Annotated in this window: 45 protein-coding genes (2 of these 45 cut by a window edge); 22 read left to right on the top strand and 23 right to left on the bottom strand. The window is 44.3% G+C overall.

Features of this window, described 5'->3' with window-relative positions:
- From C6Y39_RS02535 to C6Y39_RS02520, 4 genes are all read right to left on the bottom strand, one after another.
- On the bottom strand, positions 1-506 hold the 5' portion of the coding sequence (locus C6Y39_RS02535) for a response regulator (protein WP_105929762.1). 1,621 nt of this gene lie to the left of the window's left edge; the window shows 506 of its 2,127 coding nt (coding positions 1-506); the start codon lies at positions 504-506; the stop codon falls past the left edge of the window.
- A 71-nt stretch (positions 507-577) separates the two neighbouring features.
- On the bottom strand, positions 578-1,786 hold the full coding sequence (locus C6Y39_RS02530) for a pectinesterase family protein (RefSeq protein ID WP_105929761.1): 1,209 nt from the start codon (positions 1,784-1,786) through the stop codon (positions 578-580).
- A gap of 9 nt (positions 1,787-1,795) precedes the next feature.
- A complete protein-coding gene (locus C6Y39_RS02525) occupies positions 1,796-3,262 on the bottom strand; it encodes a glycoside hydrolase family 28 protein (RefSeq protein ID WP_105929760.1) in 1,467 nt (488 codons plus the stop codon).
- Positions 3,263-3,294: 32 nt separating this feature from the next.
- The gene (locus C6Y39_RS02520) at positions 3,295-4,500 is read right to left on the bottom strand and encodes a glycoside hydrolase family 88/105 protein (protein WP_105929759.1); all 1,206 of its coding nucleotides are present in this window, start codon (positions 4,498-4,500) and stop codon (positions 3,295-3,297) included.
- Positions 4,501-5,178: 678 nt separating this feature from the next.
- Here C6Y39_RS02520 and C6Y39_RS02515 point away from each other — a divergent pair.
- The gene (locus C6Y39_RS02515) at positions 5,179-7,878 is read left to right on the top strand and encodes a TonB-dependent receptor (protein ID WP_105929758.1); all 2,700 of its coding nucleotides are present in this window, start codon (positions 5,179-5,181) and stop codon (positions 7,876-7,878) included.
- Between the two features lie 203 nt (positions 7,879-8,081).
- Positions 8,082-9,017, top strand: a complete 936-nt coding sequence (locus tag C6Y39_RS02510; protein WP_105929757.1) for a rhamnogalacturonan acetylesterase — start codon at positions 8,082-8,084, stop codon at positions 9,015-9,017.
- A 172-nt stretch (positions 9,018-9,189) separates the two neighbouring features.
- On the opposite strand, the gene C6Y39_RS02505 is transcribed toward C6Y39_RS02510, so the two are convergent.
- The 11 genes from C6Y39_RS02505 to C6Y39_RS02455 all read right to left on the bottom strand — a co-directional run bounded on the left by C6Y39_RS02505 (position 9,190) and on the right by C6Y39_RS02455 (position 21,174).
- The gene (locus C6Y39_RS02505; protein ID WP_105929756.1) at positions 9,190-10,161 is read right to left on the bottom strand and encodes a sugar kinase; all 972 of its coding nucleotides are present in this window, start codon (positions 10,159-10,161) and stop codon (positions 9,190-9,192) included.
- The gene (eda, locus tag C6Y39_RS02500; RefSeq protein WP_105929755.1) at positions 10,158-10,796 is read right to left on the bottom strand and encodes a bifunctional 4-hydroxy-2-oxoglutarate aldolase/2-dehydro-3-deoxy-phosphogluconate aldolase; all 639 of its coding nucleotides are present in this window, start codon (positions 10,794-10,796) and stop codon (positions 10,158-10,160) included. Before eda ends, C6Y39_RS02505 begins: the two co-directional genes overlap by 4 nt.
- Positions 10,796-12,337, bottom strand: coding sequence for a mannitol dehydrogenase family protein (locus tag C6Y39_RS02495; protein WP_105929754.1), 1,542 nt, complete (start codon positions 12,335-12,337; stop codon positions 10,796-10,798). Before C6Y39_RS02495 ends, eda begins: the two co-directional genes overlap by 1 nt.
- Before the next feature lie 2 nt (positions 12,338-12,339).
- On the bottom strand, positions 12,340-13,755 hold the full coding sequence (gene uxaC, locus C6Y39_RS02490) for a glucuronate isomerase (protein WP_105929753.1): 1,416 nt from the start codon (positions 13,753-13,755) through the stop codon (positions 12,340-12,342).
- 11 nt (positions 13,756-13,766) lie between these two features.
- A complete protein-coding gene (locus C6Y39_RS02485; protein ID WP_105929752.1) occupies positions 13,767-15,257 on the bottom strand; it encodes a UxaA family hydrolase in 1,491 nt (496 codons plus the stop codon).
- Between the two features lie 204 nt (positions 15,258-15,461).
- The gene (locus C6Y39_RS02480) at positions 15,462-16,478 is read right to left on the bottom strand and encodes a LacI family DNA-binding transcriptional regulator (RefSeq protein ID WP_105929751.1); all 1,017 of its coding nucleotides are present in this window, start codon (positions 16,476-16,478) and stop codon (positions 15,462-15,464) included.
- Between the two features lie 147 nt (positions 16,479-16,625).
- On the bottom strand, positions 16,626-17,921 hold the full coding sequence (locus C6Y39_RS02475) for a TRAP transporter large permease (protein ID WP_105929750.1): 1,296 nt from the start codon (positions 17,919-17,921) through the stop codon (positions 16,626-16,628).
- Positions 17,921-18,406 carry a TRAP transporter small permease gene (locus C6Y39_RS02470; protein ID WP_105929749.1) on the bottom strand — a complete coding sequence of 162 codons (486 nt, stop codon included), beginning with the start codon at positions 18,404-18,406 and terminating at the stop codon, positions 17,921-17,923. Before C6Y39_RS02470 ends, C6Y39_RS02475 begins: the two co-directional genes overlap by 1 nt.
- Positions 18,407-18,408: 2 nt before the next feature.
- Positions 18,409-19,392 carry a TRAP transporter substrate-binding protein gene (locus C6Y39_RS02465; protein WP_105929748.1) on the bottom strand — a complete coding sequence of 328 codons (984 nt, stop codon included), beginning with the start codon at positions 19,390-19,392 and terminating at the stop codon, positions 18,409-18,411.
- Between the two features lie 30 nt (positions 19,393-19,422).
- Positions 19,423-20,268 (bottom strand): 5-dehydro-4-deoxy-D-glucuronate isomerase, encoded by an 846-nt coding sequence (gene kduI, locus C6Y39_RS02460; protein WP_105929791.1) that lies wholly within the window; start codon positions 20,266-20,268, stop codon positions 19,423-19,425.
- 147 nt (positions 20,269-20,415) lie between these two features.
- Complete coding sequence (locus C6Y39_RS02455; RefSeq protein WP_105929790.1) at positions 20,416-21,174, bottom strand: glucose 1-dehydrogenase; 759 nt, start codon at positions 21,172-21,174, stop codon at positions 20,416-20,418.
- A gap of 174 nt (positions 21,175-21,348) precedes the next feature.
- Between C6Y39_RS02455 and C6Y39_RS02450 the strand changes: the two genes are divergently transcribed.
- Positions 21,349-22,605: a DUF4861 family protein gene (locus tag C6Y39_RS02450; protein WP_240618789.1), complete on the top strand. Its 1,257-nt coding sequence runs from the start codon at positions 21,349-21,351 to the stop codon at positions 22,603-22,605.
- A 312-nt stretch (positions 22,606-22,917) separates the two neighbouring features.
- Here the strand turns inward: C6Y39_RS02450 and C6Y39_RS02445 are convergent, their stop codons facing one another.
- The gene (locus C6Y39_RS02445; protein WP_105929747.1) at positions 22,918-23,898 is read right to left on the bottom strand and encodes a glycosyltransferase family 2 protein; all 981 of its coding nucleotides are present in this window, start codon (positions 23,896-23,898) and stop codon (positions 22,918-22,920) included.
- 601 nt (positions 23,899-24,499) lie between these two features.
- Between C6Y39_RS02445 and C6Y39_RS02440 the strand changes: the two genes are divergently transcribed.
- Complete coding sequence (locus C6Y39_RS02440; RefSeq protein WP_105929746.1) at positions 24,500-25,048, top strand: hypothetical protein; 549 nt, start codon at positions 24,500-24,502, stop codon at positions 25,046-25,048.
- 28 nt (positions 25,049-25,076) lie between these two features.
- On the opposite strand, the gene C6Y39_RS02435 is transcribed toward C6Y39_RS02440, so the two are convergent.
- Positions 25,077-26,054: an endonuclease/exonuclease/phosphatase family protein gene (locus C6Y39_RS02435; protein ID WP_105929745.1), complete on the bottom strand. Its 978-nt coding sequence runs from the start codon at positions 26,052-26,054 to the stop codon at positions 25,077-25,079.
- 359 nt (positions 26,055-26,413) lie between these two features.
- On the opposite strand from C6Y39_RS02435, the gene C6Y39_RS02430 reads away from it, so the two are divergent.
- On the top strand, positions 26,414-27,013 hold the full coding sequence (locus tag C6Y39_RS02430) for a BON domain-containing protein (protein ID WP_105929744.1): 600 nt from the start codon (positions 26,414-26,416) through the stop codon (positions 27,011-27,013).
- 703 nt (positions 27,014-27,716) lie between these two features.
- Positions 27,717-28,094, top strand: coding sequence for a hypothetical protein (locus C6Y39_RS02425; protein WP_105929743.1), 378 nt, complete (start codon positions 27,717-27,719; stop codon positions 28,092-28,094).
- A 71-nt stretch (positions 28,095-28,165) separates the two neighbouring features.
- Here C6Y39_RS02425 and C6Y39_RS02420 read toward each other — a convergent pair whose 3' ends face one another.
- The 3 genes from C6Y39_RS02420 to C6Y39_RS02410 form a co-directional block, all read right to left on the bottom strand.
- Entirely contained in the window at positions 28,166-29,074 is a 909-nt protein-coding gene (locus C6Y39_RS02420) for a 5'-methylthioadenosine/S-adenosylhomocysteine nucleosidase (protein ID WP_105929742.1), read from the bottom strand.
- A 191-nt stretch (positions 29,075-29,265) separates the two neighbouring features.
- Entirely contained in the window at positions 29,266-30,702 is a 1,437-nt protein-coding gene (gene pyk / locus C6Y39_RS02415; protein WP_105929741.1) for a pyruvate kinase, read from the bottom strand.
- A 235-nt stretch (positions 30,703-30,937) separates the two neighbouring features.
- Positions 30,938-31,789: a MurR/RpiR family transcriptional regulator gene (locus tag C6Y39_RS02410; RefSeq protein ID WP_105929740.1), complete on the bottom strand. Its 852-nt coding sequence runs from the start codon at positions 31,787-31,789 to the stop codon at positions 30,938-30,940.
- A gap of 284 nt (positions 31,790-32,073) precedes the next feature.
- Here C6Y39_RS02410 and zwf point away from each other — a divergent pair, with 284 nt between their 5' ends.
- From zwf to C6Y39_RS02385, 5 genes are read left to right on the top strand one after another with little or no spacing between them, the layout of a single operon-like run.
- On the top strand, positions 32,074-33,567 hold the full coding sequence (gene zwf / locus C6Y39_RS02405) for a glucose-6-phosphate dehydrogenase (protein WP_105929739.1): 1,494 nt from the start codon (positions 32,074-32,076) through the stop codon (positions 33,565-33,567).
- 1 nt (position 33,568) lies between these two features.
- A complete protein-coding gene (pgl, locus tag C6Y39_RS02400) occupies positions 33,569-34,261 on the top strand; it encodes a 6-phosphogluconolactonase (RefSeq protein ID WP_105929738.1) in 693 nt (230 codons plus the stop codon).
- A 9-nt stretch (positions 34,262-34,270) separates the two neighbouring features.
- On the top strand, positions 34,271-36,097 hold the full coding sequence (gene edd / locus C6Y39_RS02395) for a phosphogluconate dehydratase (protein WP_105929737.1): 1,827 nt from the start codon (positions 34,271-34,273) through the stop codon (positions 36,095-36,097).
- Positions 36,097-37,050: a glucokinase gene (locus C6Y39_RS02390; protein ID WP_105929736.1), complete on the top strand. Its 954-nt coding sequence runs from the start codon at positions 36,097-36,099 to the stop codon at positions 37,048-37,050. The genes edd and C6Y39_RS02390 overlap by 1 nt, the downstream gene beginning before the upstream one ends.
- 3 nt (positions 37,051-37,053) lie before the next feature.
- Positions 37,054-37,698, top strand: coding sequence for a bifunctional 4-hydroxy-2-oxoglutarate aldolase/2-dehydro-3-deoxy-phosphogluconate aldolase (locus C6Y39_RS02385; RefSeq protein WP_105929735.1), 645 nt, complete (start codon positions 37,054-37,056; stop codon positions 37,696-37,698).
- A 107-nt stretch (positions 37,699-37,805) separates the two neighbouring features.
- Here the strand turns inward: C6Y39_RS02385 and C6Y39_RS02380 are convergent, their stop codons facing one another.
- A complete protein-coding gene (locus C6Y39_RS02380) occupies positions 37,806-38,657 on the bottom strand; it encodes a D-hexose-6-phosphate mutarotase (protein WP_105929734.1) in 852 nt (283 codons plus the stop codon).
- Positions 38,658-38,843: 186 nt separating this feature from the next.
- A complete protein-coding gene (gene gap / locus C6Y39_RS02375; RefSeq protein WP_105929733.1) occupies positions 38,844-39,839 on the bottom strand; it encodes a type I glyceraldehyde-3-phosphate dehydrogenase in 996 nt (331 codons plus the stop codon).
- A 235-nt stretch (positions 39,840-40,074) separates the two neighbouring features.
- On the opposite strand from gap, the gene malQ reads away from it, so the two are divergent.
- The 5 genes from malQ (at position 40,075) to msrB (ending at position 49,127) form a co-directional block, all read left to right on the top strand.
- Positions 40,075-42,273 (top strand): 4-alpha-glucanotransferase, encoded by a 2,199-nt coding sequence (malQ, locus tag C6Y39_RS02370; RefSeq protein ID WP_105929732.1) that lies wholly within the window; start codon positions 40,075-40,077, stop codon positions 42,271-42,273.
- Positions 42,274-42,449: 176 nt separating this feature from the next.
- Positions 42,450-44,633, top strand: coding sequence for a 1,4-alpha-glucan branching protein GlgB (glgB, locus tag C6Y39_RS02365; protein ID WP_105929731.1), 2,184 nt, complete (start codon positions 42,450-42,452; stop codon positions 44,631-44,633).
- A gap of 31 nt (positions 44,634-44,664) precedes the next feature.
- Positions 44,665-46,752, top strand: coding sequence for a glycogen debranching protein GlgX (gene glgX / locus C6Y39_RS02360; protein WP_105929730.1), 2,088 nt, complete (start codon positions 44,665-44,667; stop codon positions 46,750-46,752).
- Positions 46,753-47,031: 279 nt separating this feature from the next.
- Positions 47,032-48,585, top strand: a complete 1,554-nt coding sequence (gene gndA / locus C6Y39_RS02355) for an NADP-dependent phosphogluconate dehydrogenase (protein ID WP_105929729.1) — start codon at positions 47,032-47,034, stop codon at positions 48,583-48,585.
- A 113-nt stretch (positions 48,586-48,698) separates the two neighbouring features.
- Positions 48,699-49,127, top strand: a complete 429-nt coding sequence (msrB, locus tag C6Y39_RS02350) for a peptide-methionine (R)-S-oxide reductase MsrB (protein ID WP_105929728.1) — start codon at positions 48,699-48,701, stop codon at positions 49,125-49,127.
- 160 nt (positions 49,128-49,287) lie between these two features.
- Here the strand turns inward: msrB and C6Y39_RS02345 are convergent, their stop codons facing one another.
- Positions 49,288-50,172 (bottom strand): DUF2989 domain-containing protein, encoded by an 885-nt coding sequence (locus C6Y39_RS02345; RefSeq protein ID WP_105929727.1) that lies wholly within the window; start codon positions 50,170-50,172, stop codon positions 49,288-49,290.
- Positions 50,173-50,364: 192 nt separating this feature from the next.
- Here C6Y39_RS02345 and C6Y39_RS02340 point away from each other — a divergent pair, with 192 nt between their 5' ends.
- The 6 genes from C6Y39_RS02340 to C6Y39_RS02315 all read left to right on the top strand — a co-directional run.
- Entirely contained in the window at positions 50,365-51,810 is a 1,446-nt protein-coding gene (locus C6Y39_RS02340; protein WP_105929726.1) for a glyceraldehyde-3-phosphate dehydrogenase, read from the top strand.
- Between the two features lie 176 nt (positions 51,811-51,986).
- A complete protein-coding gene (locus C6Y39_RS02335; protein ID WP_105929725.1) occupies positions 51,987-53,126 on the top strand; it encodes a M14 family metallopeptidase in 1,140 nt (379 codons plus the stop codon).
- A 108-nt stretch (positions 53,127-53,234) separates the two neighbouring features.
- The gene (locus tag C6Y39_RS02330; RefSeq protein ID WP_105929724.1) at positions 53,235-54,893 is read left to right on the top strand and encodes an alanine/glycine:cation symporter family protein; all 1,659 of its coding nucleotides are present in this window, start codon (positions 53,235-53,237) and stop codon (positions 54,891-54,893) included.
- Between the two features lie 247 nt (positions 54,894-55,140).
- Positions 55,141-55,467 (top strand): zinc ribbon domain-containing protein, encoded by a 327-nt coding sequence (locus tag C6Y39_RS02325; RefSeq protein WP_014949837.1) that lies wholly within the window; start codon positions 55,141-55,143, stop codon positions 55,465-55,467.
- A complete protein-coding gene (locus C6Y39_RS02320; protein ID WP_105929723.1) occupies positions 55,468-55,761 on the top strand; it encodes a YeaC family protein in 294 nt (97 codons plus the stop codon).
- A 46-nt stretch (positions 55,762-55,807) separates the two neighbouring features.
- A protein-coding gene (locus C6Y39_RS02315) for a DUF349 domain-containing protein (RefSeq protein WP_240618787.1) crosses the window boundary here: on the top strand, positions 55,808-57,671 show its 5' portion. 1,016 nt of this gene lie beyond the right edge of the window; 1,864 of the gene's 2,880 nt are visible here — the first part of the coding sequence; it begins with the start codon at positions 55,808-55,810; the stop codon falls past the right edge of the window.

Here is a 57,671-nt window from a genome sequence, read left to right as displayed (position 1 = left end):
CACAGGTACATCTCTATTGATAACACCGTTTCTACACGACTGGTTGCATCATACTCGAACTGGTTTACCACGTTATCCAGCTGCTCAAGAAGTGCGGTAAGTTGGTTAATGTCTAATAATTGGGTTGGTTTACATTCGCCGTTTTCTAAAACTTTTTCTGCCTTCGCAACATAGTCATTGACCATCCTATCGAGCTGGCCACTTTTAAAATAAGTATTGAAGGTGACAATGGGAAGCTGCTCTAACGAAACTAGATACTGGTGATTTTGCTTAAAATGCGTTAATGACTTATTGAGGTAGCGGCGCTCGTCACTGTCACCACATATGTTTGCGGTGCCGACTAGCAGCGCAATGCGTTGTGAAAGCATACGCTGCTGCCCCGCAATATTTATAATTTCTGCATCTTTTTGTTGATGTTTAATAAGATCAGACAACACCAAAAAAGAAAGAGTGATAAGAGACGCCGTCAGTGCAAGAGCAATGATGTATCGAAATCGTATAGACATAGGAGCATGCGAAGCACAGTGATATTTAAAAGATAATAGATACCAAGTGGTTACGCAATGTATCTAACTATTTACTTCATCTCCTCTATGTGAGACATCTCGCTGGGTTGCCAGCCACGTAATACTGATTCTTTTGTGTAGAAGGTAGCAAGCACGTCACTCAGTATATGCGAAAGTACATCGGTTGAATTGGCTATGTTTTTACCGCCTTTTCCATAGGACTTGTACTCAGAAAATCGTGCTTCTGTGTGGGGACTGAATGGTCTCTTATCGCCTTTTGGTGTAGTCCCTCCCATAGTAGTCCATCGAGTTGGAATAATATGAGTGTCCATATAGGTATTAATAAAGGTCGCTTTGCCTACAGCGAAAGGGTTTGCATATCGGCCATCTGAAAAGGTGGTAGTAGGATGCCAAGGCCTTCCCAGTGCCACGCTTTCATCTGGAACGCCGTTTTCTCTTTCAAGCCTACAGTTATTGAAAGTAAGCCCATATGGGCGCTGTAAATGGGTACTTGGGGCGGTTATGTAGCCTGTTAGTCCTTCGCTGTCACCACCTGAATAACGTTTACGAGAGACAATAGAAACGCTTTCAAAAAACGCTGTGCCCTCACCAAAAATGAAGTCAATATGTCCTGCTATTGTTCCGCCTTCAATCAGAGCGCGGTCACCTTTTAAATAGAGGGTATCCTGGTAACCCCAGAGTGCGACATTTTTAAGATAAGTGCGATCTGAGTTCACACCGGTTTTAAGCGCTACTGCTTGCGTGCCTGATAATCGAGTAGGGTCATCTTTTGCTTTGACCTCGTTACCGGGATAATCAAAATCATTGATGATAGTGATATTTTCGAGAGTGATGTTATCACCTAAGATCTCCACAGTGGCAGTGCGACGGGTTCCCCATTTTTCTGAAGAGTTCTCTGCGACTTTTTGACCTGCATATCGATCGAAAACGATAGTCGTTGTTTCTTGCGACTGGCCTACCAAGTGGACATTATCAGTATTAATGACGACACGCTCACGGTAAATGCCTTCGTTAACAAAGACTGTCCATACTTTGTCTTTTTGTGACTCGTGAGACTCGATATAAGCAACAGCTTGGGAAACGGAGTGAAAACGAGGCAAAGAGGTATTAACCGATGCATTAGCTGAATCACTTGCCCTCGATTTGGTTACCACAACATCAGTCGTTGCTGGCATTGCCGCACAGAGCCCGTTTAAGAGCATGCTCGCTAAAATGGCAAAAGCGATGTTAACTGAATAACGTGTTTTCGTAATTTCCATCGTGTGTATCTAAAGCTCATTTTTATTTAACGGTTGGCTATTAATAAACACATTGTTTAATTTAAGATGCGCCACATTTTCGATAACGGCATCTTTTAGCGCACGTTTTATCGTTATGTTATTTAACGTCAAGCCGGAAATGGGCGTATGGTCATACCCGCGAAGTACAAAGGCTCGGTTAGCAGAAGCAACGTTCAAGTTCTCTATGGTGATATCTTCTAATAGAGGAGGGAAGTTGCCTGCATCACCTTCTTCGTAAAAGAAATTCACGACAACGGCGTTTTTCACCGTTCCAATATCGATGTTGCGATAGTTGAGGTTTTTTAGGTGACCACCCCGAATACTGTTGGTTTTAATTCTAATGCCGCGGTCTAAATCTGGGCTGCTCATGGTGCAATACTGAGCATAGAGATTCTCTACACCGCCGGATATCTCACTGCCTATTACAACACCGCCATGCCCCGCCTTCATCTCGCAATGTTCTATGACAATATTACTGCAGGGAACTTTGACCCTTCTGCCGTCTGCATTACGTCCAGATTTAATGGCAATACAATCGTCTCCTGTATCAAACGTGCAGTTAGAGATAAGTACGTTCGTGCAGCTTTCAGGGTCGCACCCGTCCGAATTGGGGCCGAAACTTTTACAGTACACATCGTTTACGGTGACGTTTTTGCAAAGCACAGGGTTAACCAGCCAAAATGGAGAGCGCAGAATGGTAACACCCTCAATAAGTACATTTTCACAGCGGTAAGGTTGTATAAACGGAGGGCGCAGGTAGTTATTTTCAAAAACGCGATCACTAACGGGTGCCCCATTTTCTACCATTTGTTGCAGCGTATCTCTGGTGTATTTCTGGTTCTCAACCGGATCGTCACCCCATGTTGAAGCCTTCCACTTACCTTTCCACGGCCACCAGTTGTCTTTTGCTGCACTACCGTCAAGCGTACCTTTGCCGGTAATTGCGATATTGCTTTGCTCAAACGCATAAATAAGAGGGGAGTAACCCATCAACTCCATACCTTCCCAGCGAGTAAAAACGTAAGGTTTGTAGTCATCAGGATTGGTAGAAAATCGAATTGTTGCGCCTGACTCAATATGCAAGTTTATATTCGACTGTAGGTGAATAGGGCCTTTGCATAGCCAGTCGCCTTTTGGCACAACCACTTTGCCACCACCTTGGCGTGCGACTTGGTCGATAGCTGCGTGTAACGCTTGCTTGAAGTCACTGTTATAATCTTTTAGAAAATCAGCAACGTTAGCTTTGCGCTTTGCAAAGGTGGGGCGCTTTATCATCTCTTTTATAAGGTTTGCTTCGGCGTCCCACTGGCGTTGCGTCCTTCCTGTTTCGGTCACACTTGCACATCCAGATAGGAATGTAGGGACACTTAAAGCCATCCCAGAAGCTGCTAAAGTAGAGGCGAGACCAGACTTTAGAAAATGTCGCCTAGTGCTAGTTGAGTTGGGTTGGGCCATCATAGACTCCTTGCATTACGATTTAGTGCTTTCTACTTGTTTAGGTAGTGTGCAGCCAGAATAAATGGGCCTACACCTTTCGCGTCGTTTGCTCTGATTGGTTCGCTCATGTAGTAGTCGAATGAACCATCTCTATATGGATTTCCACCAAGGCCAGCAACAGCGCAAACCTGTTCAAGGCTGATTACGTTAGTTTCTGGATTAACCGAAATCATTTGATCAAGAAGTCCAGCAAAACCTTTTTCTGCGTGAGCTTTGTATTCCTCAGGAAGAAATTTAAGGCTTGCACCTTTAGCCAGAGCATAAGTCAACATTGCTGTGCCGGACGCTTCAAGGTAGTTTCCTTCACGGCTTCCCAAGTCGGTAACCTGATACCAGGTGCCTGAGTTATGTTGATAGGTAAGCGTGGCATCAATAAACGCTTTAAAGCGCGCCTGTAGCCACGGTGTTTTTGGGTGCTCTGCAGGAACAACTTCTAGCACATCCACCATGGCCATCGCATACCAACCTAGCGAACGTGACCAGTGATGTTGAGAAAGACCTGTTTCTTTGTCAGCCCACTTCTGCTTTTTAGATGCGTCCCAGCCATGCAAGGGAAGGCCGGTAGTTTCATCGTAAAGGTGCTCTTCAATGAGTTCGAATTGCAAAAATACATCGTCTAGCTCTTTCATATCACCGTATTTAACAATGTACTCGGCATAAAAAGGTGCACCCATGTATAGGCCGTCAAGCCACATTTGGTCAGGATAGCGTTTCTTATGCCAAAAACCGCCTTGCTCTGTACGCGGGTGGTCAGTGAGTTGAGTTCTTAAAAGATCGGCTGCCTTTTTGTATTTAGGGTTGCCTGTTTCTTCATAAAGAAAAAACAACACCTTACCCGGGTTAATCATATCAATATTGAACTTGTTGATATCGTATGTCTTAATACTTCCTTCATCTTGAACCAGCATATCGTAGTAGCCTTTTACATAAGACAGAAGGCGAGGATCTTTAGTATCTTGATACACTTCTGTTATCGCAAGAAGGTTGAGTCCATGAACGTAGTCCCATTGTGGTGTCTCGTCCCAATCGATTTGCCAAGCTTCAGGAAAGCGCACCATTTCAGACTCTATCATTCTCATAGACCACGATTGCGTGTTATCAAGAGGCATTTTCACCCGATCATTTGCATCAGCAGCCGAAGAAACAAACGCCGTGCAAGCTATAACGGAAGCGGCGCGTAGAATACCTTTTAGCATAACAAACCCTTATTTTTATAACATTCTAAATACACTCTGTGCTACCGGTAGCATAATGATTTTTATTTGCTTGCATGTCAACGAAATTATTTATATTTTTTAACTTTTATTTCACGTCAAACGAAAGCTGTAAGTTTTAACTAAGTGTATGTATCTAATAAATTAAATCTGTTTTTTTCTCTTCATTTGGCTGAAGTCTAGATCGCCTTTTACGATCAATATTATCTTCTGAACTAATACATATAACAAATTTTTTCAATAAAATAGTTGCCACCGGTAGCATAACTAATTAGGATGTAAATCAAATGTAAAGCTTGAGTGTTTTTTTCGGGGTTTACATTATTGCCGAAGGGAAGTTTTGCGTTGATAAAAAATAGAGCTGTACCCTGCAATGCTTCTTATTCATGGTTTCGGTGGTTACAAAACCACTGTAGAGAATTAAATAGAATTGGCGCGTCTTCACTTTCTTAACAGCCAAAGCGTGCCATTGGTTAATATAGATTATTGGCGGCAATGACGTCCAAAATGTTATCCGGTGGCATAAAGGGAAGTGAAATGGTTAAATACGGTAAATGTTGAATTTGTGTTAATTTGAAATGTTCACACACGTTTCAGAAGCATCTTCACTTTTTCTCAGTATGTGCGTCGCTTATAAATATAAAAACCGGAGAAACAACAATGTTACCAAAGAAAAAGCAACTCGCTGTTCTTGTCACGTTAGCGTTGTCAGGCGCACATATTCATGCGCAAGAAGCCACAGACGAACAAACTAGTGAAACCGAAGCGCAAAATATGGAGGTCATAGAGGTATCTGGCTTTCGTGGGTCGCTCAATAAGTCATTGATGGAAAAGCGAACGTCAGTTAACAGCAAAGAATCTATCGTTGCGCAAGACATTGGTAAATTCCCGGACTTAAATATTGCAGAGTCTATTCAGCGTGTTCCAGGCGTAGCGATTTCTCGTGAGGGTGGAGAAGGCCGTCAAATTACCTTGCGCGGTTTAAGCCCTTCATTTACCCGCACAACACTTAATGGCATGGAAGTGCCAGCGAGTACAGATGGTACAGACTCAGGTGGCGGTGTTAACGGCGGACGTGGCTTTGACTTTAACATTTTTGCTTCTGAGCTGTTTAACCGTGTAGATATTCAGAAGTCGCCTACAGCTTCAATGGAAGAAGGCGGTATTGCTGGTACTGTTGATTTGTACTCGGCAAAACCGTTCGATTATGACGGCTTTAAATTCGTATCGTCCCTTCAGGGTGGCTATAACAGCATTACTGAAGAGACCGATCCTCGCGCAGCTTTCATGATCAGTAACCGTTTCGCTGACGACAAGGTGGGCGTGCTTTTCTCGGCCGCTTTCTCAGAGCGCACAGTAAGGCAAGAAGGCTTCGGTACCGTTCGTTGGACAACACCGGTTCGCGATGGCGGCGGTATTTTTTCAGATACGTCTGATACTGTGGTGAACGGCACGCCAGACGTGGGCAATTGCGAGTTTCAAGGCGAATCTGTTGATCCCATCAACTGCTTGTGGACGCCACGCCTTCCACGACCTGATTACTTCGGTAATGACCAAGAGCGTACCGGTTTTACGGGGTCTATTCAGTGGGCTGCGACAGACAATTTCACTTTAACCTTAGACGGTTTAGTGTCTAAGCTAGATAACACCCGTACTATGTACAATTTCTTCCATATGTTTAGAAGTACGTTTTCAGAGATTACACCCACTTCTATTACAGTACATCCTAACGGCAAACAGGTTCTAGCCGGAAGTTACGACGGTATCAAGTCACGTATAGAGAGTCGTTTGCAGGAATCAACCACTGACTTTAGTCAATTTGTGATTTCTGGCGAGTGGTTTATTGGTGAAAATATTAAATTAGATATGATGGCTGGCACTGCTGAATCTAATGCTCGTTCAGAGCAGTATCGTTATAACATGACGCTGTTAGAAGAAACCAGCTACGGTTTTGATTTTAGTAATAACATTAACGCTCCGCAACTCACTTACGGTTATGACGTCAACGACGCAAGTAACTATAATCTTTCAGATGGTCGTTTACGCGCTACTGATGTATTGCGCGAAAACGATACGGTTAAGTTTGATGCCACTTACCTTGGCGACGAAGTAACTATCAAGGCGGGCTTCGCCTACAACGACCGTGTAGTAACCTACAGTGAAGAGCAAATTAACGGCTTCCCAGATCAAGATTCGGCGGTCGGCTTTGCTGAAATGATGCCGGTAGACGATTTCGGTAGTGGCTTTGATGGTCCTTTAGACCCATTTCTTGTGGCTGATTTTGACGCAATAAATAGTCAGCTTCTAGACGTAGTTTGGACACCGCGCTCTGCACAAAGCTGGCAAGTAGGCGAAGAAACTTCTGCTGCTTATATTGAGATGGACACAAGCTATGAGATTGGCGATATGCTACTTCGCGCTAACTACGGTGTACGCTATGTGAAAACAACCACCACCTCTGAAGGCTTTATTCAAGGGGAAACGGTACAAATTGAAAATGACTACAATAACTTTTTACCGGCGGTTAACTTAGCACTTGAGGCCACTGATGACGTTGTTGTACGCCTTGGTCTAACCCAATCAATGACGCGCCCAAGCCTGAACTCATTAAACCCTGGTAACCCTAGCTTTGATTATATTAACGGCTCGGTAAGCGTGGGTAACCCGTTCCTTGACCCGTTCACTTCAGACAACGTGGATTTTGGTGTTGAATGGTACTTCGACGACGAAGCGCTACTGGCAGCAACCGTGTTCTACAAAGACATTGATAACTGGATTGTTCGCGCATCTGAAGAGCGTCTAGTTGATAGTGCTTACTACGACTTTATCGATAACGATGCACAGTTTGACCCTGTAATTGCGCTAGACCCTCGCACTATTCCATACGAGCATAGCAGCCCAATTAACGCTGAGGACAGAAGTGTAAGCGGTTATGAGCTAATTTATCAGCAGCCATTAAGTTTCTTACCAGGCCTGTTCGAAAACATGGGTATTGTGTCGAACTACACTCACGTTAACGCAGACGACATCGAAGGTATGAGTGAAACATCGTACAACTTTACGGTGTATTACGAAACAGACCAATACGGCGCGCGTGTGTCAGTTAACAAACGCGACGATTACCTGACAGACTTCACTGGCAGCAATGGTAACGTTGCACACGGCACGACAGGGCCAACGCAGGTAGATTTCTCGTCATTTTATAACGTAAACGACGAGCTAACGTTGACCTTTGAAGTAATTAACCTTACTGACGAGTACGAGCGTTTGTTTACCACGGGTGATGGCTCATTGGATTTGGTACGTGAGTATAACCATACGGGCCGTCAGTTCTTCTTAGGCGCTCGTTATACGATGTAAAAAAGCAGACTGACCAAGCATATTGGTGAGCCTAAGATAATAATTAAATGTTGTGTTCCGTAAAGACGGGTGTGTTTGGCCATCGTAATGATGGCCTTTTTTATTTGTGACAAGGCGACATTGCGGATTGTTCCTGAATGCGTCTATCTGCTTTATCACTTAATTGGAGCGCAACTCTATTAATATTGAGATGGAGAAAAGGTGTGAGAAATTCAAGTAAACCCGCCACAGGGAAGATATTCAACGCGCTTCGCTACAGTTTTGCAAGCGTTATTGCTGTAGCCAGTAGTTTTGCATTGGCAGGCCAAGAAAGTACGACGGCTCTTCAAAACAGCTACGTGCCTCATTCGAGCACTTTTGTTCTCGCTAGCTCAAATGCCCACATTGCTATGGAACAAAGTGCCGGAATTGTAGAGAACGAAGGAAGTGTAAAAGCTCCGCCCTACAAAAAGCCGGTTACTTTACATCTGGTTGGCGATTCAACCATGTCAGACAAGCCTATGTTGTCATATCCAGAACGTGGTTGGGGGCAATTGCTTCCTGAATTCATGCTGCCAAATCTTAATATTAAAAACCACGCGGCTAACGGCAGAAGCACAAAGCGATTTGTTGACGAAGGGCGTTGGCAGCTTCTCTTATCTGAACTCTCTGAAGGTGACTTTGTGGTAATTCAGTTTGGTCACAACGATCAAAAACAGTCGGACCCCGCTCGCTATGCCGACCCGGAAAATGCCTATCCTGCTTACTTGAAACAGTTTGTGCAAGACGTTGAAGCAAGAGGCGCATCAGTGATTATTGCAAGTAGTATTTGCAGGCGTCATTTCACCAAGGAAGGTGTTTTGAAACGCACGTTGTTGGCGTATGCTGATGCTGCGAAGAAAGTGGCAGCACAAAATAACGTGCCATTTATCCCTATGAACGCTTTAACCTGTGATTTTCTTGCTCAGGTAGGCGAGCCTAACAGCAACCATTACTTCATTAAGGTGCCCGCCGACCTATATGCGCGCTACCCCGAAGGTAAAACTGATGATACTCACTTGAATGTAGTAGGCGCGGCTAAAATGGCGCAGATATTCGTTCGAGAGTTGAAAGCAACAGCGCATCCGCTTGCAAAATACGTTTATCGAGACACTCTATAAACCAAACTAAACAAAGCGGTGCGCCAATATGTGGTGTGCCGCGCCTATTTAAACTAATGCACTGCAACCTATCTTAGCTAACTTGCTGAGGCATCGTTATCAATTTTGTATGTGCCGAGTGATTAGTGAGGAGGAGGGAAGACAAAAGAGAAAAGGGAAGGTCACATACCGACTATAGCGACGGTATGTGATTAGTAAAGGCATCACTTGATATAATGGCACCGGGGTAGGTAATCACAGTCGCTGCCACCTTTGCCCCATAGCTTGCGCTTTCAACAGGCTTTCTACCCGCAAGTCGAGCGGCCATATAACCGCCATTGAATGCATCGCCAGCAGCCGTTGTATCAACCACCTGCTCAACACGCTCAACAGGTACAATACATTGTTCTTGGTGGCAGAGTATATGAACGCCGACTGCTCCGTTTTTCATAACGATTTCTTCAATCTGTTTGTCGGCTAAATAGCTAAATATCTCATCAGCATTGGTGTGACCAAACAGCATTAAATGGTCGTCTGCGCCAGGGAACGCTAGGTCTGCTTCGTCATAAGCCTTGCCCGTCCAGTACTTGGCATCTTCTTGAGATGACCAAAGGCGAGCTCGATAATTAGGATCAAAGGCAATCTTACTGCCTTTGGCCTTGAGGGACGAAATTAGTTCGAAAAGTGTAGCGCGCTGTTCGTCATCTAAAATGGCAATAGAGATACCGCTCAAATAAAACCAATCACAAGCAAATTCAGCGCCCTTCATAATGTTGAGCGTCTGTGTTGCTGCAGATTGGTTACGCCAATAGGCAAAGGTTCTTTCACCTTCGTTGTCGTTGCGGATCATATACAGACCGAGATTACGGGACGACGAGCGAAACACTAAATCAGTGTTTATTTCGTGCTCACCCATTTTAAACAGCAGCTCATCGCTTAAAAAGTCAGCACCTATCGCTGTTAAGTAGCTAATGGAAGATGAAGGCAAACAGCGTTTTAAATAAACCGCAGTGTTGTAGGTGTCGCCAGCAAAGCTTTTCGCCATCAAATCGTTATTTGTGTTTTCATCACACGTCCTAACTGATGATTCGCGCTGAGTGCTTCGAAGTTCTACCATACACTCGCCAAAAATAACCATTCTTTGTTTGGTATCAACGATACTCATGCCGCAGCCTCATCAAACAATGTGAGGCTTTGTTGGCATGCCAATGTTATGCCTCGCCAATTTTTTGCTTCAATGGCTGCCTTCGGTATCATCCATGTGCCGCCTACTGCTTGAACATTTCCAAGCGCAAGATATTCATTCGCGTTTTCGCCATTAATGCCGCCGGTAGGGCAGAAGCAAACATCGCTAAATACGCTTGAAATCGCTTTAAGAAAAGGTGTTCCGCCGCTAAGACTTGCAGGAAAGAACTTCATTTCGCGAATGCCTTTTTGGTGCGCCAAAAGAATATCAGCAGGCGTAGCGACACCTGGTAAAAAGGGGGCATTAGACGCAATCAGTGTATCGAGCAATGTCTCTGAGCTTGTGGGCGTTATCAAAAATTGCGCGCCTGCATCCAACGCTTCAAATACGTGGTTGCGATTTAACAATGTGCCCATACCCACAACGAGTTCAGGAAACTGTTTTCTAATCGCTGACAGGGCTTCAAATGCTGCGTCGCTGCGTTTCACTACTTCTATATTGCACAGGCCGCTATTTGCAATTGCTTCTGCTAGATGAAGCCCCTCGTCAACAGTTTTAGGCTGAATAATAGGGAGTAATGGGGCGCCTTTAAGCATGGAAAAGGTACTTTTCATCACGCGGTTCCTTTTAGTGAATCTAGCGAACTTTCTGTTAACGTAGTGGTAGCAGAGTCTTGCGGAGTTTCGTTGCTGTTTTCGTGCGATAAAATGTTAAGCAGCTGATTAACTTTTTCTAGCACCTTTTCCTTAAACGTATTATTTACCGACAGTTCGGCGAACATGGTTTCAAGAGATAGCAATTTTTTAGCAAGTTCTATTGCCTGATAGTCTACCGATTTTGCTGTGGCTCTTAACATACTATCTAGCGGGTCGGTAATGGTCTCGTTTAGACGTGCCTTGTTGTTTATAAACAGACACCATGCCGCAACGGCACTGCAGAGCAAATCGATGTTTCGTTTTGCTTTTAGGTTATCGCGCACTGTGTCGAGAATTCGAAATGGGATTTTCTGTGACCCATCCCAAGCAATTTGCGACAAAAGGTGGCGAATATGCTTATTCTCATAGCGCTTAACGATGTCTTGTGCATAAGCGTTCAGATCGAAGTCTTGTGTTCCGCTATCGGCATTCTCGTGATCACTGGATAGAGACGGAACAATTTCTTCTTTCAACATGGTTTGAATTAGTTGCTTTATGGCTGGGGTACCCATTGCGTCGTATACGGTTTCCTTGCCAAGCAATAACCCTATGTAGGCCAGTGTTGAATGTGTGCCGTTTAGAATGCGAAGCTTAGCTTTTTCAAAGAAGCTCACATCATGAGTAAAAGTAACGCCAACTTTATCCCAAGCAGGTCGTGGGCCAGAAAAATTATCTTCAACCACCCATTGAGTAAATGCCTCTCGCTGAATAGGCCAGTTATCAGTTAAACCCAGCTCAGCGGCAACGTTGGCTTTAAAGCTGTCTTCAGTTGCTGGCGTAATACTGTCAACCATAGTGCAGGGGAAGGCGATGTTCTCGCTGATCCATTGGCCGAGTGATTCATCCGTTTTATTGGCGAACTCGGTCACCGCTTTTTGCAGCTTTTTACCGTTGTCTGACACGTTGTCACAGCTGATAATGGTAATATCTGCATAGCCTGCCTGCTTGCGTTGTGCTAGCGTTTGCACAATTAGGCCAACTGCACTTACCGGTGTTTCTGGCGTGACTAAATCAGCTTTAATATCCGGATGATCAGTATCTAGATGACCTTGCGCATTAAGGCAATAGCCCTTTTCTGTCACGGTAAGCGTCACAATTTTAGTTTGCTTGTTTACCAGCGCAGCAACAATGTCTTCACGATCATGTGCTAATGTTGAAAGGGTTTTTATTGCGCCGATAATGTGGGTTTCAGGCTCGTTATCAACAATACACAACGCATAGAGATTGTCTTGTGTACTCAACGCTTCTTTAAGTGATGCGCTGCGCATTGATACACCGTGAATGCGCCAGTCACCGCCATAAGCCAGCGCCTTTTCGGTATAATACGCTTGGTGCGCACGGTGAAAGGCGCCTGGACCAATATGCACAATGCCACAACCGGTTGCTTCCAGGTCGTAATTTGGTTTGCTTACGCTGTCACTTAAAAGAGGTAGCGTTGAAATTGATAACAGCTTTGTCATGATTACCCCAGTTTGTACGCTTGTTTAGCAAAATCATAAGTCAGTTTTCTGGCAATGCTGGCTGCTTCTGTTTCGCTGATGCGGTGTTCCACAACTAGCTGTGCAAGGAAGCGACAGTCAATGCGTCTTGCAACATCATGACGTGCAGGAATAGACAAGAACGCGCGCGTGTCGTCGTTAAAACCAACAGTATTGAAGAAGCCTGCGGTTTCTGTCACTTGATGTCTAAAGCGCAACATGCCTTCAGGGCTATCGTGAAACCACCAAGAAGGACCGAGTTTCAGACAAGGGTAGTGGCCTGCAAGTGGTGCTAATTCACGGCTGTACGTGGTTTCATCTAATGTAAATAGAATAATGTCGAGGTTAGGCTCGTTACCGTATTTACCCAGTAACGGGCGAAGCGCTTTAACAAAATCTGTTTGCATTGGAATGTCGTGGCCTTTATCTCGGCCAAACTGCGCAAAAAGCTGACTGTTGTGGTTTCTAAACGCACCTGGGTGAATTTGCATCACCATGCCGTCTTCTACACTCATTCCCGCTAATTCGGTAAGCATTTGCGCTCTAAATAGCTCTTGCTCTTCAGCGTTACTGTTTCCACTTCTTACTTTATCGAATAAAGCAATGCACTCTGCTTCACTTAAATCAGCAGTGTTTGCTGTTGGGTGCCCGTGATCTGTTGCTGTGGCGCCGTGCTCTCTAAATACAGCACGTCGTGCACGAATTGCATTCAGGTAGCCCTGCCAGGTTGCTGTATCTTCACCGGTTAATTCACTTAGTTTCTCAATGTTTGAAACAATATCTTCGCGTGAAGCATCGACCACATCATCAGGCCTAAAGGTAGTAATAACCCGCTTTGCCCACGGTGTATCTTTAATTGCCGCATGATGGGGTAGGGTATCAAGTGCACCTTCGGTGGTCGCGATCACTTCAATATTGAAGCGGTCCATCAAGGCGCGAGGCTTAAAGTCATCCCCTTGAAGCTGCGCGGTAATATGGTCGTAATAATGCGTTGCGTTGTCGCTACATAGCATCTCTCGCAAACCAAACACATCGTGAAATACGGTGTCTAACCATAAACGGGACGGTGTGGCAGCAAACAGATGATAGTTATCTGCCAGAAGCTTCCAGATTTTACGTGGATCCTTTTCCGTCTCGCCGCCATCCCAACGTGGTACACCGATATCAGTTAATTTAATGCCTTGGCTATACAGCATTCTGAAAACATAGTGATCAGGGGTGATAAATAGCTCGGTTGCATTGGTAAAATTATTGTTTTGTGCAAACCAACGTGGGTCAGTATGGCCATGCGGACTTATGATAGGGAGATCCCGAATTTCCTTGTACAACGCCTTTGCAACATTACGAGTTGCTTCATCGGCAGGAAAAAGTCTATCTTCATGTAATAAAATCGATTCCATAACGCTCTCTTTTAGAGGGTGACGCCACGTTTCCAAATAGCAATCTCATGGCTGCCATTTTTCTCGTTGCAGGTTTGTTGACCAGATGCCACTGCCAAGCAGTGTTGGAGTAGCGCTTCGGCACACTTATCGATAGATACGCCTTCTAGAACTTGTCCAGCGTTAAAATCTATCCAATGTGGCTTCTTATTAGCGATATCTGTATTTGACGATATCTTGACTGTGGGTACAGGAAAACCAAGGGGCGTTCCTCGGCCTGTGGTGAATAAAACGATATGTGCCCCTGATGCTGCCAACGCCGTTGAGCTCACGGCATCGTTACCAGGTGCTTGCAATAAACTTAAACCTTTGTCTTGCTTGGGCTCGCCATACTGCAAGATAGACTGAATAGTAGACGTTCCACCTTTTTGAACCGCGCCGAGTGACTTTTCCTCTAGCGTGGTTAAACCGCCTGCCTTATTGCCTGGAGACGGGTTTTCGTAAATAGGTTGGTTGTGGGCGATGAAGTAGTTTTTAAATTCATCTATCAACGAGTTAAATGCTTCAAATACGTCTTTGTTTTTAGCGCGATTCATTAAGAGTTGTTCGGCGCCAAACATTTCAGGTGTTTCGGTTAAAATGACCGAGCCGCCTAGATTACACATTAAATCGGTAACGCGCCCTACCGTTGGGTTGGCAGTAATACCACTAAAAGCATCGCTACCCCCGCACTTCATGCCTAAGGTTAATTCGCTTGCGTCTATAGGCTCGCGTTTGTCCGTTGCCATAACTTTCAGCAAGTCATAAACCGCATTGACGCCTTCTTCTAACTCATCTACCACTTCTTGAGCGTTGTAGAAGCGAACGCGACTTTCTGGTTTATCAACGTGAGGCAGTAAGCTCTTTAGCTGATTATTTTCACATCCCAAACCGACAACCAATACTGCGCCAGCGTTTGGGTGAGATGCAAGTGAAGCTAAAATTGTACGTGTGTCATCTAAATCATCGCCAAGCTGAGAGCATCCAAACGGGTGAGTAAATGCGCGGAACCCGTCGCATTCGCTGGCAAAACGTCGGTTACATTCGTTGGCAATACGGTCTGCTGTTCGATTTACGCAGCCTACGGTATTGATGATCCAAACTTCATTGCGAATACCTACTTTTCCATTTTCTCTTCTGTAGCCCATAAACTGAAGCCCAGAAGTAAGATGGTTTTGTTTTGAAGCGGTATTTGATGGGGCGTAAACGTATTGTTCAGTGCCTTTTAACTTAGTTTTTGCGTTATGGCTGTGAACATGTTCACCAGCATTAATTTGGCTTGTTGCAGCACCAATGCTGAAACCATATTTTACGATGTCGCCACCGTCTGACACGGTAACTAAGGCAACTTTATGGCCAGCAGGAATGTCTTGGCGAACTGTAATGTCATATTCAGCGATGAAAGTGCCAGCCACGATAGGGCAGGTTGCAACCGCAACGTTATCGTTATTATGCACTTTAACTAGTTGTGTTTTAACGTCCATTACAAGTCCTGCTTTATTTTTACGGCTTACTTAACTGCTAAACGTTGTTAAATGAGCACCGGGTATTTAAAAGAGCGAAAAACTAGAAACGTTTTATACGCTCTGTTTACAAATTGTTTGTTTTTAACATTCTTGTTTATTGTTATGCCACCGGTGGCATATTAGGATGAAATAGAAGTGTAAGCAACACTTCTTTATAAAAAATCACACTTTTTTGATTGAATCGCGAATAATTAAGTGGGGCTTAACTAAATAAGTTTCAGATTCACTGACTTCATTGCCTTCGATATGAGCAATGATTTTACGCGCTGCGATAGCCGCCATATCTCCAACAGGACGTTGAACAGTGGTAAGGGCAGGGATCACGCGAGCGGCGAGCAAGTTGTCGTCGAACCCTGCAACGGAAAGCTCGTCTGGCACGGTAATACCCATTTCGTGGGCCACTTTTAACACACCTGCCGCCATTTCATCGTTGTTCGCAAAAATAGCTTTAACTCGTGGCGACTGGATGAGTAATTGGCGTGCGCACTCAATGCCGCTTTCGAAGCTGTTTTTACCTTCAATTACTCTGTTTTTAGGAACATCGACACCTAAACCGTTAAGCGTTTCAACGAAGCCTTCCAAACGCTCTTTTGAGGAATAGTACTGTTGTGGACCGCTGATAATACCAATGTCTTTATGACCTAGTGACACCATATAACGGGCTAAGTCGCTTAGCGCAGCTCTGTCGTCACTGACTACGATATTTTGATGGTCATCTAAATCTACTGACGCCATTCGGACATAGTTAATGCTTTGTTGCTGCAGTGCGTCTGCTAAAAGCTTAGACTCGGATACCGGTGGCAGTATGATAACGCCATCAATGTTCGAACGACGTACAAAATTGACGCAGTCTTCTACAAAGCCATCTGCGTTGTAGCGGCAAGGGTGAACGACTAATTCGTAGCCCTTTTGAGAACATATGCTCAACACACCTCTTTGTACTTGGTCGATATACAAGGCATCGGGGTTGTCATAAATCAAGCCTATCAAATAAGAGCGACTAGTACTTAAACCTCGCGCTTGCTTGTCGGGGGCAAAGCCTGTTTCTTGAATGACAGCTTCAATGCGCTCACGTGTTGCTTTACCTACATTGGTTGCGCCGTTAATCACACGCGACACGGTACGCTTCGATACCCCTGCAAGGGCTGCAACATCATTGATAGTCGGGCGCTTGTTCATAGTTCTCTGTTTTTCCGCGCTATTTAATTGTTATTTATGATATTAACACACAATTCAAGGCAGTATATTACTGTCACCTCAACGTGACGCGCCGTCTGGTCACTCTATATTATTATCAGAATAGATATCCGTTACAGACTATCAGTGCTAAAAGCCCAAGGCGCGAGGTAGAGCTTCACTGAACCAAGCAACATATGTGACTAACATGAGAACCACGAACATAGCCACATACAAAGGAATGAGCGGTCTTATGATGTTCTCAAGTTTGGTTTTAGCAATAGCACAGGTAATAAAAAGTACCGCACCTACGGGGGGGGAGCATAATCCAATAGATAGGTTGAGTACTAGCATGATGCCAAACTGCAACTCGCTCATACCAAGCTCTAGCGCCACTGGTAAAAATATGGGCGTAAAAATAAGTACGGCAGGTGTCATATCCAAGAATGCACCAACCACAATGAGTAACAAGTTTATAAGAAGAAGAATGAGTAACGGGTTATCGCTTATCGATAACAGTGCATTACTTAAAGTTTGCGGGATATTTTCAAAGGATAAAAGCCATGACATCGCGGTTGAAGCCGCGATAAGCAGCATTACAATTGCTGTTGTTTCCGCCGCTTTTAAGAATATATCGGGTAAGGCTTTCACTTCCACTTCTTTATAAAACACTACAGCTAATAGCAAAGAGTAAACCACCGCAATGGCACCCGCTTCAGTAGCGGTAAAAATGCCGCCTACAATACCGCCAATCACTAAAAATATTAGAAATAGAGAGGGAAGTGCGGCAACAGTTTTTTCGACAACTACTTTTAAAGGAAGTCGTGGCGACAGCGGGTATCCCTTCATTTTTGCGTAGACAAAGCACACCAGCATTAGCGCTAGACCCACCATGATGCCCGGAATATAGCCAGCCATAAAAAGGGCGGCGATGGATACGCCTCCACTGGCGATAGCGTATACAATTAAAATATTACTTGGCGGAATTAACATACCTGTAGTTGATGCAGCGGCAGTGACTGCGGCACTAAAATTCGGCTCGTAGCCCGCTTTTTTCATTTCAGGTAACATGAAGCTGCCAATAGCTGATGTGGTCGCTACCGCAGACCCTGAGATTGCACCAAACAGCATGCAGGAAACCACGTTAACCAAAGCTAAACCACCGGGAAGGGCACCAATAAGCGCCATTGCGCACTCAATCAACCGCTTGGCTATCCCGCCGCGTCCCATGATAAGTCCAGATAAAACAAAAAACGGGATGGCCAATAATGCAAAGCTATTCAGGCCACCAGCCATACGCTGCGCAATAGTGATAGTAGCAGGGGCGATATCCATGCTCATTACCATGGCAAGTAACGTGGCGACACCAATACTGATTGAAATAGGCACATTTAAAAGAAGAAGTACGAAAAAAGCAACGACTAAGATAATACCGGTCAGTTCCATTACGCTGATTCCTTATTGTTGTCTCGCCAAAGCGTTGTAATGTTGACCAGTGCGTAGGCGATAATGAGAGCACCAGACAGGGGAAGCACGCTATAAATAAGGCCCATTTTAATACCAAGTGCCGCCGAGATTTGTTCCAATTCTAAGGTGAGAGATACAAGCTCGGAGCCGCCGTATACCATCACTAAAACACAAAAAATAATGACGATAATTTCGACGCAGGTAAGTAAAAGGCGTTTCACTTTACGTGACTGACGCTCAACAATTAGGTTGAAACCCAAATGCGCGTTTTGACGGTACGCATAAGCCGCACCTAAAATACCAATCCAAATAAGTATGAACCTAGACAATTCTTCGGTGATTGAAGCGGGGTCTTTAAGTACGTAACGTGAGACCACTTGCCAAATTACGGTAAGTAAAATGCTTATCATGGCAACTATAAGTGTGCCGGCTAAGGTTCTATCGATGAGGCGTATTATTGTCATTGTTACATCGCTTTTATTTGCGTAATTAAGTCGCCAATTGGCGTGCCTTCAAAGCTTTTGTGAAAAGGCTTAACCGCTTCCACGAAAGGCGCTTTGTTAGGCGTAATAACTGTGACGCCTTCGGCTTTTACCTTTTCTAAAGATGCTTGCGTAGATGTTTTCCAAAGTTCGCGTTGGTATTCAACGGAGTCTTCCATAGCCTTGGTTAACCACATTTGCTGCTGTTCATTCAAACGTTCCCACACTGGTAGCGATGCCAGCATGACGTCTGGCACACTAGTATGCTCATCAAGGCTGTAATACCGCGCAATTTCATAATGACGAGAGAGGTAGTAGCTAGGTGGGTTATTCTCAGCACCATCCACAACTCCTTGCTGAAGCGCAGTGTAAAGCTCTCCCCAAGAAACGGGCGTCGCTGCTCCACCCAGTGCGCGAACCGTAGCTACTGCAGTGGGGCTATTGAGCACGCGAATTTTTAGCCCGTTTAGATCGCCTGGTGTCTCTATAGGTTTGTCGTTGGTATAGAAGCTACGGCTTCCCGCATCGTAATAGCCGAGACCTTTTAGTCGAAAATCTTCAATACCAGATAGCAATTGGTCGCCCAAGTCGCTATTTAATACTCGCCAAAAATGATCATTATCGCGAAAAATGTAAGGAACACTGAATATCTTCATTTCAGGAGCAAAGCCTTCTAGGGGGCTTGCCGACACCTTCGTCATGGCGAGTGAGCCAATCTGCAACAGTTCTACCATTTCTCGCTCGGTTCCCAGCTGGCTACTCGGATAAATCACCACACTCATTGTGCCGTCAGAATAGTAATCGAGTCGCTCTCCAAGGTATTCCATTGCCTTATGCACAGAGTGCTGCGTGTCCAATGTATGCCCCAAGCGCAATACGGTGACCTCGCCTTGCAATTCATTTTGCGAACACGCCGCTGTTAACAACAGCGCTGTAGCAGAGAGTGTGAGTTTTAGATACCGCAACATATTCAATACACCTATTTAGAACAGGGCTACTTAGCGCAACTGTGATGGCGGAAACTTATCCATATCATCGTAATCCAGGTTTTCACCCGCCATTCCCCAGATAAACGCATAGCTTCCTGTACCCACACCACAGTGAATTGACCAAGGTGGCGATACCACGGCTTCTTCATTCGCAACGAAAATGTGGCGAGTCTCATGTGGTTCACCCATGAAGTGACATACTCTGCTTTCGCTGTCCATATCGAAGTAAAAGTACACTTCATTGCGTCTGTCGTGTTGATGAGCTGGCATGGTGTTCCAGACAGAACCGGTATGCAGTCGCGTCAGTCCCATCTGTAGCTGACAAGTATCAACAACAGTATTGATAAGCAGCTGTTTAATATCGCGCTGGTTTGATGTTTCTTGGCTACCTAAATGGAGAACATTTGCGTCTGCACTACCTATTTTTTTGCAGGGATAAGCGTGATGAGCCGGCGCTGAATTCAAATAGTATTTGGCGGGATTAGAGGCGTTGTCTGACTCAAATATTACTTCTTCATTGCCTTGACCGATATATAGGGCTTCTTCGTTATCTAAATGGTAAGTCGTGCCAGAAACGGTAATGGTGCCCGGACCGCCGATGTTTATTACACCTACTTCGCGACGAGCGGTAAAGAAGGGCATTTTTAACTGATCTTCAATGGTTTCTAGCGTCAATGCACTTGCAGTAGGTACGGCGCTTCCAAGCATAAAGCGTTCGTAATGGGTGTATATCCATACGACTTTGCCCTCTGTCATTAGGGTGTCGACCAAAAAGGCGTCGCGCAGTTCTTGCGTATTGTAAGCATTGGCCTCTTTACGGCCTATGGCGTATCGCGTGTCTATTTTTTCGTTCATGACTTTTTTCCCATTCATCGTTGTTCTGCTGCTCAAGGCTATTTGTTTGCTCAGGGCTATTTTAGCGCTCAGGGCTGTTTTATCGCTCAGGGCTGTTTTATCGCTCAGGGCTATTTTATCGCTCAAGGCTGTGACCCTTGTTAGTCACTAGCGTGCTAAAAAGCCGCCGTCGACCGCAAGGATATGGCCGTTAACATAGTTACTTGCTGTGCTCGCAAGAAATACTGCTGCCCCTGCTAAATCGTCGCTTTCACCCCAGCGATTAGCTGGAATGCGGGCACAAATTTCAGCACTGCGTTTTTCATCATCTTGCAGCGCTTGGGTGTTGTCGGTTTTGATATAACCCGGGGCAATAGCGTTTACCTGGACATTGTGCTGTCCCCATTCATTCGCCAGCGCCTTTGTTAAACCGGCAATGGCATGCTTACTCGCAGTGTAGGCAGGAACAGTAATACCGCCCGTGTAACTCAACATTGACGCAATGTTGATGATCTTGCCTTGCTCACGCTCTACCATCGTCTTGCCAATAGCTTGGCTAAGTAGAAAAGCTGAATCGATGTTGACCGCAAGTACGTTTCTCCATTCGTCAAAAGGAAATTCGGTGGCGGGCGCTCTGAAAATAGTGCCACCGTTATTAAGCAGGATGTCGATATGACCTTTAACGCTCAATGCATCTTCGGCAAGTTTAAGTACAGCGTTGGCATCGGCGAGGTCACCATCTAGTGCAATTGCTTGCCCGCCTTCACTTTGAATTTTACGTAATGTCTCATCACAGCCACCAGGTCGAGAGCTTGCGCAGATGACGAAGGCACCTGAAGTGGCGAGTGCTAAAGCAAGCGCTTGACCTATACCTCTGCTTGCGCCTGTCACCAATGCTGTCTTACCTTCTAGGCTGAAATTGACCATGTAATTCACCTCTACCATCTGAGTTATCAAATGCCTGACTTTCATCGACATACTAAGTTGAAATATCTCGTTAACAAAATTTAAAATAATTGCCACCGGTGGCATTTGTCAATATATTGTTTACAAATATCGTAAATTAGTTCAGCGCGTTAACAACCAATGGAGAGCATAAAAGTGATTAAATTGAGTAAGATAGGTCTAATTTTGGTGCCATTGTTGGCAAGTTGCTCACAGGAGAGTTTAAATTCTACTTTGTCTGTTAAGGTGAAAAATCCAGCTAATGGTGGTGACGGAAAACAAGTTTTCGAAATTTCACTGCCTCCGCAATATTCAGGTTGGAAGTTAAAGCAACACCCTTCAGAATGGATAGAAAACAGTGAAGGGAAAGCGGTGCTTTTAGGTGCGGCATCTATAGCGCCGGGCAAGAGCATATCGTTGGAACTTTTACCACCTAAGCAGGTTTCAAATAATAATGTTCAAGACAGAGCGCACGCGGAACTTTCAGTAAGAATGGGAGGAGAGTGGCAAGATACAGCGTATAGCGCTGAAGGCTTTTCGTTTGAAGAAGTCACTTCGTTTACGTCACCACCTCAATTAACCGATCATTCTTACTTTTTGCGCTACGAAGGACCTGGTTGGGAGTCTGATCAAATGGGCTACCGTCTCTATCTCGATTGGCGAAATGCTATTGACGTCTTTGTTAAAACAAACGAGAGCGTGGTGTTACCTGAAGTGGGACAAGACGGCTACGATAGCTATCACAATTTATCTTCGTGGGGGGGAGATGCGCTTAAAGTAGGGAAGTCATTAGGTTTAGGCGCGCTGGGCCGACTCGCAGACCGCAATCAAGAAATCACAACGGAAACCCGATCAGATAGTACCTCTAAGCAAGCGGTAATGCATTTTCAGTATGTCGAGAATACCGAATACCAGTTGGTATCAAATAGTCAGTTACGGGCTGAGTTTAAAGTTAGCTACGAGGGGTGGTCATCGTCTGAAGCTAAAGCGGACAGCATCGACGTTACCACGCACTATCGAATTGATGCTTTTGACCCCACAACTCATATTAGTGTATCCGTATCAGAGCCTTCAGATAGTATTGTCGCGGGCTTAGTGGCGCATGATGGAATGCAGGTGATTAAAGCCGAGCACGGCGATTGGGGCGTGATAGCTACTTGGGGGGCTCAAAGTATCTTGGCAGATAATGACAACTTGGGATTGGCCCTTGTTTACCGGTTAGATCAGGCCGAAAGGGTATTTGAGGGTGAACATGACCACCTTGTGTTGTTTAAACCTTCAACCGCTTTTAACTATAAAATTCTTGCGGTTTGGCCCAAGCGAACCACCGATATACAAACTGCCAAGCAATTCGAAGATTATCTGGTTAATAAATTAAAAATGTATAGTCATCCGCTTACCATTATAAATTAAGCGGTATTGCTCAATTTGGCGAGTAGAATATTGTTTTATGCTGTGGCCTGATGATCTTTGATGCAGGGCAACCGCCGCTAAAGCCTGAACATCGCTTTAAGTGGGATATGCGGCTTGATTGGCAACAAGAAAAACCAAGTGCTGTCGCGGATGCGCGATACAAATAAGGGTTGTTTAGTTATTCATGAAGCTCGCGAACTTGTGCTAGTTCGCGAGTTGTTTTTGAAAGAAATAATTGTCGTACTTCTCGTTTTATCAAAAACATTCCGTATCACGCTGCTTAAATATTCCCACCTGTTTTTCATAAGAAAATTAAGCCGTGCTGCTTAAACGCTCTTGGTTTTTAGCTGGCGAGTGAAAAGACGTGAATTCAAATTCCGTAGAAGACGAGGCAGCGGTTGAGGCGCTCGGAACCGATTTTGTCGGGTCATCTTCCTGCTCGGGCAACTGAAGAACCTTTAATCCATTTTCTTCGTAATTTGAATCGATAAAGCCTTTCTCCGCATAAGCGGTGAGTACTTCAGTGCAAGGGTAGAAGCCCCATTTAGCGTGAAAGCGCTGAGCATTATGAACAAAGTCTAATAAATGATTGACTGGACATTGATAATTAGGGCGCTGTGGCGCAAAAGTGCGGGTAGGCAACTGCTCTAATGAATAGCCTAACGCTCTGCAGTTGGTAAAAAAGTCTTCGTCATTTAGTCCGAAACCCGCGTAGCCTTCATCGAAGCCGCCGGTTTTCTGAAAGTCTGCCTTACGAATAAAAAACACTGTAGAACAAACACTATCGTCACTAAACTTTCCATGATTAATTTCCTGATCTTTTGAGGGTATTTCGTTGTTATCTTCTTTGGGTAGCGTGTCGTCATTACTCGCTAAATAACCAATTTGTTGCTCGCACTTTGAAATGTCCGAATACGGTTTCTCACATCGCTCACCGGGCAAGAAAACAACGGAAGTAAAAATTACAGCGTTGTCTTTCAGTGCAAGTAAGCCATCTTTAAACAGTGATGGGGACACCACCGCATCAACATTTAAGTAAGCAAGGTTTGCGTGTTTCGCGGCTTGCATTCCTTTGTTTCTCGCCTTCGCGATAGGAAGTTCGCCTTGGGTCGTAAACTTGTGTACGATGTCGAATTTGTCGCTTTTTATCAGAGAAAGACCTGATGGTGGTGCCATCCATACGATGACAAGCTCGTCTGGTGTTGGAGAGCATTGCTCGAGTTGAGCGATAAGGTGAATCAATTTCTCAGTTCTATTTTTAACAATAGTTACTGCACTTATTGGAGAACGCATACTCAACCTCCTTTGCCTAGCCCTGTAATACTTAACGATTTCGACGGTGCATCTTGCACGTTGTATTAGGGAGAAAGCAAAGAATGTTCCTTTTCTTTAAGGTGTTGAATATAATAAGGTATTTTGGTTATTGGTACCTTGCTAAGCACCAAGTTTTACGGGAGGTAACGAAAGAGGTGCCCGATAAAGGAAAATTTTACATACCTATTATATTCAGTGTTCTTTATCCTTAGCGTTTTTTTAGATCTATAAATCGTGTTAACTGAACGCCGTTAAAAAGAGCAAAAATATCGGATGAAATTAAACGAAATGTTATAGACAATTTGAGGAAGAGGATTCCTTGTCTTTTTGGTCTTATTTAAGTGTACTTTAAGCGTGCAATTGCTTTGCCCTGGCAACTAATTTTGTTATGCTTATTACCATGATTTTAAACATGAAATTAAAGATATTAGATATCTATTCTGTTATCGATAAACGCTTTTTCTGACGAAAAGTTTGATTTTCTCTCGCAATACTTTTCTATTAAGAGTGTAGGTAAATCTTCAGTCTTACTTGTAACGTATTAATTTTTGTTTCTCTTATTCTTCTGGTGGAAAAGACTGTGGAATCACAATCGTCTGTATTTATTAAAAGCTATGATAAGCAATCACTGAAATCAGTGGATGTGATATCTGGAATTTCCCCTAACGCTATGCGAAGAGTGTTTGGCGGATGGATATTTTTCGCCGCAGTCGTAGGCGTGATTATCAGTGTTGCACCGGACTTAAGTACACAATTTATTGGTCTAACACTTTTTGTTTTATTCGCGTTTACGCTGATTATGTTTGGTCAAAGTCGAATCTCAGAGGGCTGGCCGGCGATAATCTGCGATAACGACATTATCGGTGTGGTACGCGACCCAGTAAAACGAGAGTATATATGTGTTAATTCATCACTAGTCAAAGCCGCTAACCCCACGCTAATTAAACCAAACAAAAAAGCGGTAGAGATAGTATTGAACAGTGAGAATTTGTCCGAAGAGGAACAAAGCGTGCTTAACCAAGCCGTTTGGCCCAGAGACGGGGCGCTTATTGGTTTAGCACACTTTAAAAAGCGAGAAGACGCGTGCGAAAGCCTAATGTGGTGCGTAAAGCACAGAGGCTCTCGTTAACCAGCCCGGTCTGTACTCTCGAGCTTGTTTAATCGTCGATAAACGCTAGTTCAGTATACAAAGGGTAGTGGTCTGAACCTATACTCTCTAGCTTTTCTATGTGAACCAACGCAAAGTGCTTAGAATGGAATACGTGATCTAGCGGCCATTTTACTAACGGGTATTTTGCGTGAAACGTGTTATAAAAACCTCGACCTTCTCGTGGATCTAGCAATCCGCTTATCTTTTTAAATTTTCGTGTTGTCGGCGACCAGGCCACATCGTTTAGGTCGCCTGCCACGATAATCGGTCCGTTTGTATTCGATATCTCCTTTCCAACAATAGCTAATTCGACATCACGAGGTTTTGCATACGTGTTTTCTGTTGGGCTAGGGGGCTTAGGGTGAAGAAAGTAGAGGAGAGTGTCTTGCCCTTCTAAATTTATCTTTACCTTCATGGAAGGAACATCATCTTCAATCAGGAAATTAAGCGTAGCCTCTTCAAACGGTATTTTGCTATACAAGTGCATACCGTAAAGGTTTTCAAGCGCACAGAACTTTCGATAAGGGTACTCCGATTCGATCTCACTAATTCCCTTTTGCCACTTTTCATTCGACTCTAATGTTACTAAGAAGTCTGGTTTCTTATTTCTGACGTGCGCTATAAGTTTTCTGAAGTCGTTGTTCGGCATATAGACGTTACTTGAAAGCACACTTACCGTGCTCGCTGCCTGCGATTTCTCTATTCTTTTGACATCTTTTTTATAAAAGGGGGTGTAAGGGAGTATCCAAACAAGTTGATAGAGCAGACTTATCCCTAGTCCTATAATTACCAGCGAGTTAATAAGTAACCAATAATTATCAGAAGTCCAACTTAATGCATGGCAAATAAGAAGAATGGCAATAATTACGGATATTTGCAGGCGAGGGAATTCCCAAACTCGAACCAACCAATGCGAAGAGGGTAAAAGAGGAACAAAGCTGACTACAATAAAGAGTATTGATGCAGCAAAAAGTGCAATATCCATTGGCTTAGCATCCTTGATATTAAAAATTTGAAATGCTGTTTCCTATCAAGTTTTTGAAAGGTACTTAGCGATAAGAAGATTTCTCTATTATCTACGCCTAAATTGTTAAATCAGTTTAATCTTTACTCATTTCAATACAGATGAAACTCAATTTACATGTATTGATTATTCTTCGATAGCTATGTCGAATAACTCACATTTAAAGCAACTGGTAAAAAATTCTCGTTTCACAGCAAAGATTTCAAATTCTTGAGCCATTAAATACGAATATTTTTATAATATCCCCTAAAAACAATGGGTTGTGTTGTTGGCAGGGTTTTGGCATATATCATTGTGAGTTTCGACAAAGGAGAAATGTTATGAAACGTTCACTAATTTCTATGATTGTTGCTACAACACTAACAACTGCAGCTTACGCAGGTGATATGGACACTGACAACAAATGGGAAAAGGGCGCCAAAGACGCATGGATTGATGGCAAAGCTGAAGCTACGCTGTTGTTCAATGGCAACCTAGATTCATTCGATATCAATACTGACGTGAAAAATGGCAATGTAGTGTTAACAGGTAAGGTTGAAAATTCTGTCGATAAAAAGCTAGCAGAAGAGCTGGTAGCAAACATTGATGGTGTCACCTCTGTAGACAACAAATTGACCATTGTTTCTGACAAAGACATGGACGGCGACATGTCTGATGATATGGAAGATACAGTAGATGAAGGTACAAGCGAGCTTACTGACGCTAAAATTGCTACCGTAATCAAAACCCGTCTTCTGATGGATACTGATATTTCTGGTTTCGACATTGATGTTGATGTTGAAAATGGCGTGGTAATGCTGACGGGCGACGTTGATTCTGATGCAGAGCGCGATTTAGCGGTTGAAATAGCGAAAAATGCGTCTGACGTTAAAGATGTGAAAAGCGATCTTCGTGTAGTAACTAAAACTGCGATGAACTAAAAGCATTTCATCTAGATGAATTTTAAAAAGGGGCATTCGCCCCTTTTTTTGTGCTGTTTTAATCATCTGACTTCGATAATCGAACTACTTAAAAGGTCTACGCAACCAAAGTTACGTAGTCTCTGATTTATTCATCATATCAGGCGGTCAGGACTAATTGGCGATATAAGTCTTGCCTAGTCGATAACTTTACTTTCTGTTTGCCTATTTACGTCTCATATCAAGCAAGTCGTGATTTGACTTCTACGTTTGCGGTATGCAATTTCGACAGTTAATTCACCTCATTTTAGAAGTTGAGACTCGGCTGCGTAGTTGTAACGCTTTGATAGAACACTTCTCTTTGAACCCTCCTTATTTCCACTGATGCTTTGATCATCAGTTGTTTCGGTATGCCTTTAATCAAAGGCAATAAAAAGGCAGGGAAAATTTTCTCTTATGGTGTGTAGAAAGTTCTTTCAACGCACTCTTTAATAGTGCCTATTTTGTTTAAGATTATGAATTGTATGGTTTTTTATTTTGGTGTGTAAGTTGCTTCTACAAATAGTAGAAGTACGTAACTTAAGTGAAATACTCGGTTTTTCATTCGTCGTGGGGCCACATTTGTTCCAGTCGAACAACAACCAGAAAAAAAAGTAATTCTTTTTTTGCACTTGATTTCGTTACCAGATTTATGAGCAGTTCAACATTGTTCAAGGAGTGAGGCATGAACATTTTAAAGTGGGTTTATTCAGGTATTGTAGTTTCAATTGTAATCGTATTAGTCGGTGTGCTTGGACAGGGTAAGTTGTTTGTTAGTCAGGCCGCTGCTCATGATGCTAACCGCCCAGTACATGCTGACATCGTTAAAGTGGAACATACGATTTCACTTGTTGAATTTGATTTATCTAGAAAAGCCGACTTGCTTAGAAAAACACGATTGGATTTTTATATAGCTCAGGCGAAGCAAGCAGATTTGAGAGGTTGGAAATTTAAACGTGATGAGTACGTTGAACGTGCAGAGAATATCTTAGGCCACCACCTTACTCAATATGCGAACGATATAGCTCAAGAGGCAGAGACCTACACTGCACAGGCAATCTAGCCGAAACTGCTTTAATGAAAACGCCCTTTACGCTTTGAGAAAGTAAAGGGCGTTTTTGGTTCTATGTAAATCTATCCGTCGATATTTGAAATGTAGGCTTTAATCACTTTTGCGACAAAGGCTTGGCAATCTTCGGCTGTCGTAGGATCATATTCACCGTGATTAGTGATATTGTTTGATAAAACGCGAATACCCAAAAACGGGGTACGGTAGGCGTGAACAATTTGGGCTGCCGAAGCTGTTTCCATTTCTTCCACGCTAGTACCTAGGTTCTTATTAAGCCATGCAATTCTATCTAGTTCATTGTTCCAAAAGTTACCGCTGCCGATTGTTCCTTTTACTACACTACCTCGTTCATATTGGTTAGCTAGCGATGAAGCCAGCGCGATTAATTGCTTATCGCCTAAATAAAACCGCAATTTTTCAGCATCCTTTGCACTACTACCTTCTCCTGCACTCCCTTCAGACGCCATAATATCCATGGGGTTCCAATTGAGAGGATTACTGCCTTCTCCTTGTGCTAGCCTTGGCGTTTTAAAGTTTGAGGCGTTTACACTGCGCTCGCCTAAAACGATGTCTCCGACTTTCAAAGATGGGTCATGCCCACCAGATGTTCCCTGATTGATAATGAGGCGAGGATGGTATCGCTCTATACCAATAGCTGTCGCTGCCGCAGTGTTCTCTAAACCTTTACCAGTTTTAGCAACTACAATGGGGTAGCCGTCTAGCGTACCTTTGTAGAACACAGCATTACCTGCATATTCGATGGTTACATTGCTCAAGAGTGCAGTAAAATATTGAGCCTCTATGGGCATAGGGCCTTGAATCATTATTGGCTGTAACGGAGCATTTGGTGAGCTAACTTCAACGCTTTTCATATTATGCGTGGTAGGGGATGTAGCCCATGCACAATGACCAATAACGGTAAGAAAGGCTATTATGACTAACCTAAAGATATTGTGTTTATGGATGTAGTACATACTTATCCTTGTTTTTATCGTTCTTGTCCTGAGAAATTTATAACGAAGAAACGGTTGGCATATTAGGTGAAGTTAATTGTTCCAATAACTTTCACACCACTTTTTTATTATGTGTTTGGTTTGATATTACTATTTAAATTTCAGGCAAAAAAAAGCGAAGCATCTGCTTCGCTTTCATATAATTATTATGGCTACTCAACTTCCACAATTTTCAGCGTATTTGTCGCGCCCACTTTTTCCATTTCATCGCCGTAAGTCAGGATAATGCTGTCCCCACTTTTCACTAAACCTTTTTCTTTTAGTGAGGCAATAACATCATACTTTAATCTACCCGGCTCGCTGTTAGACGAGTCAAAGTAAACTGGCTTAACACCGCGACACAACGCCATCGTGTTAAGCGTAGACTCGTGACGAGACATCGCAATAATTGGCAGTGACGTTGTGATGCGTGACATTAACGTTGGCGTAGTACCGCTTTCAGTCAAGCCCACAATTGCTTTAACGCTTGGAAGGTGATTTGCCGCATATACTGCAGATAGTGCAATTGACTCGCTAGTAGAAGAAAACTGCTGATCCATACGGTGCTTAGAAATTTTAACGCTTGGGTGGGTTTCTGCGCCTTCACAAACGCGGGCCATTGCTGCCACCGTCTCGATAGGAAAGTTACCTGCCGCTGTTTCAGCTGAAAGCATAACCGCGTCGGTGCCGTCTAAAACAGCGTTTGCAACGTCCATCACCTCTGCACGCGTTGGCATTGGGCTGTCAATCATCGACTCCATCATTTGCGTTGCGGTAATTACCACTTTGTTAAGCTGGCGAGAACGGGCGATTAACTTCTTTTGTACACCAACAAGTTCGGCATCACCAATTTCAACGCCTAAATCACCACGCGCTACCATAACGGCATCTGACGCAGAGATAATGTCATCCATAGCTTCGTCAGAAGCTACAGTTTCTGCGCGTTCAACCTTTGCACAAATTTTGGCATAACAACCTGCTGCTTCGGCAAGTTCTCTTGCGTAATTTAGGTCTGCACCACTTCTAGGGAACGACACCGCGAGGTAATCAACACCGATTTCCGCCGCAGTTTTAATGTCTTCTTTATCTTTGTCGGTAAGTGCATCGGCAGAAAGTCCACCACCTTGACGGTTAATGCCTTTGTTGTTTGAAAGTTTACCACCTACCGTAACTTCAGTGATAACTTTACGCCCTTCAACACCGGTAACTCTCAGCTGAATACGGCCATCATCAAGCAGAAGAATGTCACCCGCTGAAACGTCATCAGGTAACGCTTTATAGTCTATGCCAACTTGATTAACATCACCTTCATCGCGACCAAGCTCGGCATCAAGGATAAACTTTGCGCCTACTTCTAAGCGAACTGGACCCTCGGCAAAGCGTGCTACGCGTATTTTAGGGCCTTGTAAGTCACCCAATATCGCTACGTATTTACCAAGATTTTTAGCTGCCTCACGAACGCGCTTCGCACGTTCTATATGATCTTCAGCTTGCCCGTGAGAGAAATTCATGCGCACTGTGTTTGCGCCCGCGGCAATTAGTGCCTGAATTTGTTCAAGAGAGTCGGTTGAAGGTCCAAGGGTGGCAAGAATTTTCGTTCTTCTGGTCATGTGATTCCGTCGCTGTTTCTAAGTTAGAAAAGACAAAGATGATTGGCAGCACATATGAACAGTGTGCCTGTAATCGCTTTACGTAATTTTATTACAGAATAATAGTTTAATTTGACAATAATGTGAATGAAATAAAGAAAAACGCCTAACTGGCTCGACCAGTTAGGCGTTTTCAAAAAAGCTAAAAGTCGTTTGTTATACGACGATAATTCGGGCAATGATCAATGATAGGGGACTAATCACCGCGCTTTTCGTAACGGGAGCCGCGGAGCGTATCCTTAACGCGCTTTAGATTCTCTCTAAATTTATTGCCCCGGCGCAAAGTAAAGCCTGTAGCCAGAACGTCTATAAGCGTCAGCTGTGCGATGCGAGACGCCATCGGCATATACATGTCTGTGTCTTCAGGCACTTCTAATGATAAAACATAGCTACACTCTTGAGCGAGTGGACTGTCAGCTGAAGTGATGCCCACAACAGTGGCGTCGTTCATTCGAGCAATCTGTGCAATTTCTACAAGACTTTTTGTGCGGCCGGTGTGACTTATTAGTACTACCACGTCACCTGCCGAACAATTCATGCAACTCATGCGCTGCATTAAAATGTCTTCGAAATACACAACAGGTACATTGAAGCGGAAAAACTTGTTAAGTGCATCATGCGCAACAGATGCTGAAGCGCCCAAGCCAAAAAACGAGATCTTCTGTGCTTGTGTCAGCAAATCAACCACGCGATTCACTACGTTTACATCAACGGACTGGCGAGCCACTTCAAGTGAGGCCATGGTCGATTCGAATATTTTATTAGTATATTCGTCCGGGCTGTCGTTTTCGTCAACATGACGGTTTACATAGGGCGTGCCGTTGGCCAAGCTCTGTGCTAAGTGAAGTTTAAAGTCGGGAAAGCCTTTAGTATCAAGTCTACGACAGAACCGATTAACGGTAGGCTCACTAACGTCAGACATTTTAGCAAGGGTTGCTATACTTGAATGTATCGCCGTTTGAGGGTTAGCGAGAATGACTTCTGCAACCTTTTTCTCAGATTTACTGAATGCCGCTTGATTTTGTGTGATTTTTTCTAAAATGTTCATACAGATATAGCAAATACTTAGCACTGTTTATTATAAGGTACATCGCTAATAGTACCTATTGTGACGTCGGTGACAAGAAAAATGTAATTTTTTGACAATATTTGTTGTTTCAACTGGGGTAAATGAGGGTAAACTGAGGGAAACGGTAAATATTTAGATCCTATAGTTCGTTCAAGTTGTAATTTTACTACATTTGGTGTTAACTATACGGTAAAAATAGTCGTTAGTGTTGTAAATAACTGTACAATACGCTGCGGACACATACATTTAAAAGGTCGACGAATATGGTATTGGATAATTCCTACGAACCCTGTGATTTTGTACTTTTTGGTACGCTGGGAGATCTTTCACGACGCAAGTTGCTGCCTTCTTTATATCAGCTTGAGAAAGCAAATCTGATGCATCCAGACACTACTATTGTTGGTGTTGCGCGTCAGGAAATGGAGCTTGAAGCTTACATTGAAGAAGTTCACACGAACCTTGTTAAGTTCGGTGAAAAGAACTTGTGTGAAGAAACTTGGGAACGCATGAAAGCGCGTTTACATTACGCCTGCGTCGACATGAAAGATGTTGATAGCTACTGTGTTCTTGACGACCATGTCGATCCTACCCGCACAATGGTATGCTACTTAGCGACACCTCCAGCTATCTACGGCGATATTTGCCGCGGCTTACACAGCTGCAAAATTATCGATTCAAGTGTTCGTGTAGTGCTTGAGAAACCAATCGGTCACGATTTGGAATCCTCTAAGGTTATCAATGAGCAAGTTGCCGAATACTTCGACGAAAAACAAATCTATCGTATTGACCACTATTTAGGTAAAGAAACGGTTCTTAACCTGGTATCACTTCGTTTCGCAAACTCAATTTTCGCGACAAACTGGGATCACAACTGTATCGATCACGTTCAAATTTCAGTTGCTGAATCAGTAGGTATTGAAGGTCGCTGGGGTTATTTTGATGATGCTGGTCAAATGCGTGATATGGTTCAAAACCATTTATTACAAATTTTGAGCCTAGTGGCCATGGAGCCGCCAACAACGCTAGATGCTGACAGCATTCGCGACGAAAAACTGAAAGTGCTAAAAGCGCTTCGTCCAATTAATTCGTTTAATATCAATGAAAGCACGGTACGTGGCCAATATACCTCGGGCTTTGTTAAGGGCGAAGAAGTACCTGGATACCTAGAAGAAGAAGGTGCCAATACGCAGAGCAAAACTGAAACCTTTATTGCTATTAAAGCGGAAATTGACAACTGGCGTTGGGCCGGCGTGCCGTTCTACCTGCGTACAGGTAAGCGCATGCCAACTAAGGTGAGTGAAGTTGTTATTTACTTCAAGCGCCAGCCGCACAACTTATTCGGCGATAGCTTTAAGAATCTTCCACCTAACAAGCTGGTTATTCGTCTACAGCCTGATGAAGGTGTAGAGATCACCGTAATGAACAAAGTTCCCGGCCTTACCAGCTCAGGTTCTATGGATCTTCAAAAATCTAAGCTTAACTTGAGCTTCTCTGAAGCGTTTGCTGACGAGCGCATTCCAGACGCCTACGAAAAATTACTCCTTGAAGTGATGCTTGGTAATCAGGCGCTATTCGTACGCCGTGATGAAATTGAACAAGCATGGACATGGGTAGACTCAATACTTGAGGCGTGGAAGCAATCAAGTGAGCCGCCAGAGCCATATCAAGCAGGTACATGGGGACCAGTAGACTCTATTGGTCTTCTTGCTCGCGAAAACCGCAGCTGGTATGAAAGCAAAACAGGGAAGAAGAAATAGTATGGCATTAACAACTCTATCATTCGAAACGCCTGACGCGCTTACTGACGCCTTTGCGCAAGATTTAGTAAGTATTCTCAAAACAGGTATCAAAACACGAGGTCGTGCCTCGCTTATCGTTAGTGGCGGTCGTACGCCGCTTGCGCTGTTTAAACAGTTAAGCGAAACCGATTTAGAGTGGGATAAAGTTGACATTACCCTTGCCGATGAGCGTTGGGTAGAAGAGGGCCACGAGGCCAGCAACACCAGTTTAGTAAAAAATAATTTAATTCAAAATAAAGCCGCAGCAGCTCGTTTTATCGAATTGAAAAGTGACGCTGATGATGCAAACGAAGGCGTGAATGCAGCTGAATCAAATTTAGCTAGCATGCCACAGCCCTTTGATGCATTAATTCTTGGAATGGGAGAAGACGGACATACTGCTTCGCTTTTCCCTTGTTCTGAGCAAGTCCTTGACGGCTTAGATATGAGCAGCGGCAGAACATGCATTGCTGTTCAACCTACAACAGCACCTCATCAACGTATTTCACTAACGCTACCAGCGTTACTAAATAGCCGTAATATCTTTTTGCACTTAACGGGCGAAAAGAAAAAGCAAGTATTGCTAGATGCTATTGAAAATGCCACCGAAGCGCAAAAGCCCATCACCGCTGTAGTTAACCGTGCGCCGGTTACTTTGATGTGGGCGCCATAGGAGACAAACATGAATCCAAAAATTGCTGAAGTTACGCAACGAATTATCGAGCGTAGTAAAGAAACGCGTAAAGCGTATTTAGAAAAGATTGAAGCAGCTCGTCGTCAAGGTCCACACCGCGGTGTGCTTTCATGCGGCAACTTGGCTCACGGCTTTGCGGCATGTGGTACAAGCGAAAAAGCTGATCTTCGGTCAATGACCAAAGCCAACGTAGCTATTGTGTCTGCTTATAACGATATGCTTTCTGCACATCAGCCGTATGAGACGTACCCAGCGATCATTCGTGAAGCCGTCAAAGAAGTTGGCAGTGTTGCGCAGTTCGCAGGTGGTGTTCCTGCAATGTGTGACGGCGTTACCCAAGGCCAGTCTGGTATGGACTTAAGCTTAATGAGCCGTGACAACATTGCTCAGGGTGCAGCTATCGCACTTTCACATAACATGTTCGATAGTACGTTGATGCTTGGTATCTGCGATAAAATCGTACCTGGACTATTGATGGGTGCATTAACTTTTGGTCACTTGCCAACCGTTTTTGTTCCAGCTGGTCCAATGCCATCGGGTCTGCCAAACAAAGAAAAAGCACGGGTTCGCCAAGAATTTGCTGAAGGCAAAGTGGGTCGCGACGCACTACTTGAAGCTGAATCTCAGTCATATCACTCAGCAGGTACTTGTACTTTTTACGGTACAGCAAACTCTAACCAGCTAGTTGTTGAAATGATGGGCTTACATTTACCGGGTTCTTCTTTTGTTAATCCGGGTACACCGTTACGTGACGCACTTACCAAAGCAGCAGCGGTTCAAGCAACGCGCTTAACTGACCTTGGTGACAACTACACGCCAATTGGTCATATTGTAGACGCTAAGGCCATTGTGAACGGTCTAGTGGGTCTGCTTGCAACAGGTGGTTCTACTAACCATACGATGCACCTAATTGCCGTTGCGCGTTCTGCAGGCTACATCGTAAATTGGGATGACTTCTCAGATATCTCTAATGCAGTGCCGCTGTTAACTCGCATCTATCCAAATGGTTCAGCTGATATCAATCACTTCGTTGCCGCTGGTGGTATGTCTTTACTTATCAAGCAACTGCTTGATGCGGGCCTACTGCACAACGATGTGAAAACAATTGTTGGTGAAGGCTTAGATTTATATACCAAAGAGCCTGTTTTGAAAGATGGTGAGTTAGAATGGCGAGATGGCCCTACTGAGTCACTCGATAAAGAAGTACTTGCTACAGTAGAAAACCCGTTTAAACCAGACGGTGGCTTGAGTGTGCTTGACGGCAACCTAGGCCGTGGCGTAATCAAGACTTCTGCGCTTCGCACTCCGCACTGCAACATCAAAGCACCGGCCGTGGTTTTCGAAGACCAATTCGAGTTAGATGATGCGTTCAAATCTGGCAAGCTAGACAAAGATTGCATTGTTGTTGTTCGCTTCCAAGGCCCATCAGCGATTGGTATGCCAGAGCTTCACCGATTAACGCCACCGCTTGGTGTACTTCAAGACCGCGGCTTCAAAGTAGCCCTTGTAACTGACGGTCGTATGTCGGGTGCATCAGGTAAGGTACCTGCTGCTATCCATGTGACTCCGGAAGCGTACAAAGGTGGCTTGCTTGCTAAAGTGCAAGAGGGCGACATCATTGAGCTTAACACCGAAACCGGTGCGCTTACCTTGCATGTTGATGATGAAACGTTGGCCGCTCGTGAGGCTGCGCCAGCAAACCTAGCTAAGCATCACATAGGCATGGGACGTGAGATGTTCGCAGGTATGCGTGCAATACTTACTGGCGCAGAAGAAGGAGCGTGTTCTCTGTTTTATACGCAGGAGCAAGCATAATGAGCCAGAAGTTTGTGGCTGATGTTGGCGGCACAAATATTCGCGTTGCAAGGGTAACCGAGTCTGGTGTAGCCGACATTAAAAAGTACATGTGCAATGACTTTGCCAGTATAGATTTGGCCATAGGCCAATACTTTTCTGATATGGCGCAACACACCTTTACGCAAGGTTGTATTGCCATTGCATGCCCTGTGCTTGGCGATCAAGTCGAAATGACAAATCACAGCTGGGCGTTTTCACAAAATGCACTTCGCACTCAGCTTAAGCTAGATGCGCTGTTTGTTATTAACGACTTTACGGCGGTAGCGCACTCTTTACCCGTGTTGGGTAAAGAACAGGTGGTACAAATTGGCGAAGGTATCGCGAAAGAAAATGGCAATATTGCTGTTTTTGGTCCGGGGACGGGTCTTGGTGTTGAACACATCACAATGACGTCTTCTGGCTGGCAGACCCTTGATGGTGAAGGCGGTCACGTAGATTTTGCCCCTGTTGATGAAACTGACGTTGTAGTGTGGCGTCACCTGCAAAACACTTTGGGCAGAGCGTCTGCTGAAGAAGTAATGTCGGGTCGCGGGCTGCATAACATCTATACAGCACTGGCTACTGACGCAAACGCGCCAGTGACTTTCACAGAGCCAGCGCAAATTACAGAAGCAGCCCTTAACGGTACGTGTAAGATTGCAGAAGCAACGCTTACGCAATTTTGTCGCATTATGGGTAGTTTCGCAGGTAATTTAGCGCTTAACATGGCCACGACTGGCGGCATCTTCATTGGCGGTGGTATTGCCAACCGCTTCCCTGAATTTATTCAAAACAGTGATTTTAGAGCTCGTTTTGAGGCAAAAGGGCAGATGAAGCATTACGTGAAAGACATTCCCACCTATTTAATTGCAGAGCCTGATCATGGTCTATTGGGTGCGGCTGCATATCTGAATCAAAATACAGCGAGCTAAATTATGACAACCAAATGGAAAACCTCTCCAGAGGAAATTTTTGCAGCCGGTCCAGTGGTACCTGTACTGGTTATCAACGACGTGGAAAAAGCCGTTCCTCTGGCAAAAGCGCTAATGGAAGGCGGGATCAAGGTATTAGAAGTGACCTTGCGTACGCCAGCGGCAATTGACGTGATCAAGCGTATTGCAGAGGAAGTACCTGATTCACTTATCGGAGCAGGCACGGTAACCAATGCGCAGCAGCTTAAAGCGGTAATTGAAGCAGGGGCTAAGTTTGCCATCAGTCCAGGCATGACTGCTGACCTACTTAAAGCAGGTATGGATGCAGATATTCCGCTTATCCCTGGCATTTCTTCTACGTCTGACCTGATGAAAGGCAAGGATGCAGGCTACACCCACATGAAGTTCTTCCCTGCAGAAGCGTCAGGCGGTGTTAAAGCTATCAAGTCTATTAGTGGTCCTTTCCCTGATGTGACGTTCTGCCCAACAGGCGGTATTGGTCCAAACAACTACAACGACTACCTAGCACTTAACAACGTTAAATGTGTAGGTGGTTCATGGCTTGCCCCTGACGACGCAATTGAGTCAGGTGATTGGGCGCGTATTACCCAGCTTGCTAAAGAAGCTGTTGCAGGCGCAAAGCAGTAAAAGCAAAACGCTTTTAAATATAAAAAAACCTGCCACTGTGCAGGTTTTTTATATTTGCTGATAAAAAGCACTTTGAGGCGCTAGATATCAACACATTGCTAAATGTACTATCTAGGAATGATAGTTTGCTTGAGTGCATGGCTTTCACCAGGGGCTAACGTTTGACCTTGTGTTAAAGATGTCTCTACGCATAGCATATGTTTATAGCCGAAGGGATCCATATCTGAAATAGAGGCCGCACCCTGCCACGGGTTCCATATCACAAGCGAATCATTACCTTCAGAAACAACTTCGGTAAATGTACTGCCGTCCACTTCGATTTCAGCGGTTTTAATCGGGGCAACATGTATTCGGTCTGTTTCACCAGTAATCGTATATGGCACAGGTGTAGATTTTAAGGCCCAATCATCTAGCTTATCTTTGTATTGGCCTTCAATACCGTTTATCTGCGTATGTTGGATGTGATCTACTTGAAAGTAAGTATGTAATGCGCAATTGAACTCGAATGGTACTACACCTGTATTTTCTGTAACGAGCAAGACTTCTAGCGCTTCACCGACGGCAATTTTCATAATAACGCTGCAGTCGTTTTCGAACCCTTCTGCACGGGTAAAGCTTGGAGAAAGGGTTATCGTTGTTCCCTTGTCTGTATCCTCTGAATTAACCAGCTTCCACACTTGTGTTCTTAAAAAACCATGAGAGGGGAGTGCACCCTTCTCGCGGCCGTGATCGTCGCTAAACCAAGGCCAGCATACTGGAATACCGCCACGAATAGGACGTTCGCCATTTAAATAGGCGTGAGGACTTACCCAGAGTCGTTCTCGTTCGTCGACTTTTGGAATATAAGAAAGAATATGGCCGCCAAATAGGCTTATACGTGCTGAAGCGAACGAATTACTCACATCTAAAAAGGTGAGTCCATTAGACTCGCTAACGGTAACTGAATTAACAGGCGGCATAAGCCCTCCTTGGACAAATAAGAGAACAAAAAAGATAAGCGACGGGAAAACATGTATCGCTAGAACATCGTGTTAATAGAAAGCGTCACTTTCAAAAACAAAAAAGGTGCAAACGCATTGTTTACACCTTTAGATTAACTCAACTTATACAAAATTAGTTTAACTATTTTTGCAAAATTTGGTTTTTTACTTTGATATGTGAGCCACAAGGTCAAGAACTTTGTTTGAGTAGCCCCATTCGTTATCGTACCAAGATACCAGTTTAACGAATGTATCAGTTAATGCGATACCTGCCGTGGCGTCAAAAACAGATGTGCGAGCGTCGCCAACGAAATCATTAGAAACAACAGCATCTTCGGTGTAACCCATGATACCTTTTAAATCGCCTTCAGAGGCTTCTTTCATGGCAGCGCAGATTTCAGCGTAGCTTGCAGGCTTTGCCAAGTTAACAGTAAGATCTACAACTGAAACGTTTGGTGTAGGCACACGGAAAGCCATGCCCGTAAGTTTGCCGTTTAGTTCCGGAATTACTTTACCTACAGCTTTCGCTGCACCCGTTGACGATGGAATGATGTTTTGGCCAGCACCACGACCGCCGCGCCAATCTTTCATAGATGGGCCATCTACAGTTTTCTGTGTAGCCGTTGTCGCGTGAACGGTTGTCATTAGACCATCAACAATGCCAAACTTGTCATTAAGTACTTTAGCAAGTGGCGCTAAACAGTTAGTAGTACACGACGCGTTCGATACGATGGTTTCGCCCGCGTAGCTGTCTTGGTTAACACCCATAACAAACATAGGCGTATCATCTTTTGAAGGCGCAGACATAACAACCTTTTTAGCACCTGCTTCGATGTGTTTAGCCGCCGTTTCTTTTGTTAGGAATAGACCGGTAGATTCAACAACAACGTCAACGTCTACTTCATTCCACTTAAGTGCTGCTGGATCTCTTTCTGAAGTGATACGAATAGTTTTACCGTTTACTACTAGGTTGTTGTTATCAACCGTAACTTCACCGTCGAATAAACCGTGAGTCGAGTCGTACTTCAGAAGATAAGCAATGTAATCTGTGTCTAGCAAGTCGTTAATAGCTACAACTTCGATGTCGTTGCGCTCTGCTGCTGCACGCATTACTAGGCGACCAATACGGCCAAAACCATTGATACCGATGCGAATTGTCATAACGTACCCCGATTGTTTAAATAAAATGAAAATAAATTACGTAAAGTATGGATCAAAATGCCATAATTAGCAAAATAAAAAGCAAAAGTGTTGCAAAATTACGAATTAATACTTTTGCAATCGTATTCAGATATCGTCGAGCTCATGTTTCTAGAATAATGTTAAAAAATTGTATGCGACGCGTTCGCTTTTTTCAGATACTGCGTCTCTCACCGAATAACAGGAATGACAAACCATGACACAACAACTTCTGCAACAACTGGTTGAAATGCGGGGCATCGAAACCCAATATGTCGACGCATGGGGAAAACCTGCAACCATCGCAGAATCAAGCAAAGCCAAGTTGCTCAACACACTTGGTTATGACACTAGTAGTGACGAAAAAATTCAGTCACAAATAACACAAGACGTTAAATCGGTATGGTTGTCGCCGCTTAACCCTGTTCAGGTTGTTCGCAATACCGAAGAAATTATCGTTGCAGTTCGTCTTCCTATCGAATTGGTCAACGACGAACATACCCTTACCATCACTTGCGAAAACGGTGAGGTTAAAGCGCACACATTTATCCCTGTTGATCAAGAAATGACGACAATGGCTCACATCGACGAAGTCGAGTTTCATGAGTACGTTGTAACAGTACCTTTGGATTTACCATTGGGTTATCACGATGTGGTATTAAGTGCTGACAACGATGAATTCGCGCGATCCCGTATTATCGTTGCGCCAGAAGCGTGCTACACGCCAAGTGAAATCAAAGAAGGCAAGAAAATTTGGGGCTTAAGCGTTCAACTTTATTGCGTGCGTAGTGAAAAGAACTGGGGTATTGGTGACTTTTCTGACCTTTCATTACTCATAGAAAAAGCAGCAGGTGTTGGTGCGGATTTTATTGGCCTCAATCCAATTCATGCTTTATATCCCGCTAATCCAAATGCGTGCTCGCCATACGGGCCAAGTTCTCGTCGTTGGTTGAATTATTTATACATTGATGTAACTGCCATTGAAGGTTACGACGATGCGTCCGTACAAAGCCTAGTAAATAGTGATGATTTTAAAGCGACTCTTGAACATGCTCGCAATGTGGAACACGTGGATTATGAAGCAGTCGCCCATCTGAAATTAGCTGCACTTAAAGCTGTTTTTGAGGTGTACAACGCAAAATATCTATGTAAAAACACTAAACAAAATAAAGCGTTTAAAGCGTTTGTTGAAGCTGGCGGTGAAAGCTTAGATATGTTGGCGGTATACGATGCGCTGCAGTCGCACTTAAAAGCTGATGGTAAAGAGAGCTGGGGCTGGCCAGTATTTCCTCAGGAATTCAAAGATTATCACAACCCTGCCGTGGCTAAATTTAAGCGCGCGAACGAGCAAGAAGTGAAATTCTATTTGTTTCTGCAGTGGATTGCGGCACAGCAGCTTGAACTAGCAAGCAGCAAAGCAACCGACGCAGGCATGACCATTGGTCTTTATCGCGATTTAGCCGTCGGCGTTAGTGAAGGCAGTGCTGAAATTTGGGGTAACAAAGACCTCTACTGCACTAACGCGAGCGTGGGGGCGCCACCCGATATTTTAGGTCCATTGGGTCAAAATTGGGGCTTACCACCTATGGATCCGCGTAAACTTTACGAACAGGGCTATCAGCCAATCATCGACTTATTTGCTTCGAACATGGCGTCTTCGGGCTCACTGCGTATTGACCACGTGATGGCGCTACTGCGTTTGTGGTGGGTTGTTAAAGGCGATAACGCAAAAGATGGCGGATACGTGTATTACCCGGTAGATGACCTCTTAGGCATACTTGCACTAGAAAGTCACCGCAACGAGAGCCTGGTCATTGGTGAAGATTTAGGTACGGTGCCAGAGGAAATTCGCAGTAAGCTTGCAGATAACGGCGTGTATTCTTATCGTGTGTTTTTCTTTGAACAAGCTGAAGACGGTGGTTTCTTCTCACCAAGCCATTATCCTGTTCAGTCTATGTCCACATTAACTACTCACGATATGCCAACGCTAATTGGTTACTGGCACTGTTTAGACCTTGAACTAGGCAAAGATATCGGTCTTTATCCTACGGATGAAATTCTGCAGACCTTGTATGCAGACCGCCATGAAAATAAGCAGGAAATTCTAAATACCCTGCACGGCCATGGTTCAATTGGTGACAACGTGGGTCACGATGTTAATTTCACAGGTATGAACCGAGAACTTAACAACGGGATGCAAGTTCATATGGCAGGTGGGTCTAGCGCGCTCTTGAGTCTTCAGTTAGAAGACTGGTTAGAGATGGATAAGCCGGTCAATATTCCGGGTACGTTTAACGAATATCCTAACTGGCGCAGAAAACTCACCGAGAATATTGAATCGATGTTCGAAAGACATGATATAAATGATTTAGCGTCTAAACTTACTCAAGCACGAAAGCAAGCGAGCCAAGGGTAGGGCGTGTGTCCCTAATCATCATTATCGAAGAAACGGTAATTGATGGTTGCCTAGGTTACTTAATCGAGTAAGATAAAGTGCCATAACGGTGCTTTCGACAGGGCTTGAACGCAATAAGGCGCACTCAAGCCCTCAATTCAACCCGCTGAAATGCGGGTTTTTAATAGGAGTAGCGAATGCAATTAGCGCAGCAGTTTGAACAGGTATTATGTTCTCAGCCCTTTTCCCAACTTGGAATAATAACAAATAGTAATGAGTCGAAACTTCGAGTATGGCGCCCTAATGCTCAAGGAATCACCATTCAATGGGAAAATTCTGCGCTTGAAGATTTAACGCTCTCATCAAAAGATGGTTTGTTTGAGGCGTCGCTACCAAAAGGTTATGACGGTGAAGTTTATCGGGTTATCACTCAAGGCTCACAAGATAAAAAAGGCAATATCGACCCCTATCAGTTCAAGGAGCAGGCCTATCATGCAGTCCACTATATTGATAGCGCACCGGAAAATTTATACAAGCAAGCTGGCGCACAGCTTATATCCCTCACTACAGGCAGCGGAAACGAAATTAGCGGTGTAAGATTTTGTGTTTTTGCGCCTAACGCCAGCACCGTTTCCCTCATCGGAGATTTCAATCAGTGGGATGGGCGTATGCACCCCATGGAAAAGACGTCAATGGGTTATTGGGTGCTTTTTGTACCAGAACTGACTGAGGGCGAACGTTACAAGTACCATATCAAAGACGCCCACGGGCACGACTTACCACATAAAGCTGACCCGCTGGGCTTCAGTGCCGAACAGTATCCATCGCACGCTTCAAAAATCTTCAACCACGATACCTATGAGTGGAACGACCGAGTTTGGATGGAACAGCGCGGTAAAAATAAGTACCAAAGCCCCATGAGTATTTATGAGGTACATTTAGGCTCGTGGAAACGCCCGGACGATGCGTCTGGTGCTCGCTACCTGACTTATCGTGAGCTTGCTGAAGATTTGGTTGCTTATGTTAGTGACATGGGCTACACCCACGTCGAACTTCTCCCTATTTCTGAGTTTCCGTTTGATGGTTCATGGGGGTATCAGCCCGTAGGTATGTTTGCACCCACCAGTCGTTTCGGTAACCCGGATGACTTTAAATATTTCGTTGATAAATGCCACCAAGCTGGAATTGGCGTCATTATCGATTGGGTCCCCGCTCATTTCCCTGAAGATGGACATGGTTTAGCCCGATTCGATGGTTCTTGCGTTTATGAATACGAGGACCCACGCAAAGGCTGGCACCCAGACTGGAACTCATGCATTTATGATTTCGGTAAAGATACTGTTCGCCAGTTCCTAGTGGCAAATGCGCTATTTTGGTTAGATAAATTCCACGTGGACGGACTGCGTGTTGATGCCGTAGCTTCAATGCTATATCTCGATTACTCGCGCAATGACGGCGAGTGGATCCCGAACGTGGACGGTGGTAACGAAAACTATGAAGCCATCAGTTTGCTTAAGTGGATGAACGAGGAAGTATATAAACACTACCCAGACGCCATGACGATTGCCGAAGAATCGACGTCGTTTCCCAAGGTTTCTCGCCCTGTATTCGATGGCGGCCTAGGTTTCGGTTTTAAGTGGAATATGGGTTGGATGCACGATTCTTTACATTACATTGCTAAAGACCCCGCATATCGCAATTATCACCATGGTGATATCACGTTCAGTATGGTGTATGCGTTTGATGAAAACTTTGTACTGCCTATTTCACACGATGAAGTTGTGCACGGAAAGGGCAGTATGCTGCATAAGATGCCGGGGGATGAATGGCAGCAGGCAGCAAATTTACGCTGTTACGCCGGTTTTATGTATGGCCACCCTGGTAAGAAGCTAAATTTCATGGGGAACGAGCTCGCGCAGGCCCGTGAATGGAATCATGACAGCAGTCTTGACTGGCATCTTCTAGATTACGACAAGCACAAGGGTGTTCAGACCCTCAACAAGGCGCTTAATCATCTTTATACGTCGACGCCTGCGTTGTATGAACAAGATCACAATCCCGCCGGTTTCGCTTGGTTAGACCACGGTAATGCCGACCAGAGCGTTGTGTCATTTGTACGAACATCTAAAGACGCAAAACAAAAGGTCTATGTTGTATCTAACTTCACTCCTGTACCGCGTAAGCATTTCAGGATAGGTGTTGATGAGGCGTGTTCGTTATCATTGGCTTTGAATACGGATGCCAGCGAATTCTGGGGAAGCAATTATGAAGTGGTTTCTGAAGTTGATACGCAAAACACTCCATGGAATGATCGACCCTATTCTGTGGAGGTAACGTTACCGCCCCTGTCTACTGTGTTTTATATTACCAACTTAGACTAAACCGTTAAGCTAATAGTACATTGAGAACGTTGTGAACGAGATACAAACAACCGCGCTAATTGAAATAAATGCAATAGGCCAGCCGTATCCATTAGGCGCATCTATTACAAAAGAAGGATGTAATTTCGCGGTATATGCACCAGACGCGAAAGCGGTAATATTGTGTTTTTTCAATAGCGATACAGAAGAGGCGATAAGCGAGCATCCGTTGCCGGAAAAAACAGGCGAGGTTTGGCATGGTCATTTCAGCGGCGTTAGTGCAGGGCAGTACTATGGATATCGTGTTGAGCGGGGTGAGGGCGGTTTGCACTCAGTGCCCACTGACAAATTACTTATCGATCCTTACGCAAAGAAATTAAGCCGTGCGATAAAGTGGGATGCGCGACGTTACAAGCATGACTCTCAGTTTATGATCCCAAAGTGTATTGTTATAGACGATAGCTCTTACGCTGTTAGCCATGCAAGTTCCCCTGTTATTCCAAAACACAAGCGTGTTGTTTATGAAGCCCACGTCAAAGGGCTCACCAAGCTTCACCCCGATGTACCGAAAGAGCATAGAGGCAAATTTATAGGGGCGGCGCATCCAAGCGTAATTAACCATTTAAAGGCGCTGGGTATCACTACGGTGCAGTTTATGCCTTTGTGCTCATTCATGCCCGAACCGTTTATTACAGATAAGGGCCTGACGAATTATTGGGGTTATAACCCGGTTAATTTTTTCGCGCCAGAGCCTCGCTACGGTGTGGCAGACGCCTTGGCCGAGCTTAAAGCAATGGTCGATGCGTACCACAGTGCTGGCCTTGAGGTAATTGTCGACGTGGTATTTAATCATACGGCAGAAGCAGGAGAGGGTGGCCCGATATTATCGTATAAAGGATTTTGCCCCTATCAAGCGTACTTATTGGAGCAAACAAAAACCGGTGAGCTTGTCTATTCGAATCATTCAGGTTGTGGTAACACCGTAAACACCGCTCAACCATTTATGATGGGCCTTATTTTAGATGCGATGCGTCACTGGGTCTCGGTTATTGGAGTTGATGGTTTTCGGTTTGACTTAGCTGTTTGTTTGGGAAGAGAACCGCAGCATTATAATAAAAAGTCCGGTTTGCTGCGGGCAATCAGCGCCGATCCTATTCTAAGAGATAAAGTATTACTTGCCGAACCCTGGGACATTGGACCTGGCGGTTATCAGGTTGGCAACTTCCCGTCGCCTTGGCTTGAGGTTAACGATAAGTATAGAGACACAGTGCGAGCATTTTGGCGCGGTGACGATGGCGTAACAGCTGATTTCGCAACGCGACTTATGGGCTCCAGAGATATATTTCACAAAGGGCGTCGACATATCAGTACATCGGTGAATAACGTAACCTATCACGATGGATTTACCCTTCATGATATGGTGACTTACGCCGAGCGTCATAATCTTGATAACTTGGAAGATAACAGAGATGGTCACGGTCACAACCTCTCGGCTAATTATGGTGTAGAGGGCGAAACCAACGATGAATCGATTATCACCATGCGAGAGCGCCAGAAACGAAACCTCTTTGCAACCTTGATTTTTTCACAAGGTACGCCCCATATTCTTGGTGGCGATGAGCTAAGCCGAACCCAAAATGGAAACAATAACGCTTACTGCCAGGATAACCCTATAAGCTGGCTGAACTGGGAGATGAATAAACGCAAACAGGACTTTCTGAGTTTTTGTCAATACGTTATTCGTCTGCGTCAATCGTCTTCCCTGTTAAGCGAGTTAAAGCTTCATGATGATGCTTTTACCTTGTCGCGAAATGTAAAAGAAATAAACTGGTACAAACCCGATGGTTCAGACAAAGCGTCTGAAGACTGGAATACGCAACACAACAAGGCCTTTGGCGTTGAAATCAAGGGGTGTGCGTTAGGAGAGCAAAAGCCTGAACATTGGTTTTTATGCGTTAACGCCAGTGAAAATGACGTGCGCTTCCATCTACCGTCTGTGCTTCCAAAAGGGGGATGGACTATGCACCTAGATACCAGATACAGTTCGCTGGAAGAACAACCGTCAATATGCATCCAAAAGGTGTTTTTACAAGCCAGTAAATCACTCACGCTGTTTAGCTTTGCCCAGTTTACTGGGTAGAGCGCAACTGATTTCCCGTTGATGTGCGTTAAGAATAATCTCTCCCTATACTATAGAGCGTTGAAGCGACTAAGACTTTACCTTTGTTGGGATTTCATACAGCATAGGGTTGTAAGCTGAAGCTCAGGGTTAAAATCTCCGACCAATTAGCCTTTAATGCCTGTTTATGTTTACTGGTGGTGGTATTTACACCAGTGCAGACGAAATTACGATGTTTGACTGTTCATTATTGTTTCAGGTGGTATCATGCGCAGCCATCTGAAATGTGAGGGTGTTCCTATGCAAAAGAAAGGTGGTAATTCGCACGAAGACAAGTCGTGTGATATTGGTTTTATCGGTTTAGGGGTAATGGGTAGTAACCTGACCATGAACCTTGTGGACCATGGCTATCGCGTCGCGTGCTTCGATTTAGACCAAAACAAAGTTGAGTCTATTTTAGCTAAAGACGAGAGCGAACGCGCCGAAAATACTGAGCCTCGTGTTGAAGGCTGTAGTTCATACACCGAGCTTTTGAGTAAATTAAAAGCCCCTCATTTAATTATCATCTCTGTGCCTGCGGGCGACCCAGTTGATCATGTATGTAATCATCTGATTGATGCGGGTATTCATGCTGACGATATCGTTGTAGATACAGGTAACAGCTTGTGGACTGACTCTGTAGCCCGCGAAGAGCAGTATAAAGGGAAATTTATTTTCTTCTCTACTGCAGTGTCTGGCGGTGAAGTCGGTGCGCGCTTTGGCCCGTCTTTAATGCCTTCCGGCAACCCATATGCATGGACACGTATCGAGCCTGTGCTCAAAGCCATTGCTGCGAAAGTAGACCCTGAAACTGGTAAGCCACTAGAAAGTCATACGCCGGGTCAACCAGTGTTAAAAGGCGAACCATGCGCAACTTATATAGGTCCCGTTGGAGCGGGTCACTACGTGAAAATGGTGCACAACGGTATAGAGTACGCCGACATGCAGCTTATTTGCGAAACCTATCATGTGATGCGCGAGGCGCTTCATATGGCGCCTGCTGAAATAGCAGAAGTATTTCGCAAGTGGAACCAAGGCAAGCTTAATAGCTATTTGATGGAAATCAGTGCCGAAGTATTAGAGCAAATGGATCCAGAAACCAGTCAGCCGCTTGTTGATGTTATTTTAGACAGGGCAGGCCAGAAAGGAACGGGTCTGTGGACCGCTGTAAGCGCATTGCAGGTAGGTAGCCCGGCGCAAACTATTACATCAGCAGTATTCGCACGCAGTATATCTAGCCTTAAAGATGAGCGAGTGGCAGCTAGTAAAGTACTCACAGGTCCAGATGCGCCAACGTTTAGCGATGAAGAAAAAATGTCTATCGTTAACAAGCTAGAGCAAGCGCTCTACTGCTCGAAAATCTGTGCTTATGCTCAAGGTTTCCAGCTGATGGCTATGGCGGGTAAAGAACACGGTTGGACGTTAGAGTTTGGCGAAATCGCAAAAATTTGGCGTGCAGGATGTATTATTCGCGCGGTATTTTTACAGTCGATTTCTAAGGCTTACGAAAACAACGAAGATCTTGCAAACTTGTTGATGGACCCGTTCTTTTCCGAACAAATCACTCAATTCCAAGCTGATTGGCGAGAATCTATCGCCCAAGCAACCCTCGCAGGGGTTCCTTGTCCTGCAATGATGTCAGCATTGAGTTATTACGATTCTTATCGCACAGCGGTATTACCTGCTAACCTGTTGCAAGGCCAGCGCGATTATTTCGGCGCGCACACTTATCAGCGTGTTGATAAACCAGCAGGTAAGAAGTACCACATCGAGTGGAGTGATCCAGCAAGGCCGCAAACTGCTATCAAAAGATAGTTGATAACATTCAACGCTATCGCTCTATGAGCCCTGTCATTAATGAGTGAGCGTTTTTAAGAAAAAGGTGTATTTGTTGTCAAATACGCCTTTTTTGTTTTAGGAGGTAAGCGATGTCGACAGATAATAATGAAGGTGTATCCAAAACAGAAAAAGATTGGAAAACAGATTTAAGTGAACAGGAATACTATGTGTGTCGTGAAGCGGGGACTGAGCGGCCCTTCACAGGGGTTCTGCTAGATGAGCAGCGAGATGGTTTGTATTTATGTAAGTGCTGTGAAGCCCCCTTATTTCCTTCAGATACCAAATTCGATGCCGGTTGTGGTTGGCCATCTTTTTATAAGCAGCTCGATGATGGCAATGTGGATTACAGAGAAGATTTAACTCACGGTATGCGAAGGGTTGAGATTTTTTGTAAGCAGTGTGGTTCCCACCTGGGGCACGTTTTTCCTGATGGGCCTGCGCCAACGGGGCAGCGCTATTGTGTAAACTCACTGTCTATGACATTTAAGGGCGAAGACAACGTTAAAGTGCGAGGCTGATATTGCAGTTTCACAACGTCGCTAGAGGAGATTAAGGTAAACATCTGATTAAAAATTGACCTTGTGTTTGACCTTCAATTTTAAAATTAAAAAAAACCGCCCATAAATGGCGGTTTTTTTAATTATTTACCGATAAAATTGTGTAACTAAGTTTCAAAAATCAGAGCTTATCTAGCCTAAGCGCGTTCGCATCGAAGGTTGCGCTTTTAAGGCTGCTAACGACTTCATCGATGATAGCGTCCAGTATTTCAGTAGGAAGTGCGTGTTGTTGCCCCAATTGAACTCGCTGAGTTTCATCAAGTCTCTCATCGAAGGCTTCAGCGACGCCGTACCAAACATAAGCACGACGATAATTGTCTATATCCATGCCTATAGAAGCGAGTGAATAAAAAACACTAACATCAATATCATCACTGTCGGTGTATAAGCTTAATGCGCGATAAAGGGTTTCTGTGGTGCGCTTCAAATCGGTTTTTATCTGAACTGAGGCAAGAGATACCAGTAAAGCGGGATCGGTAACCCGATTGCTTGCCGCGTAGCGCTCAAAGCGATGAAAAGCATCTTTGTCATTGAAACGAGTCCAGTGATAGTAGGAGAGGTAGGGGTCTAATGAGTCTTTAGTTTCTCTACTAAGCCGTTTAATTTCACGTTGAGCGGTGATCACGCCCTTAAGTCGGGTGGCTTCTTTTCCTTTGCGCTTTATGTGCTCAATGTGTTGCACTTCTTCTACACACGTTAAGTATTCTTCGAAATTCAAAAGAAGTGGGTATTTATATGCGTCATCTTTCGAGTCTTGGTTGTAGTAGCGAAGGCGAATAATTTCGGCTCGCTCGGCGCGACAGCGTGCGTCTAAACTTAAGTCCAGACAAATTTCGCTGTGCGACTCGCAAATTTCACTGATGGTGGGTTCGAAGAGATCGCCACAGCCGCCGAGGGCGAATAGTGAGACTAGCCCTAATGTCGAAGGTCGTATTTTTGTTGGAAACTTACCAAACAAATTCTTCGTTGTATGAGTTTTCATGGTGGTTTTGAAACTTATCAACAATTTGGTCTTCCTTGCTTGTTTATTTAAGATACTGCTCGTCACCGTCAGACGAAAACTCACCTAGTGTACCCTAAAAATAATAAAAAGCTGACGCGTAATTAAGAATTGTTGAACGTCTATGCCCTCTATTTTATGGCAGCAAATAGACATCAACGACAACACCGTTAATTTAATTTCGATGAAGGCAGAAGCATGAATCAACAGTTTGAGCAGGAATTACAAAGCAGCTGGCAAGAGCGTCAGGAATACGCAGAAATGATGTTGCCCCTTATTGGTAAGCTTTACCGCAATAAGGCAGTTGAAATTTCAGTTTACGGACGTTCATTATTAAATGCCAGTGCGATAGACGTTATCAAAGCGCATCGCAAAGTGCGACTGCACGAAGGTATCAAGTTACGCCTTCGAGAAAGTTTCCCTATTTTAGAAGCGCTAAGCAATATGAAACTGGCGCCTGCCCAAATCGATATCGGCAAACTAGCCTTCGATTTTCACTTCGGTTCTGCGGTTGATAACAGCGACCTTACGGCCTACCTCAACGAAAAACTAAACGACGTTGCCAATAAAGAGGACGATCAGAAGCCTCAAGACGTTGTACTTTATGGTTTTGGTCGTATTGGTCGCTTACTTGCACGCTTACTTATTGAGCGCCAGGGTAAAAATAACAAATTGCGTCTACGAGCCATTGTGGTCCGAGGTGGACGAGACGGCGACTTAGAAAAGCGTGCAAGCTTGTTGCGCCGCGATTCAGTACATGGTCCTTTCAACGGCAGCATTACGGTTGACCACGAACGCAATGCGCTTAAAGCGAATGGCTCGTACATCCAAGTGATATATGCCAATAGCCCTGATGAGGTGGATTACACCCAATATGGTATAGATAACGCCATCATCGTTGATAACACGGGTATTTGGCGTGATCGCGATGGTCTTGGTCTTCACCTAAAGGCGAAAGGCGCAGCTAAAGCTATTCTTACTGCTCCTGGCAAAGGTGACATTAAAAACATCGTACACGGTGTGAACGACGAAGAAGTAACGCCAGAAGATACAATTGTTTCTGCTGCTAGCTGTACGACCAATGCCATCACACCAGTGCTTAAAGCGCTAGATGAAGAATACGGCATTGAAAATGGCCATGTTGAAACGGTTCACTCGTATACTAACGACCAAAACCTGATCGATAACTACCACAAAGGCGACCGTCGCGGACGAAGTGCACCGCTTAACATGGTAATTACCGAAACTGGTGCGGCGAAAGCGGTTGCTAAGGCATATCCGAAATTAGCGGGTAAACTCACTGGTAACGCTATCCGTGTACCTACGCCGAATGTGTCTTTAGCTATTTTGAACTTGAATCTTAAAACGTCAGTAGATCGCATTGCAGTAAACGAATTCCTTCGTGATACCGCACTGTTCTCAAAGCTTCAGCATCAAATTGACTACACAGCAAGTAAAGAGATTGTATCTACAGACTTAGTTGGCTCTCGCGCTGCGTCAGTAGTGGATTCTCAGGCAACCATTGCCGCAGACAACCGCTTAACGCTTTATGTATGGTACGACAACGAGTTTGGTTACAGCTGTCAGGTATTGCGCGTAGTTCGCGATATGGCAGGGCTAAGCTTTCCTACATTGCCGCTTTAAGTAATTTTTTATAAAGCTGAGCTTTAAACTGTATAAAAAACCGACCCAAGTGGTCGGTTTTTTGATGGTGTAAACATTTTGTATACTTTCGACAGTACAAAAGCCGCTGAGTGCGTGGAATTTGTGTTTATGTCTATGCTAAATTAGCGCTCAAATAACGAGGAAAACGACAGTCTATGCATATTTCCAGTCAATTCGACAGCGGTAACATCGAAGTAGTTAGCGCACAATCACCAGACGATATTCGTCTTACCATTCCCAACGATAATCAATCTGAATTTGCTCAGTGGTTTCATTTTCGTTTAGTGGGCGAAACCTTTGTAACGCACACAATGACCATCGGTAACTTGGCAAAGTCAGCATATCCAGAAGGTTGGAAAGGATATAACGTTCTAGCGTCTTACGATCGTCAAACGTGGTTTCGCATTCCTAGCGAATTTGACGGTGACAACCTTACGTTTTCACTAACGTTAGAACAGCCTAGCGTTTACTTTGCGTATTTCATTCCGTACAGCTATGAACGCCATCTCGATCTTGTGCACGATGCGCAAATGTCATTGTTGTGTGAGCACAAATTCTTAGGCCTTACCCTAGATGGCCGTGATATGTCTTTGCTGGTAATCGGTGAAGAAACGCCAGAGAAGAAAAAGGTATGGATAACAGCCCGCCAACACCCTGGCGAAACGATGGCCGAGTGGTGCGCAGAGGGCATTATATATCGTTTACTTGACGAGCAAGATGGTTTGGCGCGACAGTTGCTTGATAACGCCGTGTTCTACATTGTACCAAACATGAACCCAGACGGCAGCGCACGAGGCCATCTGCGTACCAACGCTGTAGGCACCAACCTCAATCGCGAGTGGGCAACTCCCTCGCAAGAAAAAAGCCCAGAAGTACTTTACGTACTTAACGCGATGAGTGAAATTGGTGTGGACATGTATCTTGATTTGCACGGTGATGAGGCATTGCCGTACAACTTTGTAGCAGGAAGTGAAGGCAACCCAAGCTACAACGATACTATTAAAATGCTTGAAAATACGTTTAAAGATGCGCTATTGAATGCAACGCCTGAGTTTCAGGATGAATTTGGTTACGACAAAGACGAGCCAGGTAAGGCTAATTTAACCGTTGCGTCAAATGCGGTGGGTGAGAAATTCAAATGTATGGCATACACAGTGGAAATGCCATTTAAAGACAACGCTAATGTGCCGGACGACATTTATGGATGGTCGGTACAGCGCAGCCGTCAATTAGGTGAAGATTTGCTTATTGGCGTGAACGCGGTTGTTAAAAAGCTAAAAGCATCAGATAAATAGAATAAAAATAGGAAGCGAAAGTTTCCGCAATAAAGGCCTCGACAAAAAGAGGCCTTTTAATTAATAAAACAAAACAACAATTAAACATAATAAAAAAGGGGAATAACGTTGGAAGGGTTATATGGTTTTCTAACTATGCTCGATGGATTCTTAGGGGGCGCGTTTTGGTTTCCTTATGTGCTGTTAGGTGTAGGTCTTTTCTTCACGGTTTATCTTAAGTTTCCGCAAATTCGTTTTTTTAAACACGCTTGGCAGGTTGTTACCGGCAAGTTTGACAAAGAAAGCGACCCTGGTGATACCACCCACTTTCGCGCTTTAACTACCGCTCTCTCAGGTACTGTAGGGACAGGTAATATCTCAGGTGTGGCGTTTGCTATTTTCTTAGGTGGTCCAGCGGCATTATTCTGGATGTGGGTTACCGCTTTTTTGGGTATGACCACCAAGTTCGTTGAAGTAACCCTGTCGCATAAGTACCGTGTTAAAACCGAAGACGGCACAATGGCTGGTGGCCCAATGTATTACATGGACCGCCGTCTAAACATGAAATGGCTAGCGGTGGCCTTTGCTATCGCCACGGTAGTAAGTTCATTTGGTACCGGCAACCTTCCTCAAAGTAACGGTATTGCACAAAGTATTGAAGCCACTTTTGGTTTTGAGCCTTGGTTAGTAGGAAGTGTATTGGGTATTCTTCTCGCCTTGGTTATTCTTGGTGGTATTCAGCGAATAGCGGCTTTCACCGCGCGCGTTGTTCCCGTAATGGCAGTTATCTACCTAATTGGTGCACTTGCTGTTATTTTCGCGAACCTTGAAAATATTGGCCCTTCGTTTGCCGCTGTAATTGGTGATGCGTTTACCGGTTCAGCCGCTGCAGGTGGTTTCTTGGGGGCGTCGTTAGCTTACGCATTTAACCGTGGTGTTAACCGTGGCCTGTTCTCGAACGAAGCTGGGCAGGGGTCTGCACCTATTGCTCACGCAGCAGCAAAAACGAAAGAGCCCGCATCAGAAGGTATGGTTTCTCTGCTTGAACCTTTCATCGACACCATTTTAATCTGTACCGTTACGGGTTTGGTTATTCTCTCTTCAGGTGTGTGGAAAGAAAAGCACGAAAACGTGTTCGATCGTTCCGATATGTATTTCGTGGCAGGAAAATACGACGATACCAACCAAGCTGATGTCGATAAATTATATGGCTATCTAAACGAGATTGAAGGTAACGTAGTTGAACCTTACACTGGGTCGATTACAGTTGTTAACGGCACTGCGGTAAGCGATGGCTTTACGCTTCTTAACGCTCGCTCGATTGCGGAAGACGTGAAGTATTCTGTTGGTAGTGAAGACTTGTTTACCGGTACACTTAAAATTGTGGACGGTAAACCAGTTAAAGAGAATTTAGAAGTTAGCGGAAAGTCGCTGGTTCACTCTGCAGCGCTAACGACGATTGCATTTACACGGGGCTTTTTCGGCGATGCTGGCCAGTATATCGTTTCTATTGGTTTAATGCTGTTTGCGTTCTCCACTGCTATTGCTTGGTCTTATTACGGTGACCGCGCCATGACCTATCTTTTAGGGCCGCGCTCTGTTATGCCGTATCGTGTAATTTACGTTGCTGGTTTTGTTTGGGCAGCGTTCTCTGATACCACATTAGTATGGGCACTGTCAGCCGTGGCTATCGTAGTAATGACCTTGCCTAACCTGTTTGGAATTATGCTGCTTTGCAAAGAAATGAAGGAGACCGTAAACGACTACTGGTCTCGCCATAAAAAGTAGAAATAACAGGTTCATAAAAGACACCATTGTCTGAAGTTTGTACAGAAAATAGGTGAGTAAAATTGTGCGCCGGTGTACTTTGTTAAAAGTGTATACCCCGCGCATTTTTTGTTTTGGGAAGTCATGGTTTATCCTCAGAATCGACTTCATTGTTGTGCCTAACTTCAGTATGATAGCCGTCCGCGTAAAATACTGGTGCAAATAGCATGAGTATTCTCATTTCGCACTCAATCATTAGGAGCAACATATGGCATTAGTTGACTGTCCTTCATGCAACAAGAAAACGTCTGACAAAGCGAAGACGTGCCCTCATTGCGATTTCAAAATCGGTGACGCGACTTCAGAAGATATAGAGCGCAAACAAAGCTTACAAAGATTTAAAAAGCTGGCGAGTATCCAGAACCAGTCTCTTCTTGCTATGCTAATCTTCGTTGCGAGCTTTGGCTTCATGTATTGGGGCGGAACCCGTCCGGGTGATTTGCAACATAATTTGGCTATTTTGGGCGCAGTGGTTGGCTTTGTATGGTACTTAGTAAATCGTGCGCGAATTGTTTATATAAAGCGTTTTTCCTAAATGAATATTGAAGCACTACTAGCTAGTATGACGCCAGAAATTTATGAGCGTCTCCGCCAGGCAGTTGAAACCGGCAAATGGCCTGATGGCACACCTTTGAATAATGAGCAAAGAGAAAGCTCGATGCAGGCCGTGATGCTTTACCAAGCCAAAATTGAAAAGTCCTCAGAGCATATGACTGTAGGCGAGAACGGCGAAATTGTTCACAAAAGCAAAGCCGATTTTAAACGCTCATTACGTAGTGAGCAGGATGATAAAAATACAATAGCGCGGTTCAAACAGGATGATATTTAGTCGTATATTTACGCCTTCGCACCAAAGCCCTAAGCCTGAAAAAAGAATGCAGGCAATTGAAAATCTCTCTCCAGATAAGGCACAAGAAAAAACAATTCTTCACGAGCTAGCCTTTAACGATGAGGATCCCAATGTAAGTTTATCAGCGCTGGAGAAGCTCAATAGTTTCGTGTTGTGGCTTAAAATGTCGCAAATCGCGAAGCAGTCTCGAGTAAAAAAGGTCGCTGAGCTGAAAGTTAATGCAGCGCTTTTAAATGAGGGGGATCTTTCCCTTTCTTGTGAAGAAAAATTGTCGTTTTTAAAAGAAACGGCGAGTCCCGAGTTCGTCATACAACTTCTACCCAAAATGCTCGAAAAAGACGCTGCACTCTTACGTGACGATACGTTAGCCAATGCGTTAATTGAGAAAGTAAATAAACCTTCATTTACACATTACGTTTTTTTAGAAGGGGCAAGTGCCAGTTTACAGACACAGCTTATTAACGGTTACTCAACCATATCCGATTTGCAAAAACTGGCAAAAAAAGTGTCGGATGACGATTTGTTGTCTAAAATCAACACCCGCATAGACGCAATAAAAGAAGCGCAGCAGCGCCCAGTGGAGCTTAAAAAGCAGCTAACCTTAACCTTATCAAAATATCAAGCGCTACTTGATAAGTCGGACGTAGAGGTTGTCGAGCAAAAACGCCGAGAATTCGACAGTGAGCTTTCGGGGTTATTTGCCCAAATTAATCTTCTCACCCAGGAAGAACACACAGAATATAAAGAAAAACGAGAAAGGATTTCAGAGCAAGTAGACCGGTACTTATCGCGTATTCGCCCAGGGTGGGAAGAAAAACAGTTAGCTACTCAGCTTGCCAATACCCAAGCATTATGTGAACAACAATTGGCCCACGCCATCGAGCAAGTTTCATGGCTTTACGACAATCGACTTTGTGAAGCGACACTTGCTGATGTAGCAACTGTAAACGAGAGTGTGCGCGCAGTAGAAGCTACGCTTGAGCAGTTAGCTCGTTTGGGAAATGAAAAATCAAGCGAGAAGCGTCTAAAAGAAATAACAAAAGCAGTAAACGAGTTAAACGACAAACTTGAACGTTTTTCTATGCAGCAACACTACGGGCAAAAGCTCCTGATTAAACTGCAAATGCTTGAGGATATTGCTACCAAAATAACAACACTTAGCGCTGTGAAGGTACAGAGCGGTCAAACAGACGCTAACCCAGCGGAACCAAGCGCACAAGTTGATGAAACGTCGCATGAAAAAGTCACCCTTGATACTCTTCAGGCCGCATTTACTGAAGTGCGCGAAGATTATAAAAAGCTAAGTAGTGAGATTGACGCTATCCCTAAAGTGTTGTCAGAGCGTTACAAGGCATTGATTAATCGTGTAAGTGCTAAGGAAAGAGCGCAAAAAACAAAGCAAAATGAGCAAATCAAAAATGTTAGAAGACAAATAAGCGTTATTGATAATCTCATTGGTCAAGGAAAGTTTCGCGTCGCGATATCGAAATTTCAAAAGCTCGAAAATAACTACAATGAGATGCCCGATTCTGCGAAAGAACAAGTCGAAAAGCGCTTCGAAAAAACTGCTGAAGAGGTGTCTCGTCTTGAGGGGTGGCAGAGTTATCTCGCTGCACCTCGTAAGCCTGCACTTGTAGAGGAAGCGCTAACTTTAGCGTCGACAGAAGCAGACGATATAAAAGCGCGAAGCGAAGCGATCAAATACCTTCGCAAACAGTGGTTGTCATTAACAACAACGACGAATAGCAGTACAACGAATAGCAGTACAACAAATAGTAGCGACGACGATTTGCAGAAGCAGTTCGACGATGCGTTAGAAAAAGCCTTCGAGCCTTGTCGTGAGCACTATTCAAAACTTGATGAGCAGCGGCAACAAGCTCTAGAAAAAC

The organism is Alteromonas gracilis, from assembly GCF_002993325.1.
GTDB lineage: Bacteria > Pseudomonadota > Gammaproteobacteria > Enterobacterales > Alteromonadaceae > Alteromonas > Alteromonas gracilis.
The sequence above is the reverse complement of the archived record's forward strand: the minus strand, read 5'-3'. Positions and strand labels throughout refer to the sequence as shown.

Coding starts and splice junctions, on each gene's coding strand:
- C6Y39_RS02530 (WP_105929761.1), bottom strand. CDS start 1,786: ATGGAAATTACGAAAACACGTTATTCAGTTAACATCGCTTTTGCCATT.
- C6Y39_RS02525 (WP_105929760.1), bottom strand. CDS start 3,262: ATGGCCCAACCCAACTCAACTAGCACTAGGCGACATTTTCTAAAGTCT.
- C6Y39_RS02520 (WP_105929759.1), bottom strand. CDS start 4,500: ATGCTAAAAGGTATTCTACGCGCCGCTTCCGTTATAGCTTGCACGGCG.
- C6Y39_RS02515 (WP_105929758.1), top strand. CDS start 5,179: ATGTTACCAAAGAAAAAGCAACTCGCTGTTCTTGTCACGTTAGCGTTG.
- C6Y39_RS02505 (WP_105929756.1), bottom strand. CDS start 10,161: ATGAGTATCGTTGATACCAAACAAAGAATGGTTATTTTTGGCGAGTGT.
- eda (WP_105929755.1), bottom strand. CDS start 10,796: ATGAAAAGTACCTTTTCCATGCTTAAAGGCGCCCCATTACTCCCTATT.
- C6Y39_RS02495 (WP_105929754.1), bottom strand. CDS start 12,337: ATGACAAAGCTGTTATCAATTTCAACGCTACCTCTTTTAAGTGACAGC.
- uxaC (WP_105929753.1), bottom strand. CDS start 13,755: ATGGAATCGATTTTATTACATGAAGATAGACTTTTTCCTGCCGATGAA.
- C6Y39_RS02485 (WP_105929752.1), bottom strand. CDS start 15,257: ATGGACGTTAAAACACAACTAGTTAAAGTGCATAATAACGATAACGTT.
- C6Y39_RS02480 (WP_105929751.1), bottom strand. CDS start 16,478: ATGAACAAGCGCCCGACTATCAATGATGTTGCAGCCCTTGCAGGGGTA.
- C6Y39_RS02475 (WP_105929750.1), bottom strand. CDS start 17,921: ATGGAACTGACCGGTATTATCTTAGTCGTTGCTTTTTTCGTACTTCTT.
- C6Y39_RS02470 (WP_105929749.1), bottom strand. CDS start 18,406: ATGACAATAATACGCCTCATCGATAGAACCTTAGCCGGCACACTTATA.
- C6Y39_RS02465 (WP_105929748.1), bottom strand. CDS start 19,392: ATGTTGCGGTATCTAAAACTCACACTCTCTGCTACAGCGCTGTTGTTA.
- kduI (WP_105929791.1), bottom strand. CDS start 20,268: ATGAACGAAAAAATAGACACGCGATACGCCATAGGCCGTAAAGAGGCC.
- C6Y39_RS02455 (WP_105929790.1), bottom strand. CDS start 21,174: ATGGTCAATTTCAGCCTAGAAGGTAAGACAGCATTGGTGACAGGCGCA.
- C6Y39_RS02445 (WP_105929747.1), bottom strand. CDS start 23,898: ATGCGTTCTCCAATAAGTGCAGTAACTATTGTTAAAAATAGAACTGAG.
- C6Y39_RS02435 (WP_105929745.1), bottom strand. CDS start 26,054: ATGGATATTGCACTTTTTGCTGCATCAATACTCTTTATTGTAGTCAGC.
- C6Y39_RS02430 (WP_105929744.1), top strand. CDS start 26,414: ATGAAACGTTCACTAATTTCTATGATTGTTGCTACAACACTAACAACT.
- C6Y39_RS02425 (WP_105929743.1), top strand. CDS start 27,717: ATGAACATTTTAAAGTGGGTTTATTCAGGTATTGTAGTTTCAATTGTA.
- C6Y39_RS02420 (WP_105929742.1), bottom strand. CDS start 29,074: ATGTACTACATCCATAAACACAATATCTTTAGGTTAGTCATAATAGCC.
- pyk (WP_105929741.1), bottom strand. CDS start 30,702: ATGACCAGAAGAACGAAAATTCTTGCCACCCTTGGACCTTCAACCGAC.
- C6Y39_RS02410 (WP_105929740.1), bottom strand. CDS start 31,789: ATGAACATTTTAGAAAAAATCACACAAAATCAAGCGGCATTCAGTAAA.
- zwf (WP_105929739.1), top strand. CDS start 32,074: ATGGTATTGGATAATTCCTACGAACCCTGTGATTTTGTACTTTTTGGT.
- pgl (WP_105929738.1), top strand. CDS start 33,569: ATGGCATTAACAACTCTATCATTCGAAACGCCTGACGCGCTTACTGAC.
- edd (WP_105929737.1), top strand. CDS start 34,271: ATGAATCCAAAAATTGCTGAAGTTACGCAACGAATTATCGAGCGTAGT.
- C6Y39_RS02390 (WP_105929736.1), top strand. CDS start 36,097: ATGAGCCAGAAGTTTGTGGCTGATGTTGGCGGCACAAATATTCGCGTT.
- C6Y39_RS02385 (WP_105929735.1), top strand. CDS start 37,054: ATGACAACCAAATGGAAAACCTCTCCAGAGGAAATTTTTGCAGCCGGT.
- C6Y39_RS02380 (WP_105929734.1), bottom strand. CDS start 38,657: ATGCCGCCTGTTAATTCAGTTACCGTTAGCGAGTCTAATGGACTCACC.
- gap (WP_105929733.1), bottom strand. CDS start 39,839: ATGACAATTCGCATCGGTATCAATGGTTTTGGCCGTATTGGTCGCCTA.
- malQ (WP_105929732.1), top strand. CDS start 40,075: ATGACACAACAACTTCTGCAACAACTGGTTGAAATGCGGGGCATCGAA.
- glgB (WP_105929731.1), top strand. CDS start 42,450: ATGCAATTAGCGCAGCAGTTTGAACAGGTATTATGTTCTCAGCCCTTT.
- gndA (WP_105929729.1), top strand. CDS start 47,032: ATGCAAAAGAAAGGTGGTAATTCGCACGAAGACAAGTCGTGTGATATT.
- msrB (WP_105929728.1), top strand. CDS start 48,699: ATGTCGACAGATAATAATGAAGGTGTATCCAAAACAGAAAAAGATTGG.
- C6Y39_RS02340 (WP_105929726.1), top strand. CDS start 50,365: ATGAATCAACAGTTTGAGCAGGAATTACAAAGCAGCTGGCAAGAGCGT.
- C6Y39_RS02335 (WP_105929725.1), top strand. CDS start 51,987: ATGCATATTTCCAGTCAATTCGACAGCGGTAACATCGAAGTAGTTAGC.
- C6Y39_RS02325 (WP_014949837.1), top strand. CDS start 55,141: ATGGCATTAGTTGACTGTCCTTCATGCAACAAGAAAACGTCTGACAAA.
- C6Y39_RS02320 (WP_105929723.1), top strand. CDS start 55,468: ATGAATATTGAAGCACTACTAGCTAGTATGACGCCAGAAATTTATGAG.